Source organism: Pseudoalteromonas sp. SCSIO 43210 (assembly GCF_054133285.1).
On record NZ_CP087225.1, the window covers coordinates 461,372 to 519,042 of the forward strand.

A 57,671-nucleotide genomic window follows, 5' to 3' on the forward strand; every position below is an offset into this window, starting at 1 on the left:
GCGACGACCTAAAAGAGGTGTTTACTGGGCAATGGTTACCAAAATTAAAAGCGTTTAAGCCTGAATTGCTTTTTATAAGCGCAGGGTTTGATGCGCACCTAGAAGATGATATGGCAAGCTTAAAGTTTGTTGAAAGTGACTACATTTGGCTCACCGAGCAGCTATGCAGTGTGGCAAAGGAGGGCGGTTGCAAAGGCGTTATTTCGTATTTAGAAGGTGGCTATGCGCTATCAGCGTTAGGTCGTAGTGCTGTAGCGCATATAAAAGTGCTTACTGAGGTTTAATTGTGCTGCGTTTTATAGCTCAAGTAAGTTAAATGCCTGCTCAACGGTGAGGGTTGTTATTTTACTTAAACAACAATGCCCTTCATTTAATAAGTAACTTGTTACGAGTACAGCAAGTTGCTCTGCGCTTAACGGCTCACAAGGTGTGTTTTTTAAAGTGCAGTATTCACCACGCTTATTAAGTATGACCACATCAGTTAAGTCGCTTGTTGCAACACTGTGCAAGTGCTCCTCACGGTCTTGTGGTGTGTGAGCTATCTCAAGCTCATTATAAATAACCAATAACTGTGGGTAGCTGTTTAACATAGCCTGTTAGCCTACCGTTACTTCATAAGATGTAAATTTACGAATATTAATAACGCCTTTTTCAAAGATTAGGTACTGACCTTTAATACCTTGTAAAACACCACTTACAACAGGGTCTTTATCAAAGTTAAATGAGCTGATTTTTGTTGGATATTCGGTTACTGGAAAATCTAAATCAACAACATCTTCATCTAATTGCTCTATTGCTGTTGCGCCAAATAACTCACTTAGCTCGTTTAGTTTTTCGCTAATTTGTGGAATTAACTCAGCCGCGGCTGCTTTTAAATCAAGTGCGTCGTTTTGGCCTTTTAACATATTGCGCCAATTGGTTTTATCGGCAATAAATTCAGCCAAAGCAACTTCCACTAAACCCGATTGCAGGCGAGTTTGCACTTTAAAAATAGGTAATGCCTGAGTAGCGCCTTGATCCACCCAACGAGTCGGTATTTGTGTATGGCGGGTAATACCTACTTTTAATCCAGAGGTGTTAGCGAGATACACATAGTGTGGGATCATGCAATTTTCTTCGCCCCACTGTGGCTCTCGGCAAGTGCCTTGATCGTAGTGGCAAGTTTCTGGTTTCATAATACACATGTCGCAACTAGCGAGCTTGCGCATGCATACAAAACAGTGACCTTGAGAATAGCTTTTTTTGGTTTTTTTACCGCAGTTAGAACATAAAATAGTGCCACTAAAGGTGAGCGTAAGCTCCTTACCTATAAATGCATTTAAGTCTACTAAGTACTCACCTACAGGTAAGTGATATTGTACTGGTTCGGTTAAACTCGATTTTAGTTTACGCAGTGTGCCTTGCATCTTTACTTGGCCCCTAAAGATGTTAAAAAGAGGAGTCTAACATTTTTAAGCTATATTGGCTTTTTAAGAAGTGTAAATAGTCGGTGTAAGGCAGTGCTTTTGCGTATAAATAACCTTGGGCAGAATCAGCATTCATGTCTTTAAGTAAGTGATGAATCTCCTGAGTTTCTACCCCCTCAATTGTTATTGATAAATTAAGGTTGTGCGCCATATCAATGGCTGTTTGTACAATAACTTGATGAGTGGGGTTATTAGGTAAATCAAAAACAAACGACTTATCTATTTTTAGTTCACTAAAATGGTAGTTAACTAAGTAGTTAAGTGATGCGTAACCTGTACCAAAGTCGTCTAAAACAACGTTAATGTCTAATGCCGATAATTCATCAACTAATTTAATGAGTGCATCTTGACTCTCTACAAAAGCTGATTCGGTTAGTTCAAACTTAAGTAAACGAGCCGGTACTTGGTATTTAATGAGTATATTTTCTACTTTTTCAGCTAAGTTATTTATGGTCAAGTTTTTAGCGCTGAGGTTGACGCTAATAGTATGATTGATGTAACCATTTTTTGTTAGTTCGGCAATATCTTTACACGCTTGTTCAATGACCCACAGTGTTAGTTCGTTAATAATACCTGTATGTTCAGCAAGAATTACTAACTCTTCAATCGGTAAATTATTAAAGGTTGGATCGGGCCAGCGTAGTAAAGCTTCTGCGCCAATTACTTGGTTATTTAATAAATTTATTTGTGGCTGGTAATAGAGTGCAAGTTGATTTGTTTTTATGGCTTTTTGTAGCTTTGCAGCTAAGGAAACGTCCATCATTTGGTTATTCACGTTTGATGATAACCCTACTTGATTAACACTACTTTTTGCTTTTTTAAGTGCTAAATATCCACGTTTTAACCAATACTCAAAGTCGTTAGTTTTACCCGCACAGCTAATGCCAATACTGTAATTAAGTTGCAGGTTTAGCCCTTTTATTTCGTATTGTTTTGGTAAGTTGCTAATTACTTTGGTGAGAAGTGCTTCTAGCATTTCTTGGTTTTGTGTTTTAGTCGAAATACAGGCAAATACGCCGCTATTGAGATCGGCTAATCGAGGGATGGTATTTAAGTTAGTATCAAGATTTATAAATTCGCGCTCGTGGCTCAATTCTAACTCTAATTCTCTCGCTATATGTTTTATAAGTGCATAGCCTTGAGAAGGGGTAATTATAGTATTAAGAGAGTTAAAGTGGCGTATTTTAATCAAACACAAAGTTGTTGAGCGGTTTTTTGCTTGTAACTCCATAAAGGTTTGCTTGAGCTTAGCACTATTAAGAAGCTTTGTTTGTTGAGTGTGCGTAGCGTGATATAAAGCACGTTCACGCTGATACCTAACTCGGTCTGCTAATGCCATTGCCATTAATATTACTTCGCATAGTATAGCCATTAAAAAGGCGTGGCGTGTGGTAAAGCTATAAGGTAAAAGGCCAGTCAGTTCCATAGGTTGAATCGCCGCCCCAAGAATTAGTGGCACCCATGAAAAAACATAAAATTTAGCCCATCTAAAACCACTACGTAATTTGTTATAAATTAAAATAATACACGCTATATAAAGTAGGCTCATCACTCCAAAAAAAATAGGTGCTGCTATATTTTCAGGGATAAAAAGGCTGCTTACAGCAAGAACAAACATAAGCTTAAGTAGCGCTGTACTCATTTTATAGCGCCAGCATTTTTCTTTGTGGTAACGTAAAAACATAATACAGAAGGAGAGGGTAAAAAAAGCAACGCCGTAATTACCAAGTACTATTTTTTCGTGAATAAATAATTGCCATTCCATTGGCCATAAATAAAAGCCAAAACCTAATACCGCTCCCATTAGTATAATAGCGCTAATAATGTAGCCAATATAAATTAAGTAAACTCGGTCTTTTATACCAAAATAAAGAACAAGATTGTACAGTGCAGCCATTAGCAATACGCCAACAAAAATCCCCCAAATCCCTGTTTGCGAACGCACTAAGTCAATAAACTCTTTATCACGATATAAATTTACAGGTGTTTTACTTATACCTATCGTATCTATTTTCATTACGAGTCGTTGTGAGGACTTACTTTCGAGCGAAAAGCGGATATGCGGCACACTGTATTGAAATAAAGTAAGTGCTTGTTCTTTATCTCCGAGCTTATAAGTATCCATTAATTGGTTGTTTTTATTGAGTCGAAAAATAGTTAGGTGATCAACCATGGGGTTATCAAAATGGGCAACAACGTTTTCTTTTTTGAAGCTCTTATTTTCTAAATCGAGAAACAGCCAATAATTTTGTTGAGTAAAACTCCACGGTATTTCCGAAAATTTTTGATGAGTGAGTAACTGCGGCTGGGTTATAACATCGTTAAAAGTAAGGCTCTTAGTTTCATCAATATAGTACGCGTAATCAAGATATACGGGCGCGGTTTTATCAATTGTATATCGTGTAGGCACGACGAGGTTTGATGCCAGTGTACTTATAATAAAAAATATAAGTACTAGTATGGCAACAGCAATTGCATGATAACGTAAAGTTCTTAGTTCCAACGTTTGCGTACTTTTAAAAAAACTTTTAATTAGTGTAGCACTAAAAAAGCGCAGAGAGACTGCGCTTTTGTAGTTAAATTAACTGGTTATACCAATAAACAGGTATTTTAAGCCTATTGCTCGCGGGCAATAGCACGATAAGCAATATCTGTACGATATTCCATACCATCCCAGCTAATTTGTTTAACAAGCTCATAGGCGCGTTGCTGCGCTTGCGTAACAGTATTACCAAGTGCTGTTGCGCATAATACGCGACCGCCTGCGGTTACAACGTCATTGCCATCTTGCTTAGTACCCGCATGAAACACTTTTTCATCTGCAGGGTAATCAACTTTTAGCCCCGAAATAGCATCGCCTTTAGGGTAATCGCCAGGGTAACCTTTAGCGGCAAGTACAACACCAACAGCTGCACGTGGGTCAAACTTAATTGTTGTTTTATCAAGTTCTACACGATTAGCGGCTTCAATCAATTCAACTAGGTCTGATTGCAAACGTAGCATCATTGGTTGAGTTTCAGGGTCGCCAAAGCGACAGTTGTACTCAATGACTTTAGGGGTGCCTGTTTCGTCAATCATTAAACCTGCGTATAAAAAGCCTGTGTATGGATGGCCTTCGCTTGCCATGCCTTCTACCGTAGGGTAGATCACTTCGTTCATAATACGCTGGTGGATTTCATCAGTAACAACTGGCGCAGGTGAGTATGCACCCATGCCACCCGTATTAGGACCCGCATCGCCATTGTAAGCGCGTTTATGGTCCTGACTGGTCGCAAATGGTAATACGTTTTTACCATCAACCATTACGATGAAAGACGCTTCTTCACCGTCTAAAAACTCTTCAATAACAACACGACTTCCCGCATCGCCAAAAGCATTACCCGCAAGCATATCGCGAATAGCTTCTTCGGCATCGGCTTGCGTCATGGCTACAATTACGCCTTTACCCGCAGCTAAACCATCTGCTTTTACAACAATTGGCGCGCCTTTCTCTTTTAAATAAGCAAGGGCAGGCTCAATCTGTTCAAACGTTTGGTAGTCGCCCGTTGGGATTTTATGACGTGCTAAAAAGTCTTTAGTAAACGATTTAGAACCTTCAAGCTGAGCTGCGCCCGCCGTTGGTCCAAAAATAGCCATGTTATGTTCACGAAACTTATCAACAACACCCAGTACTAACGGTATTTCAGGACCTACAATAGTAAGCTCTACCTTATTTTGCTGTGCAAAATTAAGTAAACCCTCTAAGTCGTCAACGTTTATTGCTACGTTTTCAAGTTTTGGTTCAAGTGCAGTACCTGCATTACCAGGGGCTACAAATACAGTATTTACTTTGGTGTTTTGAGCGGCTTTAAACGCAAGTGCGTGTTCGCGGCCGCCGCTGCCAATGACTAAAACATTCATGGCGAAAATTCCTATTTAAAGCGGTTTCTTAAATTTCAGCGTCATGCGGTCGCTTTCACCAATGGCTTTATATTTATCAGCATCTTGTTCGCCGAGTCTTAAGCTTGGTGGTAGCGTCCATACACCTTTAGGGTGATCGGCTGTATCTTTTGGATTTGCATTTATTTCACTGCTTGCTACTAATTCAAACCCTGCTTGTTTAGCAAGGTCTACTACGTAGCTCTGCTTCATATAACCTGATGTTTTTTGATCTTCGTCAGCACGTTCTTCAGCTAAACGGTGTTCAACTAAACCTAATGTACCACCTGGTTTAAGGGCTTTATAAAAAGCTTGGAATGCACTTAATGCACCGCTTTTATCTTTGCCCATGTACCAGTTATGTACATTACGAAATGTTAAAACCATATCGGCACTGCCAGCTGGCGCAATATCTAAATGTGTTACAGGTGCAAACTCAGTAATTTTAACGCTACTAAAACGCTTATCTTCAGCTACTTTTTGTTTAAAGCCCGCAAGAGAGCGTTGGTAGTAGCCAACTGATGAATCAGCAGGAAAGTGCGCGGCATAATAAGTGCCTTGCTCTTTTAGTGCTGGCGCTAAAATTTCACTATACCAACCACCGCCGGGCGCAATTTCAACAACTGTCATAGTTGGTTTAAAGCCAAAAAATGCCAGTGTTTGAGCCGGGTGACGATATTCGTCACGAACGCTGTTTTTAGCGCTGCGTTCGCTTGATTGAAGTGCATGTTCAAGGCTCGATTCGTGGTTATGGCTAAGCGCCATAGTCGATGTCATCGTTAGTGTGGCTACAAGTAGCGATTTTAGCGCAAATTTCATTGTTTGTTCCTTCACATTATAATTTTAAATAGGTTATTGAATAATCAGAATACGTGAATTTATAGCAAACAAAAAGGGTTAAACCAACGTTTAACCCTTTGTGTGATTAGTGGCGGAAATGGCGCATACCAGTTAGTACCATTGCCATGCCAGCTTCATCAGCAGCTGCAATCACTTCTTCATCACGCATTGAGCCACCAGGCTGAATTACCGCAGTAATGCCAGCGGCTGCGGCTGCGTCAATGCCATCACGGAATGGGAAGAACGCATCAGACGCCATAACTGAACCTTTAACTTCAAGGTTTTCGTCGGCGGCTTTTATGCCTGCAATTTTAGCTGAGTATACGCGGCTCATTTGGCCTGCGCCTACGCCAATGGTCATACCGTCACGGGCATAAACAATTGCGTTTGATTTAACAAACTTAGCTACTTTCCAGCAAAACAGTAAATCTTTAAGTTCTTGCTCTGTAGGTTGGCGCTTAGAAACAACTTTTAAGTCGCCTTGCGTTACCATGCCTAAGTCGCGGTCTTGAACTAAAATACCGCCGTTAACGCGTTTAATATCTTGGCCAGCGGCTTTGCCTGTCCACTGTCCACATTCTAATAAACGAACGTTCTTTTTAGCTTCAACAATTTTTGCAGCGTCGCTCGAAATACTCGGTGCAATAATTACTTCAACAAACTGACGCTCAACAATGGCTTGTGCCGTTGCAGCATCTAGCTCTCGGTTAAAGGCAATAATGCCACCAAATGCTGATGTAGGGTCTGTTTTAAAAGCGCGCTCGTATGCTTGTAGGATATTGTCGCCAATTGAAACACCACACGGGTTAGCATGTTTTACAATTACGCACGCTGGTACATCAAATTCTTTAACACATTCAAGCGCTGCGTCGGTATCTGCAATATTGTTAAACGAAAGGGCTTTACCTTGCAATTGAGTTGCTGTTGCAACTGATGCTTCAGCAATGTCACTTTCAACATAAAAAGCAGCATCTTGATGTGAGTTTTCACCGTAACGCATATCTTGCTTTTTAGTGAACTGCATATTGATAGTACGTGGGAATTTAGTCTCTACAGCAGCTTCCTCGGTGTAATCAGGCACCATTTTACCAAAGTAGTTAGCAATCATGCCATCGTATGCGGCAGTGTGCTCGTAAGCAGCAATCGCTAAGTCAAAACGTGTTTTATACGTAGCAGAGCCATTGTTGTTTTGCATTTCGCTAATAACACGGTCGTAGTCACTCGCGTTTACCACGATTGTTACGTCTTTGTGGTTTTTAGCGGCTGCACGAACCATTGTAGGGCCGCCAATATCAATATTTTCAATAGCATCTTCAAGGCTGCAGTTTTCTTGAGCGACTGTATTCGCAAAGGGGTATAAGTTAACTACAACTATGTCGATAGCAGAAATGTTGTTATCTGCCATTACGCTTTCATCTTGTCCGCGACGGGCTAATATGCCGCCGTGAATTTTTGGATGAAGAGTTTTTACGCGGCCATCCATGATTTCAGGGTGGCCTGTGTGATCTGATACTTCAGTCACTTTTATGCCGTTATCAGCAAGTAGTTTACATGTGCCGCCAGTTGATAAAATATCAACGCCTTGCGCTTCGAGTGCGCGGGCAAATTCAACAATACCGGTTTTATCAGACACACTTAATAGTGCGCGACGAATGGGACGATGAGTATCCATTGTAGTTTGATTTCCTCAGTTAATGAGCTAGCTTAGAAGCGGGCATTTTAACTGATTACAACTCAAAAAACGACTTATAAAGCGCCGATGAGGGTGAGCATTTTGCAATTTGGTTAATAAGTTGTAGGCATAAAAAAAGCACCCGAGGGTGCTTTTTTTGCATAATACCAGTTGTATTGGATTAGTAAGTAGTTATAACGATAGAAAAACAAGTCTATAACAAGGAAAAAATTTTGCTGTGTAGTTATTCTACATAAAAAATTATTAACGACGTTATGGGCTTGTTTAGCTCGTTAGAATACTTACGCTTTCAATATAATTGGTATTAGTTCATGCCGTATTTTTTAAGCTTTTTACGTAAAGTACCACGGTTGATACCTAGTAAAATTGCTGCACGAGTTTGGTTACCACGTGTATATGTCATCACTTCTTCAAGTAATGGCGCTTCTAGCTCTGAAAGAACAAGGTCGTAAACGTCTTGCACATCTTGACCGTTAAGCTGCTTTAAATAGTGGTGAACAGCTTTTTTTACTGCATCACGCAATGGCTGCGGTTTCTCGTGTGACTGAACATGAGGGTTAGTGATAAATGGAGAAGTCACGTTTTGTTCGAACATTATTAAGTCTCTTTCTTTCTTAGTTAGCTGCTAGTGTTTTAAAGTATTGCTCTAATGCGACGACCTGTGCCTGTGGGTTGTCGAGCGCATTAAATACTCGCCTAAACTGACCATCACTGTCATGGGTTTGCAAATACCAAGATACATGTTTGCGAGCAATTCGCGCTCCCATTGGCTCACCGTAAAACAAATGGAGGTTTGTTAAATGCTCCATTAATATACTGCGCACCTCTGCAATAGCAGGCGGCTGTAAATGTTCCCCAGTTTGCAAATAGTGGTCTATCTCCCTAAATATCCAAGGGCGACCTTGGGCGGCTCGGCCAATCATAATGGCATCTGCACCCGTATAGTCTAAAACCTGTTTTGCTTTTTCTGGTGATGTAATATCACCATTGGCAACAACAGGAATCGACACTGAACGTTTTATATCCCTAATCGTGGCGTACTCAGCATCACCTTTGTACATACATGCGCGCGTACGCCCATGTACAGCAAGTGATGCAATGCCATAACGTTCAGCTATTCTCGCAATCTCTACACCATTACGGTTATCCGGATCCCATCCTGTACGGATTTTAAGTGTCACAGGTATATCAACAGCATTTACGACTGCATCAATAATCTCTTCCACAAGTTCAGGAAACTGTAATAAGGCAGAGCCTGCGAGTTTCTTGTTCACTTTTTTTGCTGGGCACCCCATATTGATATCTATGATCTGTGCACCGTTAGCAACATTGAATTGTGCGGCCTGCGCCATAAGCTCAGGATCTGCTCCTGCAATTTGCACCGCGCGTATACCCGACTCACCGCTGTGATCCATACGGTTCATCGACTTTTCCGTTTTCCAAACCTTAGGATTAGACGATAGCATTTCAGAAACAGCTAGCCCTGCGCCTAAACGACGGCAAAGTTGTCTAAATGGTCTGTCTGTAATGCCTGCCATTGGCGCGACAATTACATTATTCTCAAGTTGGTATTTACCGATACGCACTATATTCAATAGGCCTCTTTTCAAGGGGCGCTAAGTTTACGGTTTTTTTAGCAAAAATCAAAGGCTATAAATTGAACAAAAGTGACTTTTTTTTGCCCTTTTCGTATTGACATTTGATAACCGTATGAGGAATGGCTTTATTTGTGCGAAATTTGAGCGCATTTTGTTTTTGCAACAAAATAAGTTTATTTTTTATTATGTAAAAAAATAGTAAAGCCTGTTAAATACAGGCTTTACATGCATGTTTTGAGTTAATGCTCTAAATTTGATTGTGCAGTTTATTACGCTTTTTTAGTGCCACTCACTCGAGTCCAATCACCTTCAACGGCAATGTCATCTAGCTCAATAAACGGTGTATAAATATCGGCAACCGATTGGGCTTGCTCTTCTAATATGCCCGACATAGCAATTTTACCACCTGGCTTTAATAACCCTAAAATCACACTATGTAATTCGCGAAGTGGCTGGGCTAAAATATTAGCCACAACTATATCGGCAGTAAACTCAGGTTGGTTTTCTGGAAGGTATACTTCGAGTTTGTCTGCAACACCATTTCGGTTAGCGTTATCAAGGCTTGCCTCAAGCGCTTGAGGGTCAATATCTATCCCAATCATACGCTCTGCACCTAGTTTTATAGCTGCAATACCTAAAATGCCTGAGCCACAACCAAAATCAACAACCGTTTTCCCCGTCAGATCTTGGCTTTCTAACCACTTAAGGCACAAGGCCGTTGTTGCATGTGTGCCTGTGCCAAAAGCAAGGCCTGGGTCTAGCAATACATTTACTGCATCAGGGTCTGGAATGTCGCGCCAGCTTGGGCAAATCCATAGTTTTTCGCCAAATTGAATAGGGTGGAAGTTATCCATCCATTCACGTTCCCAGTCTTTATCTTCAAGTTGCTCGATTTTGTATACTAAATTGTCTTTTAGCTCATCATGGCGCTTCAATAACGCAACGACTGCATTCATATCGTGATTAGCTTCGAACAAGCCAATGACTGTGGTATCAGCCCAGAACACAACAGTGCCAATTTTAGGCTCGTAAATAGGGGTATCTTTTGCGTCAATAAAGGTTACTGAAGCGCTACCCGCTTCCATTAATAGGTCGCTTACGGCATCAGCTGTTGCAGCATTGGCATTAATACGAATTTGGATCCAAGCCATGGTTATTTCCTTCAAATAGAAAAAAGGCCGCTATAGCGGCCTTTTTAGTTTATATAGTAGCGCTAAATTATTTAGCGTCTAAAAAGCTTTTCAGTAAATCTGAGCGAGAAGGGTGGCGTAATTTACGCAGCGCTTTCGCTTCTATTTGACGAATACGTTCACGTGTTACGTCAAACTGTTTACCTACTTCTTCTAAGGTGTGGTCGGTATTCATATCAATACCAAAACGCATACGTAGTACTTTAGCTTCACGAGCTGTTAGGCCTGCAAGTACATCGTTAGTTGCGCCTCGAAGAGACTCCATTGTTGCCGAATCGATTGGCGAATCAATGGTTGTATCTTCGATAAAGTCACCTAAGTGAGAATCTTCATCATCACCGATTGGTGTTTCCATTGAAATTGGCTCTTTAGCAATCTTAAGTACCTTACGGATTTTATCCTCAGGCATCATCATGCGTTCTGCTAATTCTTCTGGATTTGGCTCACGACCCATTTCTTGTAACATTTGACGAGAAATACGGTTAAGTTTATTAATCGTTTCAATCATATGTACCGGAATACGGATTGTTCTTGCTTGGTCAGCAATAGAGCGAGTGATTGCTTGACGTATCCACCACGTAGCATAAGTCGAGAACTTATAACCACGGCGATATTCAAACTTATCAACGGCTTTCATCAGACCAATGTTACCTTCTTGGATCAAATCCAAGAATTGTAAGCCACGGTTTGTATATTTTTTAGCAATTGAGATTACAAGACGTAAGTTAGCTTCAACCATTTCTTTTTTCGCGCGGCGTGCTTTCGCTTCACCAATGCTCATTCGACGGTTAATGTCTTTAATACGCTCAATGCTTAAACCTGTTGTTTGTTCAATAACAGATAATTTATTAATACTACGAATAATTTCTGGCTTAACTTCTTCAAGCTTAGCTGAATACTTTTCGTTACCTGAAATTTCTAAATCAACCCAAGAAGCGTCAGTTTCGTTGTTAGCAAAGTGCTTAACGAACGTTTTCTTCGGTAATTTAGCAATTTGTACAGCTTGTTTCATGATTAGACGTTCTTGAACGCGAACTCTGTCCATCATTTCACGCATGTTATTTACCATGCGGTCAAACTGTTTAGGTATTAATTTAAAGGTTCTGAAAAGCTCGCCAATTTCAAAAATGGCTGCTTGTGATTCAGGGTGCGAACGACCTTTAGCTTCAAACGTATCACGTGCTTTGTTGTATAAATCACGTAGATTTTCAAAATGAATGCGAGCTTCTTCAGGATCTGGTCCTGTGTCTATCTCTTCTTCATCTTCATCGTCGCTATCAGCATCGTCTTTGTCGTCTTTATCATCGTCGTCAAGTTGCTTAGCACTTAATTCTGAACCAATATTAGTTGCTGAAATTGGCGCTGTATCTTCATTCGGATCGATAAATCCAACGATGATATCGCTTAAACGCATTTCTTCAGCTTCAAACTTATCCCACTGTTCAAGTAGGTAAGTGATTGCTTCAGGGTACTCTGCAACAGAAATCTGAACTTGATTAATGCCTTCTTCAATACGTTTAGCGATTACAATTTCGCCTTCACGTGTCAGAAGTTCAACAGTACCCATTTCACGCATGTACATGCGTACCGGATCAGTTGTACGGCCGATTTCTTTTTCTACAGTCGCAAGGGCTGCAGCGGCAGCTTCTGCTGCGTCTTCGTCTGTCGTTGTTTCTTGCATCATTAATTCATCAGCATCAGGCGCATTTTCGCTAACCTTGATACCCATATCATTAATCATGCTTATGATATCTTCTACTTGATCTGAGTCTATAATGTCTTGTGGAAGGTGATCATTTACTTCTGCAAAAGTTAAGTAGCCTTGCTCTTTACCTTTCTGAATCAGAAGTTTTAATTGTGACTGAGGAGTTGGATCCATAGAGATTTTTTCTTCCACTCTGATAAGTTGATACAACAGGCGCCATCATGTAGTTTGCATTTAAGCCAACTAGAATAATGTGACGCAGTGAATAGCACAGTATAACAGCCAAAATTAGATCTGACTAGCTGTTAGTGGCTTTTAACGCTGTCATTAACAAATGACATTCAAGTCTTTCATCGCTATTGAGACCTTGTGTCTTGTCCTTTATTAATAAGGTCTCTAGTCGATAATTTAAACACTGATCTTCAATAAATTTAAAAGTATTTTGAAAAACAGTCTCTAAACGCTCTTCATTTATTTCGTGTTGCCACGTTGCAAGCTTGATTAATGGCTCGTAATCTTCAGTTCCTCTAAAAAATTCGAGTAATTGCGCGGTGGTAACATTCTCTTTTTCTAATGCTTGTTCTTGTAGGCGCAGTAATAATCCAATACCGGCTATGCTCATTTGCGCTAAATCGGGCAAATAAGGAATACTTTTAGCCAATTGTGGGTGCTGAATTAAAATACCAATGGCCTGTCGCATAGGTGTTATTTTAAATTTTCGCTCAATAGAGTGCTGTTGCTTAGGTGTTTTTAAGCGACTATTAAGCTGCTCACGTGTTCGACCAATTAAACGACCGAGTTGTTCAAGAATGTTTTCTTGATAAAACTCACTGGGTATTTTTTCTATTAATGGCAGTGCAGCACTAAGTAATTTTGCCTTGCCAGAATCGAGTGTTAAATCTATTTCTAGGCTTAATTTATTGAATAATACTTTAGTAAAGTCATCGGCTTCACTCAAGCGTTGTTCAAACAGCTCTTTACCTTCTTTTTGTACTAGAGAGTCAGGGTCTTCACCATCGGGTAAAAAAACAAAATTTAAGGCTTTTCCGTCATTCAAATAAGGAAGAGCATTTTCAAGTGCCCGCCACGCTGCATCTCGCCCTGCGCGATCCCCATCGTAACAACAAATAACTTTATCTGTTGTTCTAAAAAGGGTGTGCATGTGTTCGCTCGTAGTTGCAGTACCAAGTGCAGCAACAGCATATTCAATACCTTGTTCAGCAAGCGCCACCACATCCATATAACCTTCAACAATAAGTACATGGTCTAACTTTTTATGAGCTTGTTTTGCCTCATATAAACCATATAACTCAAAACCTTTATGAAAAATTCTGGTTTCTGGAGAGTTTAAATATTTAGGACCTTGGTCGGCTTGCATTACACGCCCACCAAAGGCGATAACACGTCCGCGTTTATCGCGAATAGGAAACATTAAGCGGTCGCGGAAAAAATCAAATTGTCTACCGGGTGTTTTTTCTGAAGCGAGCTTTAGCTCAACTAATTGCTCTTTTTGTTCTTTGTTGCGGCCAAGCTGTAGGCATAAACCATCCCATTCACTTGGAGCGTAACCAATCATAAATTTTTTAACTATTTCACCACTTAAACCTCGGCCCTTAACGTAGTCTATTACAGCCGTTGAATTGCTGTGGTGTTTTAATTGGTGTTGATAAAAGCGTGCTGTGTGGAGCATTAAATCGTAATCAGAGCGCTTTTGTGCTGCGGTGCGTTCTGGTGCTGAACTTGTGCCTTGTTCTCGAGGTACTTCTAAATTAAGCATGCTGGCTATTTCTTCAATAGCATCAACAAACTCGAGCTTTTCGTATTCCATTATAAATGAAATCGCATTCCCGTTAGCGCCACAGCCAAAACAATGATAAAACTGCTTATCTTGAGATACCGTGAACGAAGGGGACTTTTCATTATGAAAAGGGCAGCAAGCTTGATAATCTTTACCTGCTTTTTTTAGACCTACTTTTGAGTCTATCAGGTCGACAATATCGGTTCTGGCAAGTAAATCGTCTATAAAGTTACGTGGGATCTTTCCAGCCATTAGTAAAATGCAGTCCTGAGATAATGATAAAAATAACGAATGTGAAATTTACTTTTTATACTCGCTTGGCGCAGAGTATAACGTGCTTTAACTTACCAAAACGAAAGCTAAATAAACAGAGTAGCTATAAATAATTTTATCTTTAAATAACCACATTGAAGCACTTTTATTAAAGTTAAAAACAAAGAAACCGAGCACAAGGCTCGGTTTACTTCAATCATACTTTAATGTATGTGGGAGTATTAGGCAGTTAATCGTTGCTTAATTAAACCAGAGATCTTGCCCATATCGGCGCGACCCTCAGCCTTGCTTTTGATTATACCCATTACTTTACCCATGTCTTGCATACCTGCTGCATTAGTATCAGCAATAGCCGCGTCAATGAGAGCAATGATTTCTTCTTCACTCAATTGTTGAGGTAAAAAAGTTTCAAGCGCTACTATTTCATTGGCTTCAATATCAGCTAAATCATCACGCCCAGCATCTTTGTACTGAGTGTAAGAGTCACGACGTTGTTTAACAAGCTTCACTATAACGGAGGTAATACCTGCGTCGTCTAGCGTTATTTGCTCGTCAATTTCACGTTGCTTGATTGCAGCAAGTACCATACGAATAGGGTTAAGACGTTGCTTGTCTTTGGCTCTCATCGCATCTTTTTGCGCATCTTTTAGCGTTATTAAAAGGCTCATTTATACAAGACCTAATATATTAGTATAATTTAACGCGACGAGCGTTATCACGAGAAAGTTTTTTCATGTGACGTTTAACTGCAGCAGCTTTTTTACGTTTACGTTCAGCTGTTGGTTTTTCATAGTGCTCGCGACGACGAACTTCTGAAAGGATTCCTGCTTTTTCACATGAACGCTTGAAGCGACGAAGTGCTACGTCAAACGGTTCGTTCTCTCTTACTTTAATTACTGGCATTAAAAATTCACCTACCTAAATTATGAGCGTTGCTCAAGTTGATCAAACATTGATCAAGTGGTTCAAAAATGGTGCGGTATTGTAATCCGAAGCAACACCACATGTAAAGGACAATATTAACAGAAACACATCATGTAAAACAGTATTAATTTGATTGGCGTTGGTACAACCTAGAAAACACTTGGCCAGCTTTTTTTTCTTTAATTAACAGCCAGTTATCTGGTTTTGTGAATGAGTTTAAATCACTTTCAACTTCAACGTAAATTAAAGCTTCTGAGCTGAGCCATTGATTCTTTTCTAAAAAATCGCAGCTAATTTGGGCTAGGTTTTTACGAAAAGGGGGATCAACGAAAACGAGGTCAAAAGGTTCATTTAGGTTTTTTTGTTCTAAAAACGATAATGTATTTATATTTTTTACGTGCGCGTTTTGCAATTTTAAAGTTGTTATATTGTGTTCTAATTGCGTTGCTGCTAATAAATCAAGCTCAATAAAAGTAGCGCTTTTAGCAAAACGAGATAATGCTTCAAACCCTAAACCACCAGAGCCGGCAAAGCAATCAAGTACGTTTGTATCTCGTGTATCTTGCATTAACCAGTTAAATACTGTTTCTTTTATGCGATCGGTGGTTGGACGCAGACCTTGCACATCCTTTACTGGTAGCTTTCTGCCACGAAATTGACCGCTTATAATTCTAATAAAGCCATCACTTGATTTATTAATTACTTTATTTTGCGCCGTTTTATTTCTCATTTAGCTCACTAAAAAATGGTATCTGGGATCTAGCTCAGATAATATTGCAGTAGATTACGTATAGCTTCATTTTTCAACTGCATTAAAAGTGTTACTATTTAGCTCTTAATGTTTTGAACTGTTTTTTTGCTGGCAGATATTGCCGAGCACAATAAAGCTATTTTCAAATTTTAGTTTATCAGATTTTTATAAGTGGTTATTAGCAAGTATGGCAAAAAAAAGTAAATTCCTGTCTTGGTTTGGTTTTGGTAAGTCAGATGAAAAACAAGCAGAGCAAGTAAAAGAAACTAATAACCAACAAGCGTTGGCCGAACAACAAGAAGCTGAGCGTATAGAGCAAGAGCGCGCTGAAACAGAGAAGCACGATGCAGAGCAAGCTGAAAAGTTAGCGGTTGAACAAGCAAATGCTGAATTATTGGCAAAAGAACAAGCTGATGCCCACGCAAAACAATTAGAGCTGCAACAGCGTTTAGCCGAACAAGAAATGCAAATGCGCCTTGAGCAAGAGCGAATTGCGGCTGAAAAAGCTGAAGCCGAGCGTTTAGAGCAAGCACGTATTGAGGCTGAAAAAGTTGAAACCGAGCGTTTAGAGCAAGCACGTATTGAGGCTGAAAAAGTTGAAACCGAGCGTTTAGAGCAAGCACGAGTTGCAGCTGAACAAGCTGAAAGCGATCGTCTAGAACAAGCGCGTATTGAGGCTGAAAAAGTTGAAACCGAGCGTTTAGAGCAAGCACGTATTGAGGCTGAAAAAGTTGAAATCGAGCGTTTAGAGCAAGCGCGTGTTGAGGCTGAAAAAGCAGAAAGCGATCGTCTAGAACAAGCGCGTATTGAGGCTGAAAAAGTTGAAACCGAGCGTTTAGAGCAAGCACGTATTGAGGCTGAAAAAGCTGAAACCGAGCGTTTAGAGCAAGCACGTATTGAGGCTGAAAAAGCTGAAAGCGATCGTTTAGAGCAAGCGCGTATTGAGGCTGAAAAAGCTGAAAACGAGCGTTTAGAGCAGGCGCGTGTTGCGGCAGAACAAGCTGAAAGCGAGCGTTTAGAGCTGGCGCGTGTTGCGGCTGAAAAAACTGAAAACGAGCGCTTAGAGCTGGCGCGTGTTGCAGCTGAACAAGCTGAAAGCGATCGTCTAGAACAAGCGCGAGTTGCGGCTGAAAAAGTTGAAAGTGAGCGTTTAGAGCAAGCGAGTATTGAGGCTGAAAAACTTAAAGCGGAGAAAGAAGATAAACCCAAAAAAGAAGGTTTTTTTTCTCGCCTTAAAAAAGGCTTATTAAAAACTCGCGTTAATATTGGATCTGGATTTGCATCTATATTTAGCGGCAAAAAAATTGATGACGATTTATTTGAAGAGCTGGAAACCCAGCTATTAACTGCCGATTTGGGCGTTGATACAACCATGAAGTTAATCGATCGATTAACAGATGGGGCTAATCGTAAACAGTTAAAAGATGGCGATGCACTTTACGAGCTAATGAAACAAGAAATGGCCACTATGCTTAAAACTGCAGAGCAGCCTTTAGTGATACCAACTGATAAAAAACCATTCGTAATACTGATGGTGGGTGTGAATGGTGTAGGTAAAACCACGACTATTGGTAAACTGGCTAAGCAATTTCAAAACGAAGGTAAGTCGGTTATGTTGGCTGCTGGTGATACGTTTAGAGCGGCTGCTGTTGAGCAACTTCAAGTATGGGGTGAGCGCAATAGTATTCCTGTTATTGCACAACACACTGGCGCTGATAGTGCTTCAGTTGTTTTTGACGCATTTCAAGCCGCGAAAGCTCGTAAAGTGGATGTATTAATCGCCGATACAGCTGGGCGCTTGCAAAATAAAGATAATTTAATGCAAGAGCTTGAAAAAATAGCACGTGTAATGAAAAAAATTGACCCTGATGCGCCGCATGAAGTGATGTTAACGATTGACGCAGGCACAGGGCAAAATGCGATTAGCCAAGTGAATTTGTTTAATCAGTGTGTAGGCTTAACTGGTATTACCCTTTCTAAACTTGATGGAACTGCAAAAGGTGGTGTTATTTTTGCGGTGGCTGATAAGTTTAATATTCCAATTCGTTATATTGGTGTTGGCGAAAGTATCGATGATTTACGTACATTTAAGAGTGATGACTTTATTGATGCGTTATTTAGCCAAGATGAGGACGACGTTTAATTTACTAAGAGGGAGCTTGCTCCCTTTTTAATTGCGAGGAATACCAATTGCATTCGTGTTTATGATGAGGTTGGCATAATAAAAAATGATAAATTTTCAGCAAGTAAGTAAAACCTACCCAGGAGGGCATCGGGCCCTTGAAAAAGTTAATTTTCATATTAAGCCGGGCGAACTTGCATTTTTAACTGGTCACAGTGGTGCAGGTAAAAGTACGTTATTAAAGTTAATTAGCTTAATGGAGCGCCCATCTGCGGGTAACGTGTTTATCAACGGTGTTGATTTAAATAAGGTTAACTCGCGTCAAATTCCCTATGCCCGTCGTGACATTGGTATTATTTTTCAGAATCATCGCTTATTAGAGCGCCATACTGTATTTGATAATGTGGCATTGCCATTAATTATTGAGGGTACTCATCATAATCAAATTGCAAAGCGGGTTCATGGGGCGCTCGATAAAGTGGGCTTAATTGATAAAGTGAAATGCCACCCGTCTATGCTTTCTGGCGGCGAACAACAGCGCGTAGGTATTGCTCGCGCGATAGTTAACTCGCCACCAATTTTATTGGCCGATGAGCCAACAGGTAACCTTGACCCTGAACTTTCGATGGAAATTTTACGATTATTTGAAGATTTTAATAAACACGGTACAACCGTGCTTATTGCCACTCATGATTTAGGCTTGGTTGCGCGTATGAAATATAGAAGCTTAACTTTAAAAGACGGGCGAATGCTTCAAGACCCCTTAGCGCAGGAGGTTTTATGAGCTTACTATTTAAGGGGCGCCAAAATAAAAACGAAAAGCAAAAAAAATCTATATTAGCTGGCGGTTATTTTTTTATTATTAATATTTTTCGTCAAGGAATACACAGCCTTGGTGAAATGTGGCGTACGCCTTTAGCTTCGATGATGACAATTGCTGTACTAGGTTTGAGTTTAACGCTACCAGCAACACTTTATTTAGTGGTTAAAAATGTTCAACAAGTCAGTAGCGGGTTTGAAGAAGCAAGCGAAATATCTTTGTTTGTAAAAGAGACGATGAGCGAGCAACAAACACAAACTTTGGTGAAACGTTTAGCACTGTATCCCGAAGTTGAGAGTGTGGCATTTATTTCAAAGCAGCAAGCACTTACAGAGTTTAAAAGTGTCTCGGGGTTTGGGCAAGCATTAGAGTACTTAGATAGTAACCCACTTCCTGATGTTGTGTTGGTCACACCAACTAAGCGTGATCGTCAGCCTAATGCAGCTAGAGCTCTTTTAACTAAGCTGGAAGCTGAGCGTGAGGTTGATTTTGGTAAGCTCGATATAGCATGGTTAGAGCGTTTAAATGCATTGTTGAGTTTGTTAAAAGAGAGTGTAATAACGATCACGCTACTGTTACTTACTTCAGTCACGCTTATTATTGGTAATACTATTCGTTTATCTATTATGGATAAAAAAGAAGAAATACAAGTAATGAAATTAGTTGGGGCTACTAATACATTTATTCATGCACCATTTTTATGGACGGGTATTTGGTATGGTGTTATCGGTGGGCTATTTGCCTTCATATCGGTTGCTTTAATGATGTGGTGGCTATCTTCTGCTGTCAGTAGTGTAGCGGGTGTTTACCAAACAAGTTTTTCGTTAATTGGTTTAACATTAAAAGAGTTTGGCCTGTTAGTTTTACTTGCAACAAGCTTGGGCTTTATTGGTTCGTATCTTTCTGTAAATCGATACATTAAAGAAATAGAACCCGATAAAGTATAATTCGAATCTATTAGTCGTTCGATGCTTATGTACCATATAAGTGAACTAACCCTGCTCGGTATGCGTATGCTATCGGGTTGGGTAGTACCTCTTTTATTAAAACTGTCATGTTTGTGTACTATTCTCCTCAAGGTAATAAGTTATAAATGAGGTGCTGCGATGAGGTGAACCTCTTGCATCCCTTTAATTCATAACTTATTCAGCCGCTTATAGTAGACTTAAATAACGCAAAAAAACCTCTTGATTTATGATTAGAAAAAGTTTTAAATTGGGGTTAGCACTCTTGGTTAAAGAGTGCTAAGATGGTTTCAAATGTTTATCACCGAGGTGAAAAATGAGTAAAGATTTATACGCAATGGCACTTACAGTCGGACAACAAAGCGCAAGCATGGACGGTTACCTTCAAGCGGTAAGCACTATTCCTATGCTTAAGGTTGAACAAGAACAAGAGCTTGCTAAAAGGCTTCAGGAAGAAGGCGATCTTAGTGCTGCCAAGCAACTCATTATGTCGCATTTACGCTTTGTAGCACATATTGCTAAAAGCTACTCGGGCTATGGTTTACCACAAGCAGACTTAATCCAAGAGGGCAATATAGGCCTGATGAAAGCGGTAAAGCGTTTCGACCCTACAGTGGGAGTTCGTTTAGTATCGTTTGCAGTTCATTGGATTAAAGCAGAAATTCATGAGTTTGTGCTTAAAAATTGGCGCATAGTTAAAGTTGCGACAACTAAAGCACAACGTAAATTGTTTTTTAATCTTCGCAAAAATAAAAAGCGTTTAGGTTGGTTTAACCAAGCAGAAGTTAGCACTGTTGCGAGCGAGTTAGGTGTGAGTGAAAAGGAAGTTCGTGAAATGGAATCGCGTATGAGCGGCCAAGACATGGGCTTCGACTTGACAGGTGACGACGATGATAACGCACCAACAAGTACTTACTCTCCAGTACAATATTTAACGGATGGTGCAGCTGATCTGGCTGACGACGTTGAACAACAACAGTGGAAAGAGCAGGCGCATACGCGTTTATTTAGCGCACTTAAAACACTTGATGAACGCTCGCAAGATATTGTTAGCGCACGTTGGTTGTCTGATGATAAGGCGACTCTTCAAGAGCTTGCACAAAAGTACAGTGTATCAGCCGAACGTGTTCGTCAGCTTGAAAAAACAGCGATGAAAAAGTTACAAAGCGCTATGAGTTAAACACAGCTCAAGCAGCAAAATTTAAAAAGCCCTGCATGAAAATGCGGGGCTTTTTTGTTTACGGCCGTAAGCTTTCACCTGCCTAGTGCTAAAATTGATAACCGGTTCTACTTTAAATAAGTAACTGAGAATATCTATATATGTTTTTATGGCTGGTAAAATTATAATTAATGTAGTTAACGCGACAGCCCAAGGTTTACTAAACCACCATACTTTTGAAGTTTGAAAATAGTTGGGTGGGGCTTTTAATTTTTCTCTTTCAGAAATCATGGTAGGTGAAATCTCTATAACTTCAGCAACAATAAATTTTATTAAATGAAAATTACGTAGCTTGTTAATTGAAGCTTCAGAGTAAAAGCTTTGGCTATGGAGTTTAATTGTTTGTATTTCTTTACCATGATTCAGAAAATAATCAGCAAGGAAAAAAATTAGTTATTTTTCATGTTTGCTATACATATAATTTCCTTATTAAAGTACATATCATCGAGCACTAACCCCTTTGCCCTCAGCCTGCGCCAACTGAATGTATTTACGCTCAACCAGCTGCGAAACCGGCACAAGTTCAAAGCCTTGATCTATTAACTGTGGTAACGCTTCACGTAAAAAATCAATAGTTTCAGGATAAGGGTGGGCGATAGCAATGGCAAAATTGTGATCGGTTGCTTGCTGTTTTAATTCATCAAACCTTAACTGCAATTGCTCGGGGGTGATAATGTTGTCTAAAAATACTTGGCGGCTAATATTAGCAACACCTAAAAAGTTTGCCGCATTTTGAGCTTGGCTTAAATCTGTGGTACGACTATCTAAAAAGTATAAATGGCGTTTTTTAAGCACTTCCATTGTCCATTTCATAGCTTGGCTTTGTTGTGTTAGTGCTGAGCCCATATGATTATTAACGCCCTTAACTTGTGGCAGACTAGCTAAGGCAGTGCCTAGAGTTTGCTGGAGCTGCTCTTTACTCATACTTAATGTAAGCGCGCCGGGGCCTAGTTTTTTCCCATTTAGCGCCTGCATGGGCACATGAAGTAATAGCTCTTTATTTGACTGACTCGCTAGCGAAGCAAAAGCTTGCGAATAGGGGGTGTGAGGCAAAATTGAATATGACAATTGCCCTGGTAAGGTTAAGAACTCTAAATCTCTTTGATGGTAGCCTATATCGTCAATTACGATTGCTATTTGCTTCGCTTTAACATCAAAAGAGACAAAGCAAGTGACTAATAAAAGCCACGTTGTAATGCTTGCGTTAATAGTTTTCAAATTTATAATTTTTATTATCTTATTAAGCTCAGTAAGTTGCTCTAAATAAAGCGAATGTTATTGCATACTGAGCAACTGTTTTGCTTTAACTAATTGTAAATCAGCCAAATTACTTGAAAGTAATTGCTGAGTACCTTTAGTCTGTTCGTTTTTTATTATAACGGCTTTATTGTTTTGTGAAAGGTTTGTTTGATTAATCGCCACATCGGGCGTTATTCCTACACCATCAATTGATTTACCTGAAGGCGTAAAGTATTTTGCTGTAGTCAGTTTTAAGGCTGTATTACCGTCACCTAATGGGATGAGAGATTGAACAGAGCCTTTACCGAATGACTGGCTTCCTACAATCTTTGCACGATTATTATCTTTTAAAGCAGCCGCTAAAATTTCAGCTGCTGAAGCCGAGTTTTCATTTATGAGTACCACAATTGGTGCACCTTTTAACACATCACCGTGCTTGGCGTAAAAGGCTTGATTTGCATCAAAAAAACGCCCCTTAGTGGTTACAATAGTGCCGCTTTGTAAAAACAGGTCTGATACTGCCACAGCACTTTTTAAGGTGCCACCAGGATTGTCGCGTAAATCGATGACCAGTCCTTTGAGTGGGTAACCATAGTGATTTTGCATGGCTGCAACTTGTATTGCTACCTCATGTAGTGTGTGATTGGAAAAGCTATTGATAGCTAAATAGCCAGTGCCGGTATCTAAAAGCTGACTGGTTACACTTTCTAAATCTATTTGGGTGCGGGTAACATCAAAAGGTATATGGGTTTTATTTGTATTACGTTGCACTGTTAAGTGAATGCTTGCAAACTTACTGTCCCTTATTAAAGCAGCTACTTGGTCAATTGTAAGTGTTGCAACAGTATGGTTATTAATACTAATTATAATATCGTTAGGTAAAATCCCTGCATTTTTGGCCGGAGAGTTATTAACAACATCGATAATAGTCATTTGCTCGTCAATATTTTTAACTTCAATACCAAGGCCTGTGTAACGACCGTTTGTGTTGTCAAATAACGCAGTGAGTTCATGCTCGTCGAGGTATTTAGAATAAGGATCGAGCTTTGAATATAAGCGTTCAAATTGATGATTGTTGTATTTTATATGCATGCTATTTTGTAATTCTAAGTCATCAACATAATAAGCATGAATATTAAATAAAATTTCGTCTATTTGTTGCCTCTTCAATTGTTTTACTGAGCTGGCAGAGGCGCTATTGATAAAGAAAATAAAGACAAGTAAACACAGGCTTAAAATGAAACCTGTGTTTTGTTTCTTTTCGTAGAATGTCGTTGGGGTTTTGTTTTTCATCAGCTGCTCCAGAGCGGTGCAGCGGTTTATTCAATTAAATGCGTCTGCACCATTTTACAGGATTTACTGCGCGTCCTTTGTGGCGTATTTCAAAGTATAGACCAGAACTTGCTTGTCCGCCGCTTTGGCCAACTAAAGCTAAAGTTTCACCTTCTCTAACCATATCGCCAACATCTCTGAGGAGTGTCTGTGCATGGCCGTATAAACTCATAAAGCCTTCACCATGATCAACAACGATCACCCAGCCATAACCTTTTAGCCAATCGGCAAATACAACTTGGCCATTGTGCACGCTATTAACATTCACGCCTTCTTTTGCACCAATTAATACGCCTTTCCAATCAATACCGCCATGCTTACGCTGGCCAAAGGTGTGTTCTAACTTACCTCTGGTCGGCCAATTTAGTTTACCCTTACTTTTATTTAGGCCGAGTAATTCGATCTTTTGCGTTTTCTCTTTTTCAAGCTCTTCAATGGTTGTAATTAAAGTTTGTTGGTTTTCTTTAAGGTAATTAATAGAGCTTTTGGTACTTGTGAGCTGAGCTTGTAAGTTTTTAAGATTTGCTTGGCGTTCACTTTGAGCGTTAAGCAAAGCAGTTTGACGCCTTTTTTGTTCGTCATGTAAAGCGATTAACCTTTGTTTTGTTTTAGCCAGCTCTATCTGATTAGAAGCTATTTCCTCTTGAAGGGCTTTTAGGTCTTCAATTTGCTCTATCCTGGCTTTATTTAAGTAATTGTAATAACTGAGAGTGCGCTCAAATTTTGCTGTGTCTTCTTGGTTCAAAATCATTTTAGAGTAGTCATCACCGCCAGCCATATAGGCACTTTTTAATTGCGCGGCTAAAATGCGCTGAAATAGGGCGTGTTTTTGATCAAGTTGTTCTGCTTTTTGTTGTTGCAGTTTTTGCTGCTGTTGGTTTTTTTTAACCGATTGCTCAGCCATATTAAGCGCTTTAGCATTTTTTGCTATGTTGAGCTCATGACTTTTGAGATTTTTTTGTAGTTTTGCTATTTTTTTTTGTTGTTCATTATATTGCGCTTGATTTTGTTCAAGCGCGTTTTGTACTTCGGATAAATCTTTTTTAGTGCGGTCTTCGTTAGCGACTGCAGGTGCAGCCGCTAACGAAGTAAGTATTAAGCCGCACTTAATTAACCGGTTAATACGTTTATTCATTTTATTTCAACATCATGATAGGCGTACCAGTCATTTCTCTTGGTTGCTCCATACCCATTAAGTGAAGCATTGTTGGGGCTACATCACTTAAGGCTTTACCTTGCATTGGCTCTGCATCGCGACCAACATAAATAAAATGCACCGGTTCGCTAGTGTGGGCGGTATGTGCTTGGCCTGTTTTGAGATCAGCCATTTGCTCAGCATTACCATGGTCAGCTGTTATTAACGCTTCACCACCAAACTCTTCTAGCGCATCAACAACACGTCCAATGCAGCTATCTACAGCTTCACAGGCTTTAACAGCAGCCTCAAATACACCAGAATGACCAACCATATCGCCGTTAGGGTAGTTGCAAATAATAGCATCGTATTTACCGCTTTTTATTGCAGCTACCAGCTTGTCGGTTAACATTTCTGAATTCATTTCTGGTTGTAAATCGTACGTTGCTACTTGCGGCGAAGGAATTAGTTCGCGTGTTTCGCCTTCAAATTCACTTTCGCGCCCGCCACTAAAGAAAAACGTAACGTGTGCGTACTTTTCGGTTTCAGAAATACGTAGTTGCGTTTTACCATTTTTTTCAAACCACTCACCTAAAACATTAACTAAAGGGGTAGGACCAAATGCCACTGGTGCGTTAATGTCGGCTGCGTATTCTGTCATCATTACAAAAGCACTAAGCTCAGGCGTTCTTTTTTTAGTAAACCCATCAAAATCAGGTTCAACAAATGCACGTGTAATTTCGCGGGCTCTATCTGCTCTAAAATTAGCAAATATAATAGTATCACCATCATTTATTGTTGCTGGTGTCGCGCCTGCTGGGGTAATTGTGGTGGCAGCTACAAATTCGTCGTTTTCGTCGCGCTCATATGCAGCTTCAAGTGCTATTACGCCGTTATCGTAATTAAAATCGCCCTCGGCAAGAGTCATTACGTTATAGGCTTTCTCTACACGATTCCAGCGATTATCTCGGTCCATGGCGTAGTAGCGACCAATTAATGAAGCCAAACGACCGCATTTAAGCTCGCTAAATAATGCTTCAATACGTTCAATAGACGCTTTAGCGCTACGTGGTGGTGTGTCACGGCCATCTAAAAAGGCGTGAAAATAGACTTCTTTAGCACCACGTTTAGCAGCAAGTTCAATAATTGCAACGATATGATCTTCGTGGCTGTGCACACCGCCGGGGCTCAATAGGCCCATAATATGAACGGCTTTACCTGCTTTCACAGCTTTATCTATATTTTCAACAAGTGCAGGTGTTGAATCAAATTCGCCATCATTAATGGCTTTGGTGATACGAGTAAAGTCTTGATAAACTACTCGTCCAGCCCCTAAGTTTACATGGCCAACTTCAGAGTTGCCCATTTGCCCATCAGGAAGACCAACATCAAAGCCCGAAGCTGAAATTAATGTATGAGGGCGTGTAGCCCATAAGTTGTCTAGTACTGGCGTGTTTGCCGCCAAAATAGCATTACTTTGCTCATCTTCGCGATACCCCCAACCGTCTAAAATCATTAATACCAGTGGTTTTTTATGTTCTGTCATAGTCACTCCTGAAAGTTAGCACCTGTTTGGCTTTAGCATACCGTGTTTTGTAACTAGGGTCAGCATGCAAAGCCGCATATTAATTTTTTTCACTCTGCTGAAAAACGTAAACACACACTTAGATAAGGTATATATGGGGCGTTTTATGTACTTTTAAACAACGTCTAAACTCGCATTTTAAGTTGGTTTGGGTATACTTGCGTGGCTAAAGTCTAAAATATCTAAAACACTACGTTTTAGGATGTAATTTATAGTGGAAGTCGAATGGATCAATATATTGAATTTATCACCAATCACCCAATTTTAAGCCTTGCTTGGGTGGGTATTGTATTTCTTATTGTTAGTGGCTGGATAAAAAGTAAGTTTTCAGCTGTTCGTCAAATAAATCCTCAGCAGCTGACGTTACTTATTAACCGTGATGACGGTCAAGTAATCGATATACGTGCGCAAAAAGAGTTTAATGCAGGGCGTATTTCTGGTGCTGAGCACTTAAGCCCAGAGAATGCGAAAAAATCTGACTTTTCAAGCCTTGAAAAGTACAAGACTAAACCCATTATAGTTGTATGTACTACAGGTATGACTGCCCAAGGTACTGCAGCCGCTATGAGTAAAGCTGGTTTTGAACGAGTATACTTATTAGCCGGTGGCATGGGTGCGTGGCAATCTGCTAGCTTACCAACTACAACAGGTCGCTAATCAGTTTAGCTAGGCCGATAGAGGATTTATTATGAGTAATGTTGTTTTATACACCAAGGCGTATTGTCCATTTTGTCAGCGTGCTCTTTCGCTTTTAAACAGCAAAGGCGTTGAATACACAAATTATGATATTGGTGTACAGCCTGAGCTACGCGATGAAATGATTGCCAAAGCAGGTGGTGCAAGCACAGTACCGCAAATTTTTATTAATGATGAACATATCGGTGGCTGCGACGACATGATGGCTATTGAAGCGCAAGGTAAACTTGACGCCAAGCTAAACGCTTAATTTAATTATAATAACGAACAAGTTAGGAATAACAATGAACGAAGAAACTCAAAACGTAGCAGCTGCAGAAGCCGGCGCACAATTTACTATTCAGCGTATTTACACTAAAGATGTGTCGTTTGAAACACCAAACTCTCCGGCTATTTTTCAAAAAGAATGGACGCCAGAAGTTAAGTTAGATTTAGATACACGTTCTAACAAGTTAGATGAGGGTGTATTTGAAGTTGTTTTGGCATTGACAGTAACAGCTTCGCTTGGTGAAGAAACTGCGTTTTTATGTGAAATTCAACAAGCGGGTATTTTTACTATTGCTGATGTTGAAGAAGTGCAACTTGCACATATGCTAGGTGCATTTTGCCCTAACGTGTTATTTCCATATGCACGTGAGGCTGTATCAAACCTTGTTAACCGTGGTACATTCCCACAGCTTAATCTTGCGCCAGTAAATTTTGATGCGTTATTTGCACAGTACATGCAACAACGTACTGCGCCAGCTGACCAGGTTACAGCAGACGCATAACTTATGAGTACAGCAACTACAGCTGTTACTGTATTAGGGGCGGGGTCTTACGGCACCGCCCTTGCTATTTGTTTAGCCCGAAATGGTCACAACGTGACGCTTTGGGGAAGAAATAGCGACGACGTTGCCACGCTTGCAGCTGAGCGGAAAAATCAACGTTACTTACCAGATGCCCCTTTTCCTGACACCCTTACTCTTGAAGCCAACTTACAACGTGCCGTTGCTAGCAGCGCTATTGTACTTGTTGTTGTGCCAAGCCATGCTTTTGGCGATACACTTCAGCAAATCAAACCAGCATTACAAAAAGGCGCAAAAGTAGCATGGGCTACCAAAGGGCTTGAGCCTAATACTGGGCGCTTGTTGCAAGAAGTTGCACTGCAAGAATTGGGAGATGATATTCCACTTGCGGTACTTTCGGGTCCTACATTTGCAAAAGAAATGGCGATGGGTTCACCTACGGCTATTTCTGTGTCTTCTACGTCGCCTGAATTTGCCCAGCAGCTTGCGGACTTACTTCATTGTGGTCGCTCATTCCGAGTGTATAACAATGATGACTTTATTGGCATTCAACTTGGTGGTGCGGTTAAAAATGTAATTGCAATTGGTGCCGGTATTTCGGATGGCGTAGGCTTTGGTGCAAATGCACGTACAGCGCTCATAACGAGAGGACTTGCCGAACTTACTCGTCTAGGTTGTGCTCTTGGCGCAAAGCCAGAAACCTTTATGGGAATGGCAGGCCTTGGTGATTTAATACTAACCTGTACAGATAACCAATCACGTAATCGTCGATTTGGTTTAGCGCTGGGTAAAGGCGAAAGTGTAGATGCTGCTATTAAGTCAATTGGCCAAGTTGTTGAAGGCTTTAGAAATACTAAAGAAGTGTATTTGTTAGCGCAGCGCACTGGTGTGGAAATGCCAATTACTGAACAAATTTATAAAGTTCTTTATGAAAATAAAGACATGAAAGATGCAGCTATGGCGCTATTAGGCCGAGAGCAAAAGTCGGAATAAAAAATAAGCCTTTTAGCTAATATCTGAAAGGCTTATTTTCTTTACGTTTTAAAAACAGTTACTGATTTTTTCAGTTTAAGAGCGAGTGTTTTCATATCTTCTGAATATGTTTGAACTTGTTCAATTTTCCCCATGCTGTTTTGACCAGCACTGACAACTTCATTGATATTTTTACTTAGATCTTCAGCAACAGTGCTCTGCTCTGATACAGCACTAGAGATGTGACTCGACATATGTGTAATAGATTCTATTACTTCAGATATATTTTCTATTAATTCACTGGCTGCATTTGCAGCACTCATGCTTTCTTGACTCATACTTTTACTTAAGCCCATAACATTAACAGCAGATTGTGAGCCTTGTTGTAATTTGTTAATTGTTTCATGAATTTCAGCTGTACTCGTTTGTGTTCTACTTGCTAAAGAGCGTACTTCATCAGCAACAACAGCAAATCCACGGCCTTGCTCACCAGCTCTGGCTGCTTCAATAGCGGCATTTAATGCTAGCAAATTGGTTTGTTCAGCTATCGCTTGAATAACATCCAGCATAGATACAATATCTTGCACGCTATTTTCAAGACTAGCAATTACCGTTGATGCTTCATCTAATTGTCCCACCAAGTTCTCTATTGAATTTATAGAGCTTAGGAATGCATCATGAACTTTTTTTGCATCTATATTTGCTGTTTCGGCGGAGCTTAGCGTTAATTTGGCATTATTTTCAATTTCTACCGCAGACGATGCCATTTGCGTAATTGCAGTTGCTATCTGGTCTGTTTCTGATTGTTGTTCTGTTAAATAGTGAACACCTTCGCTGCTAACATTAGAAATACTCCCAGCAACGTTAAAGGAATCCTCTACTGATAGTTTCACACCGTTAATAAGCTCAGCAATTTTGTGTTCAAATTGGTTGAATGAAGCCGCGAGTTGGCCTATTTCGTCGTTGCGACGAACAATTATCTCTTGTGTTAAATCACCATCGCCATTGGCAATGGTTGCCATTTTTTCAGCCACTTCAGATAATGGTTGAGCAACTAATTTTTTGAAAATATAGATTAAAACTCCAGCTAAAATAGTGACGAGTAGTAATATTTCTATAACCGAAAAAATAGCCAGTTCAAGTAGCACAGCCTCAATATGACTAAACTCAATATAAAGATTAATTTTGCCTACTTTATTTTGTGTTCCTGCATCATCGTAGAATAACTCAGTTTGTGTCATTGATGGTGTTTCTGCACCATCTGTTTCAACGAATACCTCTCCATTCGTATCGTATACTACTATTTTGGATATATTTTGGGATGCAACTTCGGCATTTATTAGCTTTTTGGCTAATTCATCTTGGAAGTTCCACATCGCATTAGGTAGTGACAGCCCAATACGCTCTTTTGCAAGATTGATTTCAGTATCAAGCTTTAGCTTTAATTGATTGCTTTGTGCGGTGTAATCATAAACACCAAAGCAAAGTAAAACAAAAACCATAGCGCTTAATGTAGTAATAACCAGCCTAAATAGAATTGAACGAGTCAAAATATCTCCTTACTTAATCGGAACTCTGGTTAAAGTTGTTGATAACGTTTTGAACGATAGTTCATTTATTTTTCTGTCCAGGTATTTTAGGAGAGCAAAGCGAATTTACGCGTTAATAGCTGGCTCGTTGCAACTAAATTCAACGAGGTTAATGTTGAAAATAGTTGCTTGGGATATATTTACTATTCAAAGTCCAAATTACTTAAGATAATTTGCCATAATGGTGTTTACATCTATTTTTGTAAGCCCCTGATTATAGATTTTCTGCCATTTTTGCCCTTCAGTATCATTTCTAAAGGCAATGTATAGTTTTTTATCTTCTAATAATGTTGTGTTCATTGCTACCTTATTTTTTAGTGCTGATAGCGATTTATCGGTATCCAGTAAGTACTTAAGTACGTTTGCGTCTATTACTGCAGCATCAATTCGCCCCGCAGCTACTTTTTTAATATTTAATACATCAGAAGGAGCTGCGTCTCCTTTAATTGTGCCAGAGGCAATCATGTCATCAAGTTCTTTTGTATTAACATAGTCTTGTACAACACCAATACGTTTACCTTTAAGGTCTCCCACCGATGAATAGGCAATTGGTTTAGCGTTATTTTGTAGCAGCCCCAGAGGTCCAGTCCCTGTTGCATCAGAAAAAACAAAATCCGATGTTTCATGCATATATTCTGGAAAGTAGCCGACATACTTAGAATTTGCTTGTGAAGCAGAGTTAACGGCACGTGACCAAGGATAAAAATCTACGATAAGCTCATGTCCTTCGGCCTTAAATGCTGCTTTTGCGACTGCGACTGATGCTCCTTGTTGTTCTAATGATTTATCTGAATAAGGAGGCCAAGCCAAGGATGTTAAATAAACTGTTTCAGCAGCTATAAAATTAGAAAAAGTAAGTAAAAGAAAGAATAATGTGGTTTTCATTTATAAACCCTTAGAAGTTAAATGTTCTTGAAACGGTTGCTAGTAAAGTTGCATCACCGTACGTTTCTAAATCTGTGTCTTCATAACCAGCAGTAAAATTCCACTCATTCCAAGTATAGTTTGCAGTTATACGCCAATGCATATAATTATCATCACCAGGCTCCCATTCCCACTTGTCATCGTCGAAACTCATAGAGTAATCGGCGCCTATATCAATTGAAAAAACGTCATTAATCGGAACGTTGTGCGTCAGCATAATGATGCTATGCCCAGCCCCTGTAGCAAAGTAATCCCATGCGTACCAAAAGTTAAGGTTAGTGTTGCCATAATTGAATTTGGCGTAAGTTTCAGCGTAGTTATAATCGGAGCTAAAATCTTCACCATGGTAAGTATATTGCGCAATACCAATATCTAGATTAATCGAGTCTGCTAAGCTTGTGTAATAGCCAATGTAGCCATCGGCTTCTATATCAGTGCCTTCACCAAAGTCGACATTAGAGCCCCAAATTCCGGCATACAATCCCGAGTCTCCGGCCCAATCAAAACTTGCTTGTAAAGCCGGGTCTTCTTGAGTTTGACTTACACCATTGAATAAGTAATCAGATGCTAAGGTAACTGTCGCTGATGTAGCAGCAATACTCGATGTAGAGCATAAAATAAGTGAGCAAAGAAATATTTTTTTCATAGAGTTTCAATGTAATTAAATAATTGTATGACATTGAGCTTAGTTCAATAATTATGATTATGAGAACTGTATAGTAAAAAATGAATGTTAATTTGATACAGGATAGTCTTTATTTTGGGGCGGTTTAAATGAGATGCATACAGATAACCTGAATTCCGGTTAAGGGATTTACTAATATATTGAACAATAATGATATTTTAATTTATTTTTCTATAGCAAGGGATTTGCAGTGAAAGCAAGGTGAATTTGCACGCCAATAATGGGCCTATTGTAAGTAAGTTCAGGTTAGATAATACGCAGCCGAAGATAGGTTATTGCTTTTATTCCTGGGCTGTAATTTTGTAGTTCAACATTTTAAGTTTGTTGTATTTTCTGATAACTGCATATATTAGCTGATAGTGTAGCCAAGGGCTTTAATTTAGAGCTCATTTAAACTAAGAGCCATACCTTGGCTTACAATATTAGTAAGTGCATTAGTTATTGTGCGTTAGGGAAGCCCAATTGACGCCAAGATTCATAAACAAATACAGCCACGGCGTTTGACAAGTTCATACTACGACTATTAGCTTGCATAGGAATACGAACACGTTGCTCATTTGGTAGGGCTTGGATCATATCATCAGGAAGGCCACGGGTTTCTGGGCCAAATACAAGGCAATCGCCAGCTTCGTAACTTGCTTGATGATGAAACTGGCTACCTTTAGTAGTACATGCATATACTTTGTTAGGCTTACATTTTTCAAGGTAGTCCTCAAATGAAGCGTGACGTTGAACATGGCTGAATTCATGGTAATCAAGGCCTGCACGTTTTACACGTTTATCATCCCATTCAAAACCCAAGGGCTCAATTAAATGCAGTGAATAGCCTGTGTTTGCGCACAGACGAATAATATTACCAGTGTTAGGAGGAATTTCAGGTTGGTATAAAACGATATCCAGCATAATAAGCCTTTTAAATGATCAGTAGTTTAACGATTTTCAGTATACACGAAACCTTTTAAAAAAATGATATACTCTCTGTATTGAATACACCTATTAACGGATAAAAACGTGCACAACCGCAGTTACGAATTTTGGGTTAAAACTTCTAGTATTGTTACCATGATAATGGTTAGTTTAATGATTACTGCAAAAACGTGGGCGTGGCTTGCATCGGGTTCAGCATCAATGCTTGGCTCACTAACCGATTCGTTAATGGATATAACGGCTACTGCAATGAGCTTTTTAGTTTTAGGTTATGCGCTGCGCCCAGCTGATGATGACCACCGATTTGGTCACGGCAAAGCTGAAGCTATAGCAGGGCTTGGGCAAGCCGCTTTTATTGCAGGTTCAGGCTGTTTACTGGCATTTCATGGTATTGAGCGATTATTTAACCCAATACAGCTCAGTCATTCTTTATTAGGCGTGTGGGTTAGCATTTTTGCTATTGCGTGTACCTTGGTTATTGTATTTGTACAAAATAAAGTGATTAAGTACACCGATTCAATCGCAATAAAAGCTGATTCAGTACATTACAAAGGCGACTTGATTTTAAATGCCGCCGTGTTGCTCGCTATTTTATTAGCATACTATGGCGTATTGTATGCCGATCCTGTTTTTGCTATTGGCGTAGCGGGTTACTTACTTTATAACAGCTGGGAAATAGCCAGAGATAGTGCCGATCACTTAATGGATAAAGAGCTGCCAGATGACGAAAAGCAAAGCATATTTGAAATAGCTAAAGCGCATGCTGATGTACATGGCGTACATGGCATTCGTACTCGCCAAGGCGGTAAGATAAAATTTATCCAAATGCATTTAGAGCTTGATGACAATTTAAGTTTGATTCGTGCGCATAACGTGGCTGATGAAGTAGAAGTATTGATAACCAAAGAGTTTGAATCTGAGGTCGATATTCTGATCCACCTCGATCCATTGTCGGTGCTTAACTTAAACTCGGATTAAGCGATTTTTAGCATATTGATTTGTAATACCAGCCTGTATAAATCTTTGAGCAATTTAATGAATTAAATTGCACTATTACAATAAAACTTAACACAATTAGCTATTAAATCGTCACCGATTCACAAAACTGATATAAGCTTTTAAGCAGTGGTTGGCGTATTTCATCGCGTTCAAAAAATAGTTCGTGTTTAGCGTCGGCAAAGCTCTCAAGTATTGTATTTTCGTGCCTGTTTGCCAGTTTATATTGCGCACTGTTATCAACTATTTCATCATTTTGAGCACTGGCAATATAAAGTGGAATATTAACCGTTAATTTATTCACGGATGAAATAAATGCAAAAGTAGTGTGTAGCCAACCATAAGTCACACCACCAAGTTGTAATTTAGGCTCTTGTTTGTAGGCTTTCCTAAATAGTTCGTAACGTATTGGGCTGCTGGTCAGGGTATTTATAGCAAACTCATCAGGCGTATAATCTGTTTGTCCGAGCGCATAGCTGTATTGAAAGCCAAGTAATGTTGCAGTACTTGCGACTAATTTAGCTAAAGGTTTTGGTGTGCCTTTGGTGTAAATGTCGAGCATTGGCGCAGATAAAAACGCGCCACTAAAAGTGTGTTCAAAATGTGCAAGATAATCAAATGCAATAGCCCCCCCATTGAGTGACTGACTAATACCTTTTTACCTTGCCAATAATTATCTACAACTTCTTTATTAAATAAATGAAGGTCGGCGGCATAATCTTCAAAGCGCTTTACGTAGCCTTTGTGCTTGTTTTTTAAATGCCTGTAAGAACGACCTTGGCCTTGATGATCAATTATAAACACCGCATAATTATTATTATAAAGTTCCCATAGTAACTCTTTATATTTTTCTAAGCCCTCTATACGACCTGAGCTAATAACAATCGCAATGTGTGGATTTTTTGGGATAGCGTAAGCGTAAAAAAGTTGTCCATAAGGTGTATTTAAATAAGATTTTGTCAGTGTATTATCAAAAAAGTTACTAATGGCCGGTTGGTTACTTTTAAGCTCGTTCTCACTACTATAAAACATTGTTTACTCTTTAATTATTGGCAACGTTATATTTGCACATAAGCCGCCTTGTTCTTTATTCGATAATACTAAGTTGCCACCATGTGCAGTAATTGCATTTTTGGCAATTGCCAAGCCTAACCCCGTACCGCCGCTAACTCGGTCTCGCGCATCTGACTGTCTAAAAAATGGTTCACAGAGCTTATTAAGTTGGTTATTAGGGACTCCAGGTCCATCATCACATATTTCTATATAAATGGCATCAGTATGCTTTAGAGTAATGCTAATAGTGCTATTGGCGTATTTAATCGCATTACGTAGTAAATTTTCAAGTGCGCTGGCAATTAGTGTTTCATCACAGTTAACACTAATGTCTGCACTTCCCATAATCTGTAATTGCTTGTTGTTTTGTTTTGCTTCAAATTGTGCGTCGTTAAGCACATGGTCAATTATAATTTGCAATGATTGTTGTTGAAGTGAAAGTGCCTGACTTTTCGCCTCTAAACGAGACACTTGCAGTACATCAGCAATCATTTTGTCTAGTTGATTCGCTTCTTTTTCTATGCGCAGTAAATAGGACTGACTCGCTTCATTTGCTTGCATTTGAGCAAGGCCCGTTGCCATTTTTAAGCGGGTAAGAGGTGAGCGTAACTCATGTGATATATCTGCAAGTAAGCGTTTTTGCGAGCTAATTAATTGCTCTAATTGATTAGCCATGCTGTTAAAATCACGACCGAGTATACCGAGTTCATCTTTTCTGCTTACTGAAATGGCCGCTCGAGCACTTAAATCACCACCAGATAATTTAACAGCTGCTTTTTTTAGGCTATTTATAGGGGCAATTAAGTTACGACTAAATAAAAAGCTTAAAATTAGAGAAGCGATGATGGCGATAGAAACTTTCATCCATCCAGGCATAAGCTTTAAGCGAAGGAACAAAGGTGGCTGATGATTTATGTCTATTTCATACAAGTAAAAGTTGCCCGAGGGTACTGTAATTTGAATAGGGCCAAATGCTTGATACTTTTCAGTAAAAATAATTTGCGGTGACATTGTCTTAGTAAAATTAAGTAGGCTCAAATCAACGTCATTCGGGACTTCTTTATTTGTTAATGAGTCTTCTTGTTGCTCAGCACTTAAATATAATAACTTACGTTTAGATAAGCGTGGGTGAGACAACATATCACTCAGTGTCCGCTTATGTTTTACAACAGAGCGTTCTATACTTTTGGCTGTATAGAGTAAGTTTTTTTCCATCGGACCGTGTAATGGCTCGTTACTAACGGCGTTGATTGCCGTAATGTTGCTTAAGAAAACCAGTGCTGTAATCGTGCCTATTATAGTTAGCCAAAACCATATAAATATTTTAAAGAATAAGTAATGCCCAGGATGTTTAAGCCAAGACAAAGAGCCTACTTTATTCTCCTTGGATAAAGACATAACCTGTTCCTCGCATTGTTTTGATTCGCTCGCCTGAAATATGCTCAGCTATTTTTTTACGGATATTGCTTACATGCATATCAATAGAGCGATCGAAGGAAGCTAAGCGACGGCCAAGTACCTCTTCACTTATGAGTTCTTTACTGACTACTTCGCCTGCATTTTTGCTTAAAAGGGCTAGTATTTCGTATTCGGTGCCTGTTAATGTAAGTGCATGATCATTAACAGATGCTTCTCGAGCGGCTAAGTTAACAGTGATCCCATTAACCTGTAACTTATTACTGGTAGTAATGTTAAAGCTATTAATATGCTCTATACGGCGTGTAATCGCTTTAACACGCGCAAGTAACTCACGGTGGTTAAATGGTTTAGGGATATAGTCGTCTGCGCCAAGTTCTAATCCGAAAATACGATCGAAATCTTCCCCTTTTGCTGTAAGCATGATTACCGGCGTTAATTTTGTTTGTCTAAGTTGCTTGAGTACTTCAAAGCCATCTAGAGTTGGTAGCATCACATCAAGTAGTATTAACGCATAATCGTTTACTTGCGCGAGCTTAAGACCTTGTTCACCGTCATGTACGCTTTGTATTTCAAAACCTTGGGCAGTTAAATATTCACTTAATAGCTCACAAAGGCCGGTATCGTCGTCAATCATTAATAGTTTCATTTACAAACCCTTAGAGTTGCTTATGGCGTTATTTTACCCACTAAATTGTGCAAAAGTGAATCTTTACACAACCTTTACACTGCTTTGCGTTACTTTGCATTGAGTTAGGTATAGTTAACTTAGTTGATTAAGCAGTCACAACCACACAAATTGAACCAAAAGTTAAACCAAATAGTTAAGGTAATGATTATGACTAAATTAAATACACTTTCTAAATTAGTACTTGTTTTTGGCCTGGCAACAGCAACACTTGGTGCCGGTAGTGTTATGGCTAAAGCTGACGGGCATAAACAAGGCCATTCTCAAGCTCGTTTTTTACTTTCTGAGCGCGGCGTTGAAAAATTAAGCCTAACAGATGAGCAGCAAACTAAGCTAAAAGCTATTTTTTCAGCGCAAAAAACACAAATGAAAGCATTACGTAGCGACGATAAAGAAGCTCGTAAAGCGATGCGTGAAGCGCATAAAGCAAAAATGGATGCGTTACTTTCGGCTGCAACATTTGATGAAAATGCAGCTAAAGAGTTATTAAATGAACGCCATGAAAAGGGTGAACAATTTGGTTTAATTAAACTAAAAACGCAGCACCAAGTAATGCAAGTACTTAACGCTGAGCAAAAAGAGAAATTTGCTAAAATGCAAAAGCGTATGAATAAAAAGCACCGTAAACAAAAAAGTTAATTTTACTTTTTTGTAAATACTAAAAAACCAGCGTAATGCTGGTTTTTGCTTTTATACCAATTCGCTTAATTAAGTGATCTATTTTGAGGGAAGAAAATCGTGTCGATAACAAGGCAAAAATTTCGTTATTTAGTTGTTCTATATCAGAAATTTTTAACGTAGTTAACGTCTGATTTAACCCCTCAAATTGATTAAGTATTATTGCGGATTGGTATTAGGGCATTATGGAGATAAATTATTTAAAAAAGTCATCTTCATTTTTGGCCATCATAGCTTCAATATCTTCAATCATATCTTGGCTAAACTCTTGTGCTGATGTAATTGGCGCTGAAATTTTATTATTTTCAAACGACCACTCACCAAGATCAATTAGTTGGCAGCGTTTAGAACAAAAAGGCCGATGTGGGCTCTGTTCTGACCACTCAACTTTAGCTTTACAGGTTGGGCAGTTTACAATAGTAGGCATAATTTACTCTCTACAATCTTTTTTTGCATTTTACATTACTTAGATATGAGTCTCTAGGTATAAGTAAGGCTCTGAATTTAGTGTTCAGAACCTTGTCGCTTTTACTATGGACCTTTAAAAACTTGTTACTCGATTAATTTCAGCAAGAGAGGTCATTCCATCAGCCGCTTTACGAATACCTGATAATCGCAAGTTATTAAATCCTGCTTTAAGTGATACTTCTGCTATTTCTAATGAATTACCGCCACGCATTATAATTTGTGCTATCTCTGGTGTTATTTGCATTACTTCATAAATACCGACACGACCTTTATAACCATCAGTGCAACTATCACATCCTTTTGGTGCATAGAGGGTCATTTCACTAATTTGTTGCTCGCTAAAACCTTGGCGGGTAAGTTCTTCGTTTGGTAATATTTCCGGTGTTTTACATTTAGGGCATAAACGTCGAGCCAAGCGCTGGGCTATAATCAAACTAATTGAACTTGCTACGTTATACGCTGGTACGCCCATATTTAATAACCGAGTTATCGTTTCAGGTGCTGAATTAGTATGCAGAGTTGATAGTACTAAGTGACCTGTTTGCGCCGCTTTTATTGATATTTCAGCTGTTTCTAGGTCACGTATTTCACCTACCATGACGACATCAGGATCTTGGCGTAAAAATGCACGTAATGCATTTGCAAAGGTCATATCGGCTTTAATATTAATTTGTACTTGGTTTATACCTTCGAGATTAATTTCGACAGGATCTTCTGCGGTACTAATATTACGCTCTGGTTGATTAAGTATATTTAAACCAGTGTAAAGTGATACAGTTTTACCCGAGCCCGTTGGTCCTGTAACTAAAATCATCCCTTGAGGCTGGGCAAGCGCATCCATATAGAGTTTTTTCTGCTCCGGCTCGTAGCCTAATACATCAATACCTAGCATTGCGCTTGATGAATCAAGAATACGCATTACTATTTTTTCCCCCCACAGGGTCGGCATTGTACTTACACGAAAATCGATACTTTTACGTTCAGTAATTTTTAGCTTTATACGGCCATCTTGTGGTTTACGTTTTTCGGCAATATCTAGGCGTGACATTACTTTTATTCGTGCAGAAAGTTTTGTTGCTAAGGTATTAGGTGGGCTGGCTACCTCATGTAAAATACCATCAATACGAAAACGGATGCGGTACTTATGCTCATAAGGTTCAAAGTGTAAATCAGAGGCCCCTTTTTTAATGGCATCCATTAGGATTTTATTGATGTAAACAATGATAGGTGCATCATCTTTTTCATCATCTTGTGGGGTGGCTTCTTTAGTGTTTTCACTATCTAAGTCAGCAAATTCTTTAAATTCGTCATCACTTAAATTTAAGCTACCAGTTGCATCAAGCAATTGGTCAATTTTTTTATCAAGTTCAATGTAGTCAACTACTACTATTTCACAGGATAAGCCGGTACTAAATTCATAGTTTTCAAACGCACCATAATCGGTCGGATCAGACGCGGCTATGTATACTTTTCTACCTTTTTGCACCAAGGGTAAAATATGGTGTTTACGGATCAACTTTTCTTTTACAAGTTCTGCTGGGATCCTTGCAGGTTCAAAGTCTTTTAAATCGAAATAAGGTACGCGAAATAAATCAATACATTGCTCAGCTAAATCTTTGCTATCGATGTTTCCACATTTGGCAATAAGCTCGGCGGTTGAGGAAAAATCTCGTTGTTTTACTTTAACGGTATCTGCATCAATACGGCCAAGGGTAATAAATTTTCTTAGTAACGGTGAGTTAATATTCATTGCGCACCTGCTTAATTCGTTAATGATTAGCAATTTATCAGAAAAAACAAGGAGATTATATTACTCTTCATCAGATGGACTAGTTTTGCTAACTAAATATTGTTTTATAAATTATCTTATTGTTTTAAATTACTTAACCTGAACTCTGATTAAGGGATTTACTAACATATTGAACCATAATAATATTTAAATTTAGTTTTCTCTAGCTAGATATTTCAACGCAGTTAGCGCTGAAAGTAACAGCTTAAGATAGATTTATTATCCAGAGTTCGTGTTATCTAACTCGCATTTTTTAATGCTAATTGCATATAACGAGTATGTAGAGACCGAAGTGATAATTTGACTAACGCTAAATCCCTATCATTATTTAAAATATCATCTGCTTTTTTACGTTTATTTTCACGAGACATTTGTGTTGCAATAATACTATTTACTTGTTCAAGGCTCACATTATCACGCTTAAGTGTGCGCTCGACTTGGACATTTTTAGGCACGTCAATGAGTAGGGTTCGGTTACAGTACTTATCGAGACCATTTTCAAATAATAACGGGGCAACTAAAACCACGTAAGTACTATTAGCTGCATTTAAATCAGCGACTATTTTTTTGCGAATAAGGGGATGCAGCAAGTTATTTAGCCACTGTTTATCTGCATCGTTAGTAAAAATGCGCTCTCGTAAGGCACTTCTGTTTAGCGTGCCATCGCTAAGTAATAACGTATTGCCAAAGTGCGTTATTATTGCATTTAAACCGCAGCTCTTGGGCTCAACTACTTGGCGAGCAATAATATCCGCATCAACAATGGTTATATCAAGTTCCTCAAACATGTCACTAACTGCTGTTTTTCCGCAGCCAATACCACCTGTTAAACCCAAAACCCAATTGTTTTTTTTATTGCTAGAGAGTTTAGTTATTTGCTCACTCATTTTAATAACCAATTAAATTAAAATAAATGTTTTGTAATTCAGTGCCCCATAGCATAGTGATCCAGCCTGCAATGGCAAGGTAAGGACCAAATGGAATCGGGGTTGCTTTGTCTTTTCCTTGAATACTGAGTAATACAATGCCAATAACAGCGCCAACAACACTTGAAAGTAATATAATGCTAAGTAGTGATTGCCAACCAAGTAATGCACCAAATACAGCGAGTAATTTAAAGTCGCCATAGCCCATACCTTCTTTACCCGTTAGTAACTTAAATAGCCAAAATACACTCCATAGGCTCAAATAACCAAAAACAGCCCCCATAATTGCATCGCTCGGCGCTACGGTATAGCCCATTATTGACGCTATTAAAGCAAGCCATACTAGTGGTAATGTAAGTTGATCGGGTAATAGCATATGGTCTATATCAATAAAGGTTAGTGCAACTAATGCCCAAGTAATCAATATATACAGTAAAGCTTGTTCATTTGCGCCCATAGTAAAAGCAATAAATAAGCTTAATATTGCTGTAATGGCTTCGACTGCAGGATAGCGTATTGATATAGGGTTATTACAACTTGCACATTTTCCTTTTAAAAATAACCAGCTAATAACAGGAATATTTTGCCAAGGTTTAATAGCCGTTTTGCACTTTGGGCAGGTTGAGTTTGGCTTTACTAAATTAAATTGCTCGTTATTTATTGCTTTACTATTTTTAAGCTCGTCTTCTAACAGTATTCTACACTCACTTTGCCATTCTTTTTGCATCATAAGTGGTAGGCGATAAATCACTACATTTAAAAAACTGCCCACACATAAACTAACCAAGCCAACGGTGGTTAGATAAAACCACAGCTCATTTTGCATTACTTCTACAATACTTTGCATATAAAAACCAAATAATTAAATAACAGAACCGAGTTGGAAAATAGGGAGGTACATAGCAACAATTAAACCACCAACAAGTACACCTAATACAGCCATAATTAATGGCTCTAGTAAGCTCGATAAGCCATCTACAGCATCGTCTACTTCTTGCTCATAAATAGTCGCGACCTTAGCTAACATACCATCGAGCGAGCCAGATTCTTCACCGATAGCAACCATTTGGATTACCATGTCAGGGAAGATTTTTGAGTTTCTCATTGCCCAGTTCATTTGGTTACCTGAGCTAACCTCTGCTTTAATATCTAAAATAGCATAACGGTACACTGCATTGCCCGAAGCACCTGCTGCTGAATCAAGTGCATCAACTAATGGAACACCGGCAGCAAATGTGGTCGAAAGTGTTCGCGCATAACGTGCCACAGCTGCTTTGTTTAAAATCATGCCAATAACAGGGAGCTTAAGTATGGCTCTGTCGGTTGCATCCCTGAGCTTTAGGCTTCTTAATTTAGCTTCTTTAAAAGTCCAGCCAAAAGCCACTATCGCAATCAGAATCATCCACCAATAAGCCTGCATAAAGTCAGAAATACCAATTACGAATAATGTAAATGGAGGAAGTTCAGCCCCAAACCCTGCAAAAATATCCTGAAATTGTGGTACTACAAATATTAATAATATCGAGGTTACAATGCCGGCAATAACTAATACCGAAATGGGGTAAAACATTGCTTTTTTAATTTTTGATTTAAGCGCTTCTGATTTTTCTTTATAAATAGCTATGCGATCAAATATTTTATCAAGTGCTCCTGACTGCTCGCCAGATTCCACTAAATCACAATATAAGTCATCAAAATAACGTGGATATTTTCTAAGTGATAATGACAAAGGCTGACCAGCTTTTACATCATCGCCTACAGCTGAGATAAGCTTGGTAACGCTTTTATTTGTTGAGCCAGAAGCTATCATCTCAATAGATTGAATTAAGGGGACGCCAGCCATTAGCATAGTGGCAATTTGGCGAGTAACCAAGGCGATATCTTTAGGTGTTATTTTTTGAACACTCTGAATACCAAATAAAGGTTTCGGCTTACGTTTAACTTTTGAGGGGGTAATACCCTGCTTGCGAAGCTGTGCTTTTACTAGCGCGATACTATTTCCGGCGAGTTCACCTTCAAGGCGTTTTCCTCGAGCACTAACACCGACCCACTGAAATATGTCGAGTCCCTTGTCTTCTTGTTTTTTTGCCATAAAAATATCCAGCTTGATCTTTTAATGAAATCGACTTTTATAAGAGAAGCATAACGTAAACAAATGATCCTTGATAGAAAAGTTATTCACGATTTATTCCCGCTGACCGACAGACCAGAATCGAGGCCCATAAATATAGCCACTATCAGGGTCTATGTTGTTATACACGCTAATTGCCTGTTGCAAATAAAAGTACCAACCGAATATGAATAAAATAGTAATAATAGCTTTTCCCCATTTACTTATGTAAATAAGTGGGCCATTTCTTTTATTGATTCTTCCAAGTAACAATCCCCACATTATGAATAATAATGTTTGCGAAACAGGCATTACATGAACACCAGAAAATAGTGAATAAATAACGCCAATAGCAAATGAGTAAAATAGGCTTTCAGTAATGACGTCTTTTTTATGGCTTCTTAAATGTGTTACAGCTTTCTTAAAGGTTGTAAAAACAGCAGTTAAAATACATATAAGGGCGATTAGTCCCCACTCATTTAAAATTTCAATTAATGAATTGTGTGGGTGGCTAAAAGGGGCAGAGTTTCCAAGTGACATTTCAAATATTCCAGGACCATTTCCTATAAATAAATGCTTTATAGATAAGCTTGAAAGAGTATTTAACCATAGATCAACACGACCTGATGTGGATGTGCGTAATATTTCGGCTCCACCTTTATTTAATGAATCCAGAGCATAAAAAGTAATACAACTTAATATCAAACAGACTAATGCAATAAACACTTGTTTTCTTAATGTTGTTTTTAAAGCAAGAGCAAAAATTGAGAAAGCTAAAAAAGAGAGTAAAGCGCCACGAGCTTGGCCAATAAATATTAACAGTAAGTTTAAAAACAAAATAGTAAATACAATACGCTGAATATTTTTAAATTTTAGAAGTATCACTAAGAAAGGAAGAATGAACACTTGTACTTGGTTAAAAAAGCGAATGTTAATAAAGCCAGAGTAGATGATGTATGGATTTAAAGGTTGTTGCTCAGAAAGTGTAAAAATTATATTGAGTAGGCATACTAAAATTAAGCTTGTGTGAGCGATTACTAACACATAGATAATGAACAAAATAGATTTTTTATTATTAATTGAACTTAGACTTTGCAGAGTTATAAAAAGCAAGCTTATGTGGAGTGTATAAAATAAACTGAAGCTAGTTTCTTTATTTATAAACGACGACAAACAGCCACTAACGATAAAAATAAGAGGTAAGACTTTGATTCTTCGATTTGATGACGAAACAATAGAAGCACCTTTATTTCGTATTAAAATGAGGACTGATAATAGACTTATAGCAAACAAAAAAAATATTTGAATGATTCTTTGGTGATTATGATAGTCGTAGGAGGTTATTGGTATTAAAGGAGTCAAAGTGAATAGAAAAAATAAACTAATAACTAATATTTTTATTATATTCACTTGGTTCATAAATTTTTATTCTTACACACTAAAAAGCGCCCGTTGAGGCGCTTTTAAAAATCAATAAATGATTAAGATTGTGGACAGCTTTTTGGTGCTAAATCTTTATTCGCTGCAGTAATACCAGTAGTTGCACATGTCCAAGTACCAGTAGATGTTCTTGTCCAAGTGATTTTAGCCGCGTTACCAATTTGTGTGGGTGCATTTATTACCGCACATTCAATTGTTGTCCCTGTAACTGTTATGTCGCAGTTTGCTGTTTTTGCTTGTAAACCCGCTTCGGCGATAGTGGGGGTAGTGCCTGAATTTGCCGCAACTTCAAAACCTGTTCTTCCAGCAGATATCTCTGCTAAGCCAGCTGTTAATTTAGATGAAGCTTGATAGTTTGAGTAAGCAGGCAATGCAATTGCAGCAAGAATACCGATGATTGCTACTACAATCATTAATTCAATTAGGGTGAAACCCTGTTGTTTTTGAGTCATTGTTTTCATGTTTCCTCTCCTAAAGGATAGATTTTTGTAGGTTAAATCATATAAGCGGCAAAATTGCCTAACTTAATTTAGCTGATTTAGTTTACAGTTTTACTTAAAAAAATTTTATTTCACGTTAACTTTTGAGCTTTTGACCACAAAAGCTATAAATTCATTGTGTGCTACTACGTTGTATCAATCAAATTATACGTTAGCAATGAATACTAGACACTTGATAAAATAATTTAGTGTATTTAGTTTTTAAACTAAATTGCCAAGTAACTATTTTGGCTGAACTTATAAAATAAGTTGATACAACAGTGCGAGTCTAGCACTGTTTATTGTTATTTAGCATACGTATTTAATGTTAAAGGTACTTTATTTAACAAAATATTAAAGAGTAGTCCTTTTTTACTATTAAATGCTCAATTATTTAAAATGTCAATGAATTAGGTATGCTTAAACCTTTTTCAGCATGTTTTTTATTCAAAACGCATTGATAAATCGATTGATTGTAAATTTTTTGTAAGTGCACCACTTGATATAAAATCAACACCAGCTTGAGAATAGGTTTTGAGTGTTTCTAACGTCATATTACCAGAGACCTCAAGTTTGGCGCGTTTATGCGTTAATGTAACTGCCTGCTTAATTTGCTCAATGCTAAAGTTATCAAGCATTATAATATCAGCGCCAGCGTGAATAGCTTGATTTAGCTCATGAAGTGATTCAACTTCGACTTCAACTGATTTATTAGGATGGTTCAGTTTTGCTTGAGCCACTGCTTTATCAATTGTGCCACAGGCTGCTATATGGTTTTCTTTAATTAAGAACGCATCAAATAAGCCAATACGATGATTTGCACCACCGCCACATTTTACTGCGTATTTTTGTAATGCGCGAAGCCCTGGTATGGTTTTGCGAGTGTCGAGTAGTTGTGTAGTGGTACCACTTAACTCTTTTACATAATGCGCTGTAGTAGTCGCTGTACCTGATAAGGTTTGCACAAAGTTAAGTGCAGTACGCTCGGCAGTTAATATTGAACGTGCTGAACCAGTGGCTGTAAATAATGTGCTGTTTGCTTTAATTACGTCGCCATCATTTACGAGTACGGCTACTTTTACAGTCGGGTCTACTTGTTTAAATACTTCAAGGATGATGTCTTTTCCGCAAAAAACGCAGTCTTCGCGCGTTATTACTTTGGCATTTGCTTGCTCGTTTAGTGGGATCAGTTGTGCGGTAATATCGCCATCTTGCGCGGTTTGGTAATTTAAATCTTCGTCGAGTGCAAGAGTAACAAGTTGACTAATTAAGGTGTGCGAAATAGACATAGCAAAGCTCATAAGCGTTAATAAATTAAGAAAATTTTACTATGTTTGTAGATGAAAGAGAAGCGATTGGCTTTGTTCTGATATAAAGATAAGCGCGCGAAATAAATTCGCACCTACGGTTTGATGTATGTTGTAGGTGAGGTTTTACACCTCGCTTTTAATTTAAAAAGCTACGTTACATGAGCGGACGTAAATTCGCACCTACGGTTTGGTGTATGTTGTAGGTGAGGTTTTACACCTCGCTTTTTAAAAACCCAAGCTACGTTACATGAGCGGACGTAAATTCGCACCTACGGTTTGCTGTATGTTGTAGGTGAGGTTTTACACCTTGCTTTTTAAACACCCAAGCTACGTTACATGAGCAGACGTAAATTCGCACCTACAGTTTGGTGTATGTTGTAGGTAAGGTTTTACACCTCGCTTTTTAAACACCCAAGCTACGTTAAATAAGCGGGCGTAAATTCGCACCTACGGTTTGGTGTATGTTGTAGGTAAGGTTTTACACCTCGCTTGTTACTATCATTGTTTTAATAAATCCTTTAGCATCAGCGATATGTATATCTTGATATTTATATAGCAAACGTATCATGAAAATAGATTTAAGTGGTGTTTTAAGTACGGTAGTGCAGCGGCCTTGTTCGCATTTTGATGAGCGCCCTGATGAGGCTGATATTTCTTTATTGGTGATTCACAATATATCATTGCCAGCAGGGCAGTTTGGTACACCTTTCGTTGATGAGTTATTTATGGGTAGCATTAACTGTAATGCTCATCCGAGTTTTAGTGACTTAAAGAATTTACGTGTATCTGCCCATTGCTTTATTAAGCGCACCGGGAATGTTTTACAATACGTGCCATTTAATAAGCGCGCATGGCACGCCGGCTTATCTGAATTTGAAGGGCATGCGGCGTGTAACAATTTTAGCATTGGTATTGAGCTTGAAGGAACTGACACCACTCCTTATACTTTAATGCAATATAATGCGTTAGCTGTTTTGAGCAAATCAATAATGCAACGCTATCCAAAAATAACGCCTTCACGTATTGTGGGGCACTGCGATATTGCTCCAGGGCGAAAAACCGACCCAGGTAGTAGCTTTAATTGGCAATTGTTTTTAAATATGCTTGAGCAATCAAGCTAAGAGAGTAACTACAATGATTTTGGTTTCTATAATAATTGCACTAATACTTGAGCGTCTAGGTGCTCGGTCTAATTATTGGCAAATAAGTTATTACGCAAATGGTTATTTAAATCGCTCTAATAAATTACTTGGTGATAAGGGCTTATTTAGCTCAACACCGGGATTTTTAGTTTGGCTTGCACTCCCTGTTATAGCTATAGCACTAGTTTATTGCTTGTCAGATTTTGTATTGTGGCAGTTGGGTATTAATATCGCGGTGCTTTTAGTGTGTTTTGGTTGTGCTAAGCAGCGTGCTTTATACAAATCGTATTTAAATGCGTTAACGCGCGACGATGGTACTGCAGCATCTTTATATGCACTGCAAATAGGTCAAAAGCGTACCGATGATCAAGATGGTGGCGAGACTTTTGGGCAAACATTGGCGTGGGTAAACTTTAGATTTTATTGTGCGGTTATTTTTTGGTTTGTTGTTTTAGGCGCGCCAGGTGCGGTTTTATATGCATTAGTACGTACTTTAGCTGATTTAGTACGAGAAGATCATAAGGTAATATTTGCTAAGCGTTTTAAGCTTATACATAAACTATTGTTTTGGCTCGACTGGTTACCTGCACGTATTACCAGCTTTGGTTATTTAGTAATAGGTAACTTTAATAAAGGCACGAGCTGTTGGCTACGTTACGTACTTAACTTTAAATCTCCAAACCGAGAAGTCGTAACATGTACTGCACTGGCTGCAGAGCAAGTTGAAAAGCGTTATTACGGCTGTACCTACGAAGCCACTTGTATGATTAAGCTTGTTAAGCGCAATGTATTATTTTATTTAGTACTTATAGCACTACTTACATTATTTGGTGGGCTGTCTTAAGTTAATACCTTTTTAATAAAGCACCTTATGCAATGTAAGGTGCTTTAATCTCTTCCTGCAATTTTTAAACACAATAAAATAGAGCTAATATTCTAATTCCATCTGGTCAGACCAATTGTTTTCATCCTATTAACGTTATAACAATTTTTTGTAAATTGCGCATTGTTTAATCTTCGTTCAAAATGCGTTACGCTACTGCCAACGTATAAATACACTGTAAATTGACAGCTATTAGGCTTTTTGATACCGTATTGAAAATTTTTGGTATGACCAATTTACCTTTTGGGTAAATCATACGACTTAAAGCCCCGTTTTGTGGGCTCTTGGTATTTATACAACGCGGACGTTGATTCATGTCTTTAAAGATTAAAGCAGCAAAATTATCTGATGTTATTTTACAGCAACTTGAGAACATGATTCTTGAAGGCTCGTTAGCACCAGGTGAAAAGTTGCCACCAGAGCGTGAACTAGCAAAGCAATTTGAAGTGTCTCGCCCGTCACTGCGAGAGGCAATTCAAAAGTTAGAAGCGAAAGGTTTAGTTACGCGTCGCCAAGGTGGCGGCACGTTTGTAAAAAATCAGCTCGAAGAAGGGCTTACTGATCCACTTTTTGATTTGATTAGTAAACACCCTGAGTCGCAGTTTGATTTACTTGAATTTCGTCATGCATTAGAAGGGATTGCTGCTTACTACGCAGCACTGCGCGGGACCAGCAACGATTTTAGCAAAGTAAAGCAAAGCTTTGATGAAATTGCCTTAGTTAATGATGATTTACAGCAAAAAGCAAAAGCAATTAATGCATTTCACTTTAGTGTGGCTGAAGCTTCGCATAATGTCGTGTTATTGCATTTAGTTAGAGGTATGAAAGCGCTGCTTGAGCAAAATGTACTGCAAAATTTAACTGTTCTATTAAAAAAGTCAGATATTAGCAGTCAATTAGCCCAACACAGGCGTTTATTAATGGATGCCGTTATTGACGGTAATCCAGAACAAGCCCGTTTAGCAAGTAATGCGCACTTAGCATTTATAGAAGAAGCATTGCTTGAAGCAGGCAAAGAACATTCGCGAATTGAACGTAGTTTAAGACGCACTAAACAAAATTAAGTTAGTACATAATTACTTTGAACACACATTAAGTAGCTGTGATATTAAATTAACAATATTCGTATTTTAAACATAAGGAAACCTCCATATGTCTGAAGTCAATAAAATTGACGTAGACGCGCTAGAAACACAAGAGTGGTTACAAGCTCTTGAATCAGTTGTGCGCGAAGAAGGTGTTGAACGAGCTCAGTTTTTACTTGAGCAAGTATTAGAGCAAGCCCGTTTAGACGGCGTTGATATGCCAACGGGTATTACCACGAACTACGTTAATACTATTCCTGTAGATCAAGAACCTGCTTACCCGGGTGATGTAAATCTTGAGCGTCGTATTCGTTCAATTATCCGTTGGAACGCGATTATGATCGTTCTACGTGCATCTAAAAAAGATCTCGACTTAGGCGGCCATATGGCGTCTTACCAATCATCTGCTGCATTTTATGAAGTGTGTTTTAACCACTTCTTTAAAGCACCAAATGATGTAGACGGTGGTGACTTAGTTTATTACCAAGGTCATATTTCTCCAGGTATTTACGCACGTGCATTTGTTGAAGGGCGTTTATCGGCGTCACAACTAGATAACTTCCGTCAAGAAGTTGATGGCGAAGGCTTACCATCGTACCCACACCCTAAGTTAATGCCTGAGTTTTGGCAGTTCCCTACGGTATCAATGGGCTTAGGTCCTATTTCATCAATTTACCAAGCACGCTTCTTAAAATACTTAGATGGTCGTGGCTTAAAAGACACTAAAAATCAGCGTGTATACGCGTTTTTAGGTGACGGTGAAATGGATGAGCCAGAGTCACGGGGTGCTATTTCTTTTGCTGCACGTGAAAAACTAGATAACCTTTGTTATTTAGTTAACTGTAACTTACAGCGCTTAGACGGCCCAGTTATGGGTAACGGTAAAATTATTCAAGAGCTAGAGGGCTTGTTTAAAGGCGCTGGCTGGAACGTAATTAAACTAGTGTGGGGCAGCGGTTGGGATATTCTTCTAGCTAAAGACACAACGGGTAAATTACTACAGTTAATGAACGAGACTGTGGATGGTGATTACCAAACATATAAAGCGAAAGATGGCGCGTACGTACGTGAAAACTTCTTTGGTCGTTACCCAGAAACAGCTGCACTTGTTGCGGACATGACAGATGACGAAATTTTCGCGCTTAAGCGTGGTGGTCATGAATCGTCAAAACTATTTGCTGCATTTAAAAAAGCAGAAGAAACAAAAGGTCGTCCAACTGTAATTCTTGCTAAAACTGTAAAAGGTTACGGTATGGGTGAAGCAGCTGAAGGTAAAAACATTGCGCACCAAGTGAAAAAAATGGACATGTCGCATGTTGCACATTTACGTTCACGCCTTGGCCTTGATGACTTAGTATCTGAAGATCAATTAAAAGAATTACCATACCTAGAGCTTGAAGAAGGTTCACCTGAGTACAAATACTTACATGCGCGTCGTGATGAGCTTAAAGGTTACACACCTAAGCGTATTCCACGTTTTAGTGAAAAACTAGCATTGCCAGAAGTAGACGCATTCAAGCCGCTACTTGAAGAGCAAAAACGTGATATCTCTACCACTATGGGCTTTGTTCGTGCACTTAATATCTTATTAAAAGATAAGGGCATTGGTAAAAACATCGTACCAATTATTGCCGATGAAGCGCGTACATTTGGTATGGAAGGTTTATTCCGTCAAATTGGTATTTACAACCCACATGGCCAAAACTACACGCCGCAGGATCGCGATATTGTTTCTTACTATAAAGAAGCGACTTCAGGTCAAGTACTGCAAGAAGGCATTAATGAGTTAGGTGCTATGTCGTCATGGGTTGCTGCTGCAACTTCATACAGCACTAACGATTTGCCAATGATCCCATTCTACATTTACTACTCTATGTTTGGTTTCCAACGCGTTGGTGACATGGCATGGATGGCGGGCGATCAACAAGCACGTGGTTTCTTATTAGGTGCTACGGCGGGTCGTACAACGCTAAATGGTGAAGGCTTGCAACACGAAGATGGTCACAGTCATATTCTTGCTAATACGGTTCCTAACTGTATTTCTTATGACCCAACTTACGCGTTTGAAGTTGCTGTTATTGTACAAGACGGTATTCGTCGTATGTACGGTGATGATCAAGAAAATATTTACTACTACCTAACGCTTATGAACGAAAACTACCATCAGCCAGCTATGCCAGAAGGCGCTGAAGAAGGTATTCGTAAAGGTATTTATAAGCTTGAAAGTTACGCAGGTAAAAAAGCCAACGTACAGCTATTAAGCTCAGGTACTATTATGACTGAAGTACGTAAAGCCGCTACGATTCTAAGCGAAGAGTATGGCATTGCGTCTGACGTGTTCTCTGTAACGTCTTTCAACGAATTAACGCGTGAAGGTCAAGATGTTGAACGTTTCAACATGCTTAACCCTGAAAGCGAGCAAAAAACAGCATATATCACAAGCGTATTAAACGACTCTGTGACTGTTGCAGCAACGGATTACATGAAAAACTACGCAGAACAAGCGCGTTCATTTATTCCAAGCAGCAACTACAAAGTGCTAGGTACAGATGGTTACGGTCGTTCTGATAGCCGTGAAAACCTACGTCGTCACTTTGAAGTTAACGCGGGCTACGTTGTTGTTGCTACGTTATCTGAGCTTGCTAAACGCGGTGAAGTTGAGAAGTCAGTAGTTGTTGAAGCACTTAAAAAGTTCAACATCGACACTAACAAACTTAACCCACTGTACGCATAAGAGGTTTGCAATGAGTATTGAAATTAAAGTACCTGATATTGGTGACGACGAAGTAGAAGTAACCGAAATATTAGTAAGCGTTGGCGACAAAGTAGATGTGGACCAATCACTATTAAATGTTGAAGGCGACAAAGCATCAATGGAAATACCGGCTTCGCAAGCGGGTACAGTGAAAGAGATTAAAGTAAACGTTGGCGACACCGTTACAACTGGCTCTTTAGTATTTTTGTTTGAAGGCGAGAGTGAAGGCACTGGCTCGACTAATGCATCAGCCGCTGCTCCAGCTAAATCTGAAGAGGCAGCACCTGCTGCTTCTACAGGTTCTTCAACTAAAGAAGTAACCGTACCAGATATTGGAGATGACGAAGTTGAAGTAACTGAAATCATGGTTGCTGTTGGCGACACCGTTGAAGAAGAGCAATCTATCTTAAACGTTGAAGGCGACAAGGCTGCAATGGAAGTGCCAGCACCATTTGCTGGAACGGTTAAAGAAATTAAAGTAGCCGCTGGCGATACAGTTAAAACAGGCTCGTTAGTGTTTGTTTTTGAAGTAGCAGGAAGTGAATCTGCAGCACCGGCTAAAGAGTCGGCTCCTGTAGAAGCGCCAGCAGCTAGCTCAACAGCAAACGCAGCACCAAGTACTAAAGAAGTAAATGTACCTGATATTGGTGGCGATGAAGTTGAAGTAACTGAAATTATGGTTGCAGTTGGCGATACGGTTGAAGAAGATCAATCAATCTTAAACGTTGAAGGCGACAAAGCCGCAATGGAAGTACCCGCTCCATTTGCAGGTACGGTTAAAGAAATTAAAGTAGCCGCTGGCGATAAATTATCGACTGGCTCATTAATTTTTGTATTTGAAGTTGCAGGCAGCGCGCCAGTAGCAGCATCTGCACCAGTTGAAAAATCAGCACCTGCAGCAGCGGCTAAAACTGAATCGGCTCCCGCTCAAGCAGCACCTGCAAAAGCAAGTAATGAAAGCTTCACAGAAAACAGTGCGTATGCTCATGCATCACCTGTTGTTCGCCGTTTAGCGCGTGAGTTTGGTATTAACCTAGCTAACGTTAAAGGCACTGGTCGTAAAAACCGTGTGGTTAAAGAAGACGTGCAAAACTATGTTAAAACACTGGTTAAGCAAGTTGAATCTGGTCAATTATCAGCTGGTAGTAATGCTGGTGGCAGCGAGCTTGGTCTAATTCCATGGCCTAAAGTAGATTTTGCTAAGTTTGGTGAAATTGAAGAGAAAAAACTATCTCGCATTCAAAAGCTATCAGGCAAAAACTTACACCGTAACTGGGTACAAATCCCACACGTTACACAGTTTGACGAAGCTGATATCACCAGTCTTGAAGTATTTCGTAAAGAGCAAAATGCACTTAGCGAGAAGAAAAAGCTGGGTGTTAAAATCACACCTCTTGTGTTTGTGATGAAAGCAGCGGCTAAAGCACTTGCAGACTTCCCAACATTTAACTCTTCACTGTCTAACGATGGCGAAAGTTTAATTCTTAAGAAGTACATTAACATTGGTGTTGCTGTTGATACGCCAAATGGTTTAGTAGTGCCAGTGTTTAAAGATGTTGATAAAAAAGGCATTATTGAATTATCACGTGAACTAATGGAAGTATCTGTTAAAGCCCGTGACGGTAAGCTTACATCGTCTGATATGCAAGGTGGCTGTTTTACTATCTCTAGCCTTGGCGGTATTGGCGGTACGGCATTTACGCCGATTGTTAATGCGCCAGAAGTTGCTATTTTAGGTGTATCTAAATCTGAAATGAAACCTAAATGGAATGGTAAAGAGTTTGAACCTAAACTAATGGTTCCACTTTCTATGTCATACGACCATAGGGTTATTGACGGAGCATTAGCTGCACGCTTTACTGTGACTCTTGCAAGTTACATGAGCGATATTCGCCAGTTGGTGATGTAACCAGTTTAGAAAAATTGGTATACGCAATAAAATAAATAGAATCAAATCCCAGCCAGTTGTTTTTAGCTGGGATTTTTACCATTTGCAATGATACAATCTTTGTACGAATTGCATCACTTTGTGCGCTGCTCACTCTTTCTGCCTTGCAGAAACATGGCAGTTAAATTTTAGGGCAGTGTCCCGTTCAAACAATTAAGGTAAAAGCATGAGCAACGAATTAAAAACTCAAGTTGTTGTACTAGGCGGTGGTCCTGGTGGTTATTCTGCGGCTTTCCGTGCTGCTGACTTGGGCTTAGAAGTTACATTAGTAGAATCTCGCGAAACATTAGGTGGCGTATGTCTTAATGTTGGTTGTATTCCTTCTAAAGCACTTTTACACGTAGCTAAAGTGATTGATGACGCAGCTGAAATGTCATCTCACGGTGTTACTTTTGGCGCACCAAAAATCGATCTTGACCAAGTTCGTACTTGGAAAGATTCTGTAGTTGGCCAGTTAACTGGTGGACTAGAAGGTATGGCCAAAATGCGTAAAGTGAAAGTTGTATCTGGATACGGCAAATTCACGGGCAGCAATACTTTAGTAGTTGAAGGCGCAGACGGCGCTACAACTATCACGTTTGATAACGCGATTATTGCAGCCGGTTCTAAACCAGTTAACTTACCTTTCATCCCACAAGATGACCGCGTAATTGATTCAACTGGCGCGCTAGAGCTTAAAGATGTACCAGAAAAGCTACTTGTATTGGGTGGTGGTATTATCGGTCTTGAAATGGGTACGGTATACCGTGCGCTAGGTTCTGCAATTGATGTTGTAGAATTTGCTGATCAATTAGTACCAGCAGCTGATAAAGACATTATCAAAATTTACCAAAAATACGTAAGCAAAAAATTCAACGTAATGCTTTCAACTAAAGTTGTTGGTGTTGAAGCTAAAGAAGACGGCTTATACGTAACATTTGAAGGTAAAAACGCACCAGCAGAACCAGTACGTTACGACAAAGTACTTGTTGCAGTTGGCCGTACTCCAAACGGTAACTTACTTGATGCTGAAAAAGCGGGCGTAAACGTTGATGAGCGTGGCTTTATTAATGTTGATAAGCAATTACGTACTAATGTAAGCCATATTTTTGCAATTGGTGACTTAGTTGGCCAGCCTATGCTTGCGCATAAAGCGGTTCATGAAGGTCATGTTGCTGCAGAAGTTATTTCTGGTCAGAAGCATTTCTTCGACCCTAAATGTATTCCTTCAATAGCGTATACTGACCCAGAAATCGCTTGGGTAGGTGTTACTGAGAAAGAAGCAAAAGAGCAAGGCTTAAAAGTTGAAACTGCGGTATTCCCGTGGGCAGCATCTGGTCGTGCAATTGCATCTGCTCGTACTGAAGGTTCTACTAAACTTATCTTTGATAAAGAAAGTGGCCGTATAATCGGTGGTGCTATGATCGGTATTAACGCGGGCGAAATGCTTGGCGAAATCGGTTTAGGTATTGAAATGGGTGCTGATGGTGAAGACTTAGCGCTTACAATTCATGCTCACCCAACATTGAACGAATCAATCGGCCTTGCAGCTGAAATTTTTGAAGGTTCGATCACTGACCTACCAAACAAAAAAGCAGTTAAAAAGAAGTAATTTAACTCTTTAGCATTTGTTTGAAAAACCCAACTTAGGTTGGGTTTTTTTATGTCTGATTTTTAATTTGAGAGATGTTGAATTAATTCAATGATACCAATCTGCTTATATATGGGGTCTATTTAACGTTAAGAAAATTACGCTAGAACTAGGCAAAATTTTTTGTATCTAGTTGTTCTAAATAAAAAAATTTTAACGAAGTTATAGTGCAATTTAATTCGTTAAATTGATCAAAGATTTATGCAGGTTGGTATGGCTATAAATATAAGATTAAATAACAAGAAGTCGTTACAATGCGCGCTTAATTAATTGAAGGTAAATACAGTGAAAAACTCAGTTTTGGCATTACGCGCTCAACAAATAAGTGAATCCCGTCGAGAGTTTAATGCTCGAGGTGGTAAATTAGATCGCTGTGAGCAATGCTTAATAGCTAAGCACTACTGTATTTGTAAAGGTGTTGAACAGGCTGATTGCACGGCTGCGGTCTGTTTATTGATGTACCATAATGAAAGCTTTAAACCTTCTAATACAGGGCGTTTAATTGCTGAAATAGTACCTGATAATCACGCTTTTAGATGGGACAGAACAGATCCTAACCCAGCGCTTTTAGCTTTAATAAATGATTCGCAGTATCAGCCAATGGTCGTGTTTCCCGCTGAAGATGTAGAAGAGGGCAGAGCTATTACCGAAGTGAGTATTGAATTAGGTAAAAAGCCGCTATTTATATTTTTAGATGGTACGTGGCGAGAAGCAAAGAAAATGATTCGTAAAAGTCCCTATTTAGATAACCTACCAGTGCTTTCTGTTACTGCTGATAAACTATCTGATTACCGATTACGTGTAGCCCCTCATGCACATCAACTAGGCACTGCTGAAGTGGCTATTATGGTATTAGCACTTGCGGGCGAAATGGATGCATCAACAAAGCTTGAGCAACATTTTATAAAGTTTCGCGATGCGTATTTATTAGGTAAACGTAATAAAGGCAGGCCTGAGTCTGATCAGAGCTAACTTAAGCCGATTGTTTGCTCGTGTATTCTAAGTAAGCTATCGCTTTATTTTGAAGTGCTGTAAAATTTTCTTCAGATGTTAACTTTACAACTGTTTCATATAGTTGATTCATACTTGTATGCACTTGACTAAATGAATGGAAGTCACTGCTTTCCATTTTTTTTGCTTCTTCTACTCTTTTTAAAAAATACTTATTAATATTAACTTTACCATTAAAATTTGTGCGGCCTATTGCATTTGCTAGCTTATTTAATTGATAACTAAATTCGTCATCACGGGCGGTTTCACCTCTTTGGGTTGTTCTGATATCACTTTCTAATTGAATAATAACGTTGAGTATCGTTTTAAACTCACTCATAGACATGTTAGAAAAATCGAATCCTTCTGGATTAAACAAAGCAGAATAAGGATTTTCTTTTGGGGTAGGTGCTGTAAAAATACAAATATACTCTGCTGTGCTATTTACTGGGCTATTAAGTGTGGAGACGTTTTTACTCGATTTAAAATTTATATCCATAAACTATTTATGTTCCTTCATATAAGTTGTGCTCTGAAGCTGATGAGATTGCTATTTCCTCTATTATTAATATGTTTGACTTAATTACCTATGCAAAGAAAAGCGCGCTCTATCTCTAGGCGCGCTTGCGGAATCTTCTAATTTTCTGCATCCTGCAATTGAACTTAATCAACTCCAATTTTTACTAATCCATGTTATTACAATATTACTTTTTAGTTCTATGTAATCTAGG

General features: G+C 39.0%; 51 protein-coding genes and 1 pseudogene (1 of these 52 cut by a window edge). 18 read left to right on the forward strand and 34 right to left on the reverse strand.

Annotation, left to right across the window (positions count from 1 at the left end):
* Nucleotides 1–284, forward strand: the end of a protein-coding gene (locus tag LOS73_RS01970; protein WP_457934391.1) for a histone deacetylase family protein. 634 nt of this gene lie to the left of the window's left edge; 284 of the gene's 918 nt are visible here — the last part of the coding sequence; its start codon lies beyond the left edge, outside the window; it ends in the stop codon at nt 282–284.
* Between the two features lie 12 nt (nt 285–296).
* Here LOS73_RS01970 and LOS73_RS01975 read toward each other — a convergent pair whose 3' ends face one another.
* The 14 genes from LOS73_RS01975 to rsmD form a co-directional block, all read right to left on the reverse strand.
* Nucleotides 297–590 carry a DUF4144 family protein gene (locus tag LOS73_RS01975; RefSeq protein WP_306724265.1) on the reverse strand — a complete coding sequence of 98 codons (294 nt, stop codon included), beginning with the start codon at nt 588–590 and terminating at the stop codon, nt 297–299.
* A gap of 6 nt (nt 591–596) precedes the next feature.
* Nucleotides 597–1,406, reverse strand: a complete 810-nt coding sequence (locus LOS73_RS01980; protein ID WP_457934392.1) for a DUF2797 domain-containing protein — start codon at nt 1,404–1,406, stop codon at nt 597–599.
* A 22-nt stretch (nt 1,407–1,428) separates the two neighbouring features.
* Nucleotides 1,429–3,969 (reverse strand): EAL domain-containing protein, encoded by a 2,541-nt coding sequence (locus LOS73_RS01985; protein WP_457934393.1) that lies wholly within the window; start codon nt 3,967–3,969, stop codon nt 1,429–1,431.
* Nucleotides 3,970–4,082: 113 nt separating this feature from the next.
* Nucleotides 4,083–5,366 carry a phosphoribosylamine--glycine ligase gene (gene purD, locus LOS73_RS01990; RefSeq protein WP_457934394.1) on the reverse strand — a complete coding sequence of 428 codons (1,284 nt, stop codon included), beginning with the start codon at nt 5,364–5,366 and terminating at the stop codon, nt 4,083–4,085.
* Between the two features lie 15 nt (nt 5,367–5,381).
* Nucleotides 5,382–6,203 (reverse strand): class I SAM-dependent methyltransferase, encoded by an 822-nt coding sequence (locus LOS73_RS01995; RefSeq protein ID WP_007376020.1) that lies wholly within the window; start codon nt 6,201–6,203, stop codon nt 5,382–5,384.
* 106 nt (nt 6,204–6,309) lie between these two features.
* Nucleotides 6,310–7,896 carry a bifunctional phosphoribosylaminoimidazolecarboxamide formyltransferase/IMP cyclohydrolase gene (purH, locus tag LOS73_RS02000; protein ID WP_457934395.1) on the reverse strand — a complete coding sequence of 529 codons (1,587 nt, stop codon included), beginning with the start codon at nt 7,894–7,896 and terminating at the stop codon, nt 6,310–6,312.
* 325 nt (nt 7,897–8,221) lie between these two features.
* A complete protein-coding gene (gene fis / locus LOS73_RS02005) occupies nt 8,222–8,512 on the reverse strand; it encodes a DNA-binding transcriptional regulator Fis (protein WP_002957804.1) in 291 nt (96 codons plus the stop codon).
* Between the two features lie 19 nt (nt 8,513–8,531).
* The gene (dusB, locus tag LOS73_RS02010; protein ID WP_457934947.1) at nt 8,532–9,503 is read right to left on the reverse strand and encodes a tRNA dihydrouridine synthase DusB; all 972 of its coding nucleotides are present in this window, start codon (nt 9,501–9,503) and stop codon (nt 8,532–8,534) included.
* Nucleotides 9,504–9,784: 281 nt separating this feature from the next.
* The gene (gene prmA / locus LOS73_RS02015; protein WP_007376023.1) at nt 9,785–10,666 is read right to left on the reverse strand and encodes a 50S ribosomal protein L11 methyltransferase; all 882 of its coding nucleotides are present in this window, start codon (nt 10,664–10,666) and stop codon (nt 9,785–9,787) included.
* 67 nt (nt 10,667–10,733) lie between these two features.
* Nucleotides 10,734–12,584 (reverse strand): RNA polymerase sigma factor RpoD, encoded by a 1,851-nt coding sequence (gene rpoD / locus LOS73_RS02020; protein WP_007376024.1) that lies wholly within the window; start codon nt 12,582–12,584, stop codon nt 10,734–10,736.
* A 124-nt stretch (nt 12,585–12,708) separates the two neighbouring features.
* A complete protein-coding gene (dnaG, locus tag LOS73_RS02025) occupies nt 12,709–14,460 on the reverse strand; it encodes a DNA primase (protein ID WP_008136894.1) in 1,752 nt (583 codons plus the stop codon).
* A 242-nt stretch (nt 14,461–14,702) separates the two neighbouring features.
* Nucleotides 14,703–15,149 carry a GatB/YqeY domain-containing protein gene (locus LOS73_RS02030; protein WP_007376027.1) on the reverse strand — a complete coding sequence of 149 codons (447 nt, stop codon included), beginning with the start codon at nt 15,147–15,149 and terminating at the stop codon, nt 14,703–14,705.
* Between the two features lie 19 nt (nt 15,150–15,168).
* Complete coding sequence (gene rpsU, locus LOS73_RS02035; protein ID WP_002957797.1) at nt 15,169–15,384, reverse strand: 30S ribosomal protein S21; 216 nt, start codon at nt 15,382–15,384, stop codon at nt 15,169–15,171.
* A 145-nt stretch (nt 15,385–15,529) separates the two neighbouring features.
* The gene (gene rsmD, locus LOS73_RS02040) at nt 15,530–16,135 is read right to left on the reverse strand and encodes a 16S rRNA (guanine(966)-N(2))-methyltransferase RsmD (protein ID WP_007376028.1); all 606 of its coding nucleotides are present in this window, start codon (nt 16,133–16,135) and stop codon (nt 15,530–15,532) included.
* Between the two features lie 208 nt (nt 16,136–16,343).
* Between rsmD and ftsY the strand changes: the two genes are divergently transcribed.
* From ftsY to rpoH, 4 genes are all read left to right on the forward strand, one after another.
* Nucleotides 16,344–18,299: a signal recognition particle-docking protein FtsY gene (gene ftsY, locus LOS73_RS02045; protein WP_457934396.1), complete on the forward strand. Its 1,956-nt coding sequence runs from the start codon at nt 16,344–16,346 to the stop codon at nt 18,297–18,299.
* Nucleotides 18,300–18,384: 85 nt separating this feature from the next.
* Nucleotides 18,385–19,062 (forward strand): cell division ATP-binding protein FtsE, encoded by a 678-nt coding sequence (gene ftsE, locus LOS73_RS02050; protein ID WP_096793829.1) that lies wholly within the window; start codon nt 18,385–18,387, stop codon nt 19,060–19,062.
* Nucleotides 19,059–20,045, forward strand: a complete 987-nt coding sequence (gene ftsX / locus LOS73_RS02055; RefSeq protein ID WP_007376031.1) for a permease-like cell division protein FtsX — start codon at nt 19,059–19,061, stop codon at nt 20,043–20,045. The genes ftsE and ftsX overlap by 4 nt, the downstream gene beginning before the upstream one ends.
* Before the next feature lie 334 nt (nt 20,046–20,379).
* Entirely contained in the window at nt 20,380–21,243 is an 864-nt protein-coding gene (gene rpoH, locus LOS73_RS02060) for an RNA polymerase sigma factor RpoH (RefSeq protein ID WP_007376032.1), read from the forward strand.
* Nucleotides 21,244–21,723: 480 nt separating this feature from the next.
* On the opposite strand, the gene LOS73_RS02065 is transcribed toward rpoH, so the two are convergent.
* The 4 genes from LOS73_RS02065 to gpmM all read right to left on the reverse strand — a co-directional run bounded on the left by LOS73_RS02065 (nt 21,724) and on the right by gpmM (nt 26,534).
* On the reverse strand, nt 21,724–22,491 hold the full coding sequence (locus LOS73_RS02065; protein ID WP_442960139.1) for a divergent polysaccharide deacetylase family protein: 768 nt from the start codon (nt 22,489–22,491) through the stop codon (nt 21,724–21,726).
* A 66-nt stretch (nt 22,492–22,557) separates the two neighbouring features.
* On the reverse strand, nt 22,558–23,814 hold the full coding sequence (locus LOS73_RS02070) for a S41 family peptidase (protein ID WP_007376034.1): 1,257 nt from the start codon (nt 23,812–23,814) through the stop codon (nt 22,558–22,560).
* Between the two features lie 34 nt (nt 23,815–23,848).
* Nucleotides 23,849–24,988: a murein hydrolase activator EnvC family protein gene (locus tag LOS73_RS02075; RefSeq protein ID WP_457934397.1), complete on the reverse strand. Its 1,140-nt coding sequence runs from the start codon at nt 24,986–24,988 to the stop codon at nt 23,849–23,851.
* 1 nt (nt 24,989) lies between these two features.
* Nucleotides 24,990–26,534 (reverse strand): 2,3-bisphosphoglycerate-independent phosphoglycerate mutase, encoded by a 1,545-nt coding sequence (gpmM, locus tag LOS73_RS02080; RefSeq protein ID WP_457934398.1) that lies wholly within the window; start codon nt 26,532–26,534, stop codon nt 24,990–24,992.
* A gap of 264 nt (nt 26,535–26,798) precedes the next feature.
* Here gpmM and LOS73_RS02085 point away from each other — a divergent pair, with 264 nt between their 5' ends.
* Genes LOS73_RS02085 through gpsA form a run of 4 tightly spaced genes read left to right on the forward strand, consistent with a single transcriptional unit; the run spans nt 26,799 to nt 29,050 of the window.
* Nucleotides 26,799–27,230, forward strand: a complete 432-nt coding sequence (locus tag LOS73_RS02085) for a rhodanese-like domain-containing protein (RefSeq protein ID WP_007376037.1) — start codon at nt 26,799–26,801, stop codon at nt 27,228–27,230.
* Between the two features lie 31 nt (nt 27,231–27,261).
* Entirely contained in the window at nt 27,262–27,519 is a 258-nt protein-coding gene (gene grxC / locus LOS73_RS02090; protein WP_002957783.1) for a glutaredoxin 3, read from the forward strand.
* Nucleotides 27,520–27,553: 34 nt separating this feature from the next.
* Nucleotides 27,554–28,039 carry a protein-export chaperone SecB gene (secB, locus tag LOS73_RS02095; protein ID WP_007376038.1) on the forward strand — a complete coding sequence of 162 codons (486 nt, stop codon included), beginning with the start codon at nt 27,554–27,556 and terminating at the stop codon, nt 28,037–28,039.
* Between the two features lie 3 nt (nt 28,040–28,042).
* Nucleotides 28,043–29,050, forward strand: a complete 1,008-nt coding sequence (gene gpsA / locus LOS73_RS02100) for an NAD(P)H-dependent glycerol-3-phosphate dehydrogenase (RefSeq protein WP_033038644.1) — start codon at nt 28,043–28,045, stop codon at nt 29,048–29,050.
* A gap of 41 nt (nt 29,051–29,091) precedes the next feature.
* Here the strand turns inward: gpsA and LOS73_RS02105 are convergent, their stop codons facing one another.
* The 4 genes from LOS73_RS02105 to trmL form a co-directional block, all read right to left on the reverse strand.
* A complete protein-coding gene (locus LOS73_RS02105; protein ID WP_007376040.1) occupies nt 29,092–30,579 on the reverse strand; it encodes a methyl-accepting chemotaxis protein in 1,488 nt (495 codons plus the stop codon).
* 198 nt (nt 30,580–30,777) lie between these two features.
* A complete protein-coding gene (locus LOS73_RS02110; RefSeq protein ID WP_007376041.1) occupies nt 30,778–31,503 on the reverse strand; it encodes a substrate-binding periplasmic protein in 726 nt (241 codons plus the stop codon).
* 10 nt (nt 31,504–31,513) lie between these two features.
* Nucleotides 31,514–32,188 carry a TorF family putative porin gene (locus LOS73_RS02115; RefSeq protein WP_033031053.1) on the reverse strand — a complete coding sequence of 225 codons (675 nt, stop codon included), beginning with the start codon at nt 32,186–32,188 and terminating at the stop codon, nt 31,514–31,516.
* A gap of 477 nt (nt 32,189–32,665) precedes the next feature.
* Nucleotides 32,666–33,130: a tRNA (uridine(34)/cytosine(34)/5-carboxymethylaminomethyluridine(34)-2'-O)-methyltransferase TrmL gene (gene trmL, locus LOS73_RS02120; RefSeq protein ID WP_033031055.1), complete on the reverse strand. Its 465-nt coding sequence runs from the start codon at nt 33,128–33,130 to the stop codon at nt 32,666–32,668.
* Between the two features lie 159 nt (nt 33,131–33,289).
* Here trmL and LOS73_RS02125 point away from each other — a divergent pair, with 159 nt between their 5' ends.
* A complete protein-coding gene (locus LOS73_RS02125) occupies nt 33,290–34,132 on the forward strand; it encodes a cation diffusion facilitator family transporter (protein ID WP_081824583.1) in 843 nt (280 codons plus the stop codon).
* Between the two features lie 103 nt (nt 34,133–34,235).
* On the opposite strand, the pseudogene LOS73_RS02130 reads toward LOS73_RS02125, so the two are convergent.
* The 3 genes and pseudogenes from LOS73_RS02130 to LOS73_RS02140 form a co-directional block, all read right to left on the reverse strand.
* Nucleotides 34,236–35,182 (reverse strand): annotated as a pseudogene (locus LOS73_RS02130) (alpha/beta fold hydrolase).
* 3 nt (nt 35,183–35,185) lie between these two features.
* Nucleotides 35,186–36,601, reverse strand: a complete 1,416-nt coding sequence (locus LOS73_RS02135) for an ATP-binding protein (protein ID WP_007376046.1) — start codon at nt 36,599–36,601, stop codon at nt 35,186–35,188.
* Nucleotides 36,579–37,268 (reverse strand): response regulator, encoded by a 690-nt coding sequence (locus tag LOS73_RS02140; protein WP_008136799.1) that lies wholly within the window; start codon nt 37,266–37,268, stop codon nt 36,579–36,581. Before LOS73_RS02140 ends, LOS73_RS02135 begins: the two co-directional genes overlap by 23 nt.
* Before the next feature lie 189 nt (nt 37,269–37,457).
* On the opposite strand from LOS73_RS02140, the gene LOS73_RS02145 reads away from it, so the two are divergent.
* Nucleotides 37,458–37,946 carry a periplasmic heavy metal sensor gene (locus LOS73_RS02145; protein WP_149606843.1) on the forward strand — a complete coding sequence of 163 codons (489 nt, stop codon included), beginning with the start codon at nt 37,458–37,460 and terminating at the stop codon, nt 37,944–37,946.
* A 235-nt stretch (nt 37,947–38,181) separates the two neighbouring features.
* On the opposite strand, the gene yacG is transcribed toward LOS73_RS02145, so the two are convergent.
* The 8 genes from yacG to nadC all read right to left on the reverse strand — a co-directional run bounded on the left by yacG (nt 38,182) and on the right by nadC (nt 46,486).
* The gene (gene yacG / locus LOS73_RS02150) at nt 38,182–38,412 is read right to left on the reverse strand and encodes a DNA gyrase inhibitor YacG (RefSeq protein ID WP_007376049.1); all 231 of its coding nucleotides are present in this window, start codon (nt 38,410–38,412) and stop codon (nt 38,182–38,184) included.
* A gap of 114 nt (nt 38,413–38,526) precedes the next feature.
* Nucleotides 38,527–40,203 (reverse strand): type IV-A pilus assembly ATPase PilB, encoded by a 1,677-nt coding sequence (gene pilB, locus LOS73_RS02155; protein ID WP_457934399.1) that lies wholly within the window; start codon nt 40,201–40,203, stop codon nt 38,527–38,529.
* A gap of 278 nt (nt 40,204–40,481) precedes the next feature.
* Entirely contained in the window at nt 40,482–41,129 is a 648-nt protein-coding gene (gene coaE / locus LOS73_RS02160) for a dephospho-CoA kinase (RefSeq protein WP_457934400.1), read from the reverse strand.
* Nucleotide 41,130: 1 nt separating this feature from the next.
* A complete protein-coding gene (locus LOS73_RS02165; RefSeq protein ID WP_457934401.1) occupies nt 41,131–42,015 on the reverse strand; it encodes a prepilin peptidase in 885 nt (294 codons plus the stop codon).
* Nucleotides 42,016–42,030: 15 nt separating this feature from the next.
* Nucleotides 42,031–43,260 carry a type II secretion system F family protein gene (locus LOS73_RS02170; RefSeq protein WP_007376053.1) on the reverse strand — a complete coding sequence of 410 codons (1,230 nt, stop codon included), beginning with the start codon at nt 43,258–43,260 and terminating at the stop codon, nt 42,031–42,033.
* Nucleotides 43,261–43,353: 93 nt separating this feature from the next.
* Nucleotides 43,354–44,697, reverse strand: a complete 1,344-nt coding sequence (locus LOS73_RS02175) for an O-antigen ligase family protein (RefSeq protein WP_007376054.1) — start codon at nt 44,695–44,697, stop codon at nt 43,354–43,356.
* A gap of 62 nt (nt 44,698–44,759) precedes the next feature.
* Nucleotides 44,760–45,179, reverse strand: a complete 420-nt coding sequence (locus tag LOS73_RS02180) for a pilin (protein WP_007376055.1) — start codon at nt 45,177–45,179, stop codon at nt 44,760–44,762.
* A 461-nt stretch (nt 45,180–45,640) separates the two neighbouring features.
* Nucleotides 45,641–46,486 carry a carboxylating nicotinate-nucleotide diphosphorylase gene (nadC, locus tag LOS73_RS02185; RefSeq protein ID WP_033023262.1) on the reverse strand — a complete coding sequence of 282 codons (846 nt, stop codon included), beginning with the start codon at nt 46,484–46,486 and terminating at the stop codon, nt 45,641–45,643.
* Nucleotides 46,487–47,073: 587 nt separating this feature from the next.
* On the opposite strand from nadC, the gene ampD reads away from it, so the two are divergent.
* The 7 genes from ampD to LOS73_RS02220 all read left to right on the forward strand — a co-directional run bounded on the left by ampD (nt 47,074) and on the right by LOS73_RS02220 (nt 56,922).
* Nucleotides 47,074–47,628 (forward strand): 1,6-anhydro-N-acetylmuramyl-L-alanine amidase AmpD, encoded by a 555-nt coding sequence (gene ampD / locus LOS73_RS02190; protein ID WP_008136808.1) that lies wholly within the window; start codon nt 47,074–47,076, stop codon nt 47,626–47,628.
* 13 nt (nt 47,629–47,641) lie between these two features.
* The gene (gene ampE, locus LOS73_RS02195; RefSeq protein WP_007378722.1) at nt 47,642–48,493 is read left to right on the forward strand and encodes a beta-lactamase regulator AmpE; all 852 of its coding nucleotides are present in this window, start codon (nt 47,642–47,644) and stop codon (nt 48,491–48,493) included.
* A 353-nt stretch (nt 48,494–48,846) separates the two neighbouring features.
* Nucleotides 48,847–49,596 (forward strand): pyruvate dehydrogenase complex transcriptional repressor PdhR, encoded by a 750-nt coding sequence (gene pdhR / locus LOS73_RS02200; RefSeq protein ID WP_002957764.1) that lies wholly within the window; start codon nt 48,847–48,849, stop codon nt 49,594–49,596.
* Between the two features lie 88 nt (nt 49,597–49,684).
* Nucleotides 49,685–52,351 (forward strand): pyruvate dehydrogenase (acetyl-transferring), homodimeric type, encoded by a 2,667-nt coding sequence (aceE, locus tag LOS73_RS02205; protein ID WP_457934402.1) that lies wholly within the window; start codon nt 49,685–49,687, stop codon nt 52,349–52,351.
* 10 nt (nt 52,352–52,361) lie between these two features.
* Nucleotides 52,362–54,281 (forward strand): pyruvate dehydrogenase complex dihydrolipoyllysine-residue acetyltransferase, encoded by a 1,920-nt coding sequence (gene aceF / locus LOS73_RS02210; protein ID WP_457934403.1) that lies wholly within the window; start codon nt 52,362–52,364, stop codon nt 54,279–54,281.
* A gap of 205 nt (nt 54,282–54,486) precedes the next feature.
* A complete protein-coding gene (gene lpdA, locus LOS73_RS02215; RefSeq protein WP_007378726.1) occupies nt 54,487–55,911 on the forward strand; it encodes a dihydrolipoyl dehydrogenase in 1,425 nt (474 codons plus the stop codon).
* Nucleotides 55,912–56,235: 324 nt separating this feature from the next.
* Entirely contained in the window at nt 56,236–56,922 is a 687-nt protein-coding gene (locus tag LOS73_RS02220) for a tRNA-uridine aminocarboxypropyltransferase (protein WP_007378727.1), read from the forward strand.
* 1 nt (nt 56,923) lies between these two features.
* Here the strand turns inward: LOS73_RS02220 and LOS73_RS02225 are convergent, their stop codons facing one another.
* The gene (locus LOS73_RS02225; RefSeq protein WP_008136817.1) at nt 56,924–57,439 is read right to left on the reverse strand and encodes a hypothetical protein; all 516 of its coding nucleotides are present in this window, start codon (nt 57,437–57,439) and stop codon (nt 56,924–56,926) included.
* Nucleotides 57,440–57,671: the final 232 nt, after the last annotated feature.

What these genes read in the sequence shown, in the direction of transcription:
- LOS73_RS01975 (WP_306724265.1), bottom strand. Translation starts at nt 590, where the DNA reads ATGTTAAACAGCTACCCACAGTTATTGGTTATTTATAATGAGCTTGAG.
- LOS73_RS01980 (WP_457934392.1), bottom strand. Translation starts at nt 1,406, where the DNA reads ATGCAAGGCACACTGCGTAAACTAAAATCGAGTTTAACCGAACCAGTA.
- purD (WP_457934394.1), bottom strand. Translation starts at nt 5,366, where the DNA reads ATGAATGTTTTAGTCATTGGCAGCGGCGGCCGCGAACACGCACTTGCG.
- LOS73_RS01995 (WP_007376020.1), bottom strand. Translation starts at nt 6,203, where the DNA reads ATGAAATTTGCGCTAAAATCGCTACTTGTAGCCACACTAACGATGACA.
- purH (WP_457934395.1), bottom strand. Translation starts at nt 7,896, where the DNA reads ATGGATACTCATCGTCCCATTCGTCGCGCACTATTAAGTGTGTCTGAT.
- fis (WP_002957804.1), bottom strand. Translation starts at nt 8,512, where the DNA reads ATGTTCGAACAAAACGTGACTTCTCCATTTATCACTAACCCTCATGTT.
- prmA (WP_007376023.1), bottom strand. Translation starts at nt 10,666, where the DNA reads ATGGCTTGGATCCAAATTCGTATTAATGCCAATGCTGCAACAGCTGAT.
- rpoD (WP_007376024.1), bottom strand. Translation starts at nt 12,584, where the DNA reads ATGGATCCAACTCCTCAGTCACAATTAAAACTTCTGATTCAGAAAGGT.
- dnaG (WP_008136894.1), bottom strand. Translation starts at nt 14,460, where the DNA reads ATGGCTGGAAAGATCCCACGTAACTTTATAGACGATTTACTTGCCAGA.
- LOS73_RS02030 (WP_007376027.1), bottom strand. Translation starts at nt 15,149, where the DNA reads ATGAGCCTTTTAATAACGCTAAAAGATGCGCAAAAAGATGCGATGAGA.
- rpsU (WP_002957797.1), bottom strand. Translation starts at nt 15,384, where the DNA reads ATGCCAGTAATTAAAGTAAGAGAGAACGAACCGTTTGACGTAGCACTT.
- rsmD (WP_007376028.1), bottom strand. Translation starts at nt 16,135, where the DNA reads ATGAGAAATAAAACGGCGCAAAATAAAGTAATTAATAAATCAAGTGAT.
- ftsY (WP_457934396.1), top strand. Translation starts at nt 16,344, where the DNA reads ATGGCAAAAAAAAGTAAATTCCTGTCTTGGTTTGGTTTTGGTAAGTCA.
- ftsE (WP_096793829.1), top strand. Translation starts at nt 18,385, where the DNA reads ATGATAAATTTTCAGCAAGTAAGTAAAACCTACCCAGGAGGGCATCGG.
- ftsX (WP_007376031.1), top strand. Translation starts at nt 19,059, where the DNA reads ATGAGCTTACTATTTAAGGGGCGCCAAAATAAAAACGAAAAGCAAAAA.
- rpoH (WP_007376032.1), top strand. Translation starts at nt 20,380, where the DNA reads ATGAGTAAAGATTTATACGCAATGGCACTTACAGTCGGACAACAAAGC.
- LOS73_RS02070 (WP_007376034.1), bottom strand. Translation starts at nt 23,814, where the DNA reads ATGAAAAACAAAACCCCAACGACATTCTACGAAAAGAAACAAAACACA.
- LOS73_RS02075 (WP_457934397.1), bottom strand. Translation starts at nt 24,988, where the DNA reads ATGAATAAACGTATTAACCGGTTAATTAAGTGCGGCTTAATACTTACT.
- gpmM (WP_457934398.1), bottom strand. Translation starts at nt 26,534, where the DNA reads ATGACAGAACATAAAAAACCACTGGTATTAATGATTTTAGACGGTTGG.
- LOS73_RS02085 (WP_007376037.1), top strand. Translation starts at nt 26,799, where the DNA reads ATGGATCAATATATTGAATTTATCACCAATCACCCAATTTTAAGCCTT.
- grxC (WP_002957783.1), top strand. Translation starts at nt 27,262, where the DNA reads ATGAGTAATGTTGTTTTATACACCAAGGCGTATTGTCCATTTTGTCAG.
- secB (WP_007376038.1), top strand. Translation starts at nt 27,554, where the DNA reads ATGAACGAAGAAACTCAAAACGTAGCAGCTGCAGAAGCCGGCGCACAA.
- gpsA (WP_033038644.1), top strand. Translation starts at nt 28,043, where the DNA reads ATGAGTACAGCAACTACAGCTGTTACTGTATTAGGGGCGGGGTCTTAC.
- LOS73_RS02110 (WP_007376041.1), bottom strand. Translation starts at nt 31,503, where the DNA reads ATGAAAACCACATTATTCTTTCTTTTACTTACTTTTTCTAATTTTATA.
- LOS73_RS02115 (WP_033031053.1), bottom strand. Translation starts at nt 32,188, where the DNA reads ATGAAAAAAATATTTCTTTGCTCACTTATTTTATGCTCTACATCGAGT.
- trmL (WP_033031055.1), bottom strand. Translation starts at nt 33,130, where the DNA reads ATGCTGGATATCGTTTTATACCAACCTGAAATTCCTCCTAACACTGGT.
- LOS73_RS02125 (WP_081824583.1), top strand. Translation starts at nt 33,290, where the DNA reads ATGATAATGGTTAGTTTAATGATTACTGCAAAAACGTGGGCGTGGCTT.
- LOS73_RS02135 (WP_007376046.1), bottom strand. Translation starts at nt 36,601, where the DNA reads ATGTCTTTATCCAAGGAGAATAAAGTAGGCTCTTTGTCTTGGCTTAAA.
- LOS73_RS02140 (WP_008136799.1), bottom strand. Translation starts at nt 37,268, where the DNA reads ATGAAACTATTAATGATTGACGACGATACCGGCCTTTGTGAGCTATTA.
- LOS73_RS02145 (WP_149606843.1), top strand. Translation starts at nt 37,458, where the DNA reads ATGACTAAATTAAATACACTTTCTAAATTAGTACTTGTTTTTGGCCTG.
- yacG (WP_007376049.1), bottom strand. Translation starts at nt 38,412, where the DNA reads ATGCCTACTATTGTAAACTGCCCAACCTGTAAAGCTAAAGTTGAGTGG.
- pilB (WP_457934399.1), bottom strand. Translation starts at nt 40,203, where the DNA reads ATGAATATTAACTCACCGTTACTAAGAAAATTTATTACCCTTGGCCGT.
- coaE (WP_457934400.1), bottom strand. Translation starts at nt 41,129, where the DNA reads ATGAGTGAGCAAATAACTAAACTCTCTAGCAATAAAAAAAACAATTGG.
- LOS73_RS02165 (WP_457934401.1), bottom strand. Translation starts at nt 42,015, where the DNA reads ATGCAAAGTATTGTAGAAGTAATGCAAAATGAGCTGTGGTTTTATCTA.
- LOS73_RS02170 (WP_007376053.1), bottom strand. Translation starts at nt 43,260, where the DNA reads ATGGCAAAAAAACAAGAAGACAAGGGACTCGACATATTTCAGTGGGTC.
- LOS73_RS02175 (WP_007376054.1), bottom strand. Translation starts at nt 44,697, where the DNA reads ATGAACCAAGTGAATATAATAAAAATATTAGTTATTAGTTTATTTTTT.
- LOS73_RS02180 (WP_007376055.1), bottom strand. Translation starts at nt 45,179, where the DNA reads ATGAAAACAATGACTCAAAAACAACAGGGTTTCACCCTAATTGAATTA.
- nadC (WP_033023262.1), bottom strand. Translation starts at nt 46,486, where the DNA reads ATGTCTATTTCGCACACCTTAATTAGTCAACTTGTTACTCTTGCACTC.
- ampD (WP_008136808.1), top strand. Translation starts at nt 47,074, where the DNA reads ATGAAAATAGATTTAAGTGGTGTTTTAAGTACGGTAGTGCAGCGGCCT.
- ampE (WP_007378722.1), top strand. Translation starts at nt 47,642, where the DNA reads ATGATTTTGGTTTCTATAATAATTGCACTAATACTTGAGCGTCTAGGT.
- pdhR (WP_002957764.1), top strand. Translation starts at nt 48,847, where the DNA reads ATGTCTTTAAAGATTAAAGCAGCAAAATTATCTGATGTTATTTTACAG.
- aceE (WP_457934402.1), top strand. Translation starts at nt 49,685, where the DNA reads ATGTCTGAAGTCAATAAAATTGACGTAGACGCGCTAGAAACACAAGAG.
- aceF (WP_457934403.1), top strand. Translation starts at nt 52,362, where the DNA reads ATGAGTATTGAAATTAAAGTACCTGATATTGGTGACGACGAAGTAGAA.
- lpdA (WP_007378726.1), top strand. Translation starts at nt 54,487, where the DNA reads ATGAGCAACGAATTAAAAACTCAAGTTGTTGTACTAGGCGGTGGTCCT.
- LOS73_RS02225 (WP_008136817.1), bottom strand. Translation starts at nt 57,439, where the DNA reads ATGGATATAAATTTTAAATCGAGTAAAAACGTCTCCACACTTAATAGC.